This window comes from Streptomyces sp. NPDC046862, from assembly GCF_040704615.1.
In the GTDB taxonomy this organism is placed as follows: domain Bacteria; phylum Actinomycetota; class Actinomycetes; order Streptomycetales; family Streptomycetaceae; genus Streptomyces.
In genome coordinates, this window is the sequence record NZ_JBEYXP010000018.1 from 115046 (window position 1) to 172716 (window position 57671).

At 70.0% G+C, this 57671-nt stretch carries 44 protein-coding genes, 2 tRNA genes and 1 pseudogene (2 of these 47 running past the window's edge); 26 read left to right on the forward strand and 21 right to left on the reverse strand.

Features of this window, described 5'->3' with window-relative positions:
- Both AB0959_RS21520 and AB0959_RS21525 read left to right on the forward strand, forming a co-directional pair.
- Positions 1 to 642, forward strand: partial view of a TIGR03767 family metallophosphoesterase gene (locus AB0959_RS21520; protein WP_366828034.1) — the 3' end only. It extends 1116 nt beyond the left edge of the window; only the last 642 of its 1758 coding nucleotides appear in the window; its start codon lies off the left edge, out of view; its stop codon occupies positions 640 to 642.
- A 99-nt stretch (positions 643 to 741) separates the two neighbouring features.
- On the forward strand, positions 742 to 1902 hold the full coding sequence (locus AB0959_RS21525; RefSeq protein WP_366828035.1) for a serine hydrolase domain-containing protein: 1161 nt from the start codon (positions 742 to 744) through the stop codon (positions 1900 to 1902).
- Between the two features lie 25 nt (positions 1903 to 1927).
- On the opposite strand, the gene AB0959_RS21530 is transcribed toward AB0959_RS21525, so the two are convergent.
- The 4 genes from AB0959_RS21530 to pepN all read right to left on the reverse strand — a co-directional run bounded on the left by AB0959_RS21530 (position 1928) and on the right by pepN (position 8086).
- Positions 1928 to 3166, reverse strand: a complete 1239-nt coding sequence (locus AB0959_RS21530) for a PP2C family protein-serine/threonine phosphatase (RefSeq protein WP_366828036.1) — start codon at positions 3164 to 3166, stop codon at positions 1928 to 1930.
- Between the two features lie 131 nt (positions 3167 to 3297).
- Complete coding sequence (locus tag AB0959_RS21535; protein ID WP_366828037.1) at positions 3298 to 4056, reverse strand: IclR family transcriptional regulator C-terminal domain-containing protein; 759 nt, start codon at positions 4054 to 4056, stop codon at positions 3298 to 3300.
- A 134-nt stretch (positions 4057 to 4190) separates the two neighbouring features.
- A complete protein-coding gene (locus AB0959_RS21540) occupies positions 4191 to 5234 on the reverse strand; it encodes a hypothetical protein (RefSeq protein WP_366828038.1) in 1044 nt (347 codons plus the stop codon).
- Between the two features lie 275 nt (positions 5235 to 5509).
- Entirely contained in the window at positions 5510 to 8086 is a 2577-nt protein-coding gene (gene pepN, locus AB0959_RS21545) for an aminopeptidase N (RefSeq protein WP_366828039.1), read from the reverse strand.
- A gap of 160 nt (positions 8087 to 8246) precedes the next feature.
- Here pepN and AB0959_RS21550 point away from each other — a divergent pair, with 160 nt between their 5' ends.
- Complete coding sequence (locus AB0959_RS21550; RefSeq protein ID WP_366828040.1) at positions 8247 to 8909, forward strand: DsbA family protein; 663 nt, start codon at positions 8247 to 8249, stop codon at positions 8907 to 8909.
- Positions 8910 to 9233: 324 nt separating this feature from the next.
- On the opposite strand, the gene AB0959_RS21555 is transcribed toward AB0959_RS21550, so the two are convergent.
- The 9 genes from AB0959_RS21555 to AB0959_RS21595 form a co-directional block, all read right to left on the reverse strand.
- Positions 9234 to 9467: a hypothetical protein gene (locus AB0959_RS21555; RefSeq protein ID WP_366828041.1), complete on the reverse strand. Its 234-nt coding sequence runs from the start codon at positions 9465 to 9467 to the stop codon at positions 9234 to 9236.
- A gap of 179 nt (positions 9468 to 9646) precedes the next feature.
- A complete protein-coding gene (locus AB0959_RS21560; protein WP_366828042.1) occupies positions 9647 to 10288 on the reverse strand; it encodes a superoxide dismutase in 642 nt (213 codons plus the stop codon).
- 146 nt (positions 10289 to 10434) lie between these two features.
- Entirely contained in the window at positions 10435 to 11829 is a 1395-nt protein-coding gene (locus AB0959_RS21565) for an amino acid permease (RefSeq protein ID WP_366828043.1), read from the reverse strand.
- A gap of 120 nt (positions 11830 to 11949) precedes the next feature.
- Positions 11950 to 12858, reverse strand: a complete 909-nt coding sequence (locus AB0959_RS21570; RefSeq protein WP_366828044.1) for a TauD/TfdA family dioxygenase — start codon at positions 12856 to 12858, stop codon at positions 11950 to 11952.
- A 15-nt stretch (positions 12859 to 12873) separates the two neighbouring features.
- Positions 12874 to 14238, reverse strand: coding sequence for an LLM class flavin-dependent oxidoreductase (locus AB0959_RS21575; RefSeq protein WP_366828045.1), 1365 nt, complete (start codon positions 14236 to 14238; stop codon positions 12874 to 12876).
- Positions 14235 to 15161: an ABC transporter ATP-binding protein gene (locus tag AB0959_RS21580; protein ID WP_366828046.1), complete on the reverse strand. Its 927-nt coding sequence runs from the start codon at positions 15159 to 15161 to the stop codon at positions 14235 to 14237. Before AB0959_RS21580 ends, AB0959_RS21575 begins: the two co-directional genes overlap by 4 nt.
- Positions 15137 to 16075: an ABC transporter permease gene (locus AB0959_RS21585; protein WP_366828047.1), complete on the reverse strand. Its 939-nt coding sequence runs from the start codon at positions 16073 to 16075 to the stop codon at positions 15137 to 15139. Before AB0959_RS21585 ends, AB0959_RS21580 begins: the two co-directional genes overlap by 25 nt.
- A 5-nt stretch (positions 16076 to 16080) precedes the next feature.
- Complete coding sequence (locus tag AB0959_RS21590) at positions 16081 to 17172, reverse strand: ABC transporter substrate-binding protein (RefSeq protein WP_366828048.1); 1092 nt, start codon at positions 17170 to 17172, stop codon at positions 16081 to 16083.
- A 474-nt stretch (positions 17173 to 17646) separates the two neighbouring features.
- Positions 17647 to 18858, reverse strand: coding sequence for an ROK family protein (locus tag AB0959_RS21595; RefSeq protein WP_366828090.1), 1212 nt, complete (start codon positions 18856 to 18858; stop codon positions 17647 to 17649).
- A 546-nt stretch (positions 18859 to 19404) separates the two neighbouring features.
- Between AB0959_RS21595 and AB0959_RS21600 the strand changes: the two genes are divergently transcribed.
- Positions 19405 to 19989 (forward strand): biotin transporter BioY, encoded by a 585-nt coding sequence (locus tag AB0959_RS21600; RefSeq protein WP_366828049.1) that lies wholly within the window; start codon positions 19405 to 19407, stop codon positions 19987 to 19989.
- A 75-nt stretch (positions 19990 to 20064) separates the two neighbouring features.
- Here the strand turns inward: AB0959_RS21600 and AB0959_RS21605 are convergent.
- Both AB0959_RS21605 and AB0959_RS21610 read right to left on the reverse strand, forming a co-directional pair.
- Positions 20065 to 21399: pseudogene (locus AB0959_RS21605) on the reverse strand (FAD-binding protein).
- A gap of 252 nt (positions 21400 to 21651) precedes the next feature.
- Positions 21652 to 22413, reverse strand: coding sequence for an LPXTG cell wall anchor domain-containing protein (locus AB0959_RS21610; protein ID WP_366828050.1), 762 nt, complete (start codon positions 22411 to 22413; stop codon positions 21652 to 21654).
- Positions 22414 to 22656: 243 nt separating this feature from the next.
- Between AB0959_RS21610 and AB0959_RS21615 the strand changes: the two genes are divergently transcribed.
- Positions 22657 to 24843: a protein kinase gene (locus tag AB0959_RS21615; protein WP_366828051.1), complete on the forward strand. Its 2187-nt coding sequence runs from the start codon at positions 22657 to 22659 to the stop codon at positions 24841 to 24843.
- 153 nt (positions 24844 to 24996) lie between these two features.
- Here the strand turns inward: AB0959_RS21615 and AB0959_RS21620 are convergent, their stop codons facing one another.
- Complete coding sequence (locus AB0959_RS21620) at positions 24997 to 26511, reverse strand: amino acid permease (RefSeq protein WP_366828052.1); 1515 nt, start codon at positions 26509 to 26511, stop codon at positions 24997 to 24999.
- Positions 26512 to 26851: 340 nt separating this feature from the next.
- Between AB0959_RS21620 and AB0959_RS21625 the strand changes: the two genes are divergently transcribed.
- Positions 26852 to 27337, forward strand: a complete 486-nt coding sequence (locus AB0959_RS21625) for a ribose-5-phosphate isomerase (protein WP_366828053.1) — start codon at positions 26852 to 26854, stop codon at positions 27335 to 27337.
- A 421-nt stretch (positions 27338 to 27758) separates the two neighbouring features.
- The gene (locus AB0959_RS21630) at positions 27759 to 28604 is read left to right on the forward strand and encodes a DNA-formamidopyrimidine glycosylase family protein (RefSeq protein ID WP_366828054.1); all 846 of its coding nucleotides are present in this window, start codon (positions 27759 to 27761) and stop codon (positions 28602 to 28604) included.
- 73 nt (positions 28605 to 28677) lie between these two features.
- On the opposite strand, the gene AB0959_RS21635 is transcribed toward AB0959_RS21630, so the two are convergent.
- Complete coding sequence (locus AB0959_RS21635; protein ID WP_366828055.1) at positions 28678 to 29907, reverse strand: GNAT family N-acetyltransferase; 1230 nt, start codon at positions 29905 to 29907, stop codon at positions 28678 to 28680.
- A 193-nt stretch (positions 29908 to 30100) separates the two neighbouring features.
- On the opposite strand from AB0959_RS21635, the gene AB0959_RS21640 reads away from it, so the two are divergent.
- On the forward strand, positions 30101 to 31273 hold the full coding sequence (locus AB0959_RS21640) for a PP2C family protein-serine/threonine phosphatase (protein ID WP_152778136.1): 1173 nt from the start codon (positions 30101 to 30103) through the stop codon (positions 31271 to 31273).
- A 166-nt stretch (positions 31274 to 31439) separates the two neighbouring features.
- Here the strand turns inward: AB0959_RS21640 and AB0959_RS21645 are convergent, their stop codons facing one another.
- Positions 31440 to 32618 (reverse strand): cation:proton antiporter, encoded by a 1179-nt coding sequence (locus AB0959_RS21645; RefSeq protein WP_366828056.1) that lies wholly within the window; start codon positions 32616 to 32618, stop codon positions 31440 to 31442.
- A gap of 163 nt (positions 32619 to 32781) precedes the next feature.
- Here AB0959_RS21645 and AB0959_RS21650 point away from each other — a divergent pair, with 163 nt between their 5' ends.
- Positions 32782 to 33261 (forward strand): HD domain-containing protein, encoded by a 480-nt coding sequence (locus tag AB0959_RS21650; protein WP_366828091.1) that lies wholly within the window; start codon positions 32782 to 32784, stop codon positions 33259 to 33261.
- 4 nt (positions 33262 to 33265) lie between these two features.
- Here AB0959_RS21650 and AB0959_RS21655 read toward each other — a convergent pair whose 3' ends face one another.
- Positions 33266 to 34486, reverse strand: a complete 1221-nt coding sequence (locus AB0959_RS21655) for an acyltransferase family protein (protein WP_366828057.1) — start codon at positions 34484 to 34486, stop codon at positions 33266 to 33268.
- A 567-nt stretch (positions 34487 to 35053) separates the two neighbouring features.
- Here AB0959_RS21655 and AB0959_RS21660 point away from each other — a divergent pair.
- A complete protein-coding gene (locus AB0959_RS21660) occupies positions 35054 to 35248 on the forward strand; it encodes a hypothetical protein (protein WP_053130833.1) in 195 nt (64 codons plus the stop codon).
- A 266-nt stretch (positions 35249 to 35514) separates the two neighbouring features.
- Here the strand turns inward: AB0959_RS21660 and AB0959_RS21665 are convergent.
- Positions 35515 to 35585, reverse strand: a tRNA-Gly gene (locus AB0959_RS21665).
- 165 nt (positions 35586 to 35750) lie between these two features.
- Between AB0959_RS21665 and AB0959_RS21670 the strand changes: the two genes are divergently transcribed.
- From AB0959_RS21670 to clpX, 5 genes are all read left to right on the forward strand, one after another.
- Positions 35751 to 35827 (forward strand) — tRNA-Pro (locus AB0959_RS21670).
- Positions 35828 to 36040: 213 nt separating this feature from the next.
- A complete protein-coding gene (tig, locus tag AB0959_RS21675; protein ID WP_366828058.1) occupies positions 36041 to 37456 on the forward strand; it encodes a trigger factor in 1416 nt (471 codons plus the stop codon).
- An 864-nt stretch (positions 37457 to 38320) separates the two neighbouring features.
- Positions 38321 to 38938: an ATP-dependent Clp protease proteolytic subunit gene (locus tag AB0959_RS21680; RefSeq protein ID WP_366828059.1), complete on the forward strand. Its 618-nt coding sequence runs from the start codon at positions 38321 to 38323 to the stop codon at positions 38936 to 38938.
- Positions 38939 to 39285: 347 nt separating this feature from the next.
- Positions 39286 to 39966, forward strand: a complete 681-nt coding sequence (locus tag AB0959_RS21685; RefSeq protein ID WP_366828060.1) for an ATP-dependent Clp protease proteolytic subunit — start codon at positions 39286 to 39288, stop codon at positions 39964 to 39966.
- A 171-nt stretch (positions 39967 to 40137) separates the two neighbouring features.
- A complete protein-coding gene (gene clpX / locus AB0959_RS21690; RefSeq protein WP_366828062.1) occupies positions 40138 to 41424 on the forward strand; it encodes an ATP-dependent Clp protease ATP-binding subunit ClpX in 1287 nt (428 codons plus the stop codon).
- A gap of 137 nt (positions 41425 to 41561) precedes the next feature.
- On the opposite strand, the gene AB0959_RS21695 is transcribed toward clpX, so the two are convergent.
- Positions 41562 to 42533 (reverse strand): hypothetical protein, encoded by a 972-nt coding sequence (locus AB0959_RS21695; RefSeq protein WP_366828063.1) that lies wholly within the window; start codon positions 42531 to 42533, stop codon positions 41562 to 41564.
- A 136-nt stretch (positions 42534 to 42669) separates the two neighbouring features.
- On the opposite strand from AB0959_RS21695, the gene AB0959_RS21700 reads away from it, so the two are divergent.
- From AB0959_RS21700 to AB0959_RS21750, 11 genes are all read left to right on the forward strand, one after another.
- Positions 42670 to 45327 carry a valine--tRNA ligase gene (locus AB0959_RS21700; protein ID WP_366828064.1) on the forward strand — a complete coding sequence of 886 codons (2658 nt, stop codon included), beginning with the start codon at positions 42670 to 42672 and terminating at the stop codon, positions 45325 to 45327.
- A gap of 152 nt (positions 45328 to 45479) precedes the next feature.
- Positions 45480 to 47000, forward strand: a complete 1521-nt coding sequence (locus AB0959_RS21705) for a folylpolyglutamate synthase/dihydrofolate synthase family protein (protein ID WP_366828065.1) — start codon at positions 45480 to 45482, stop codon at positions 46998 to 47000.
- A gap of 5 nt (positions 47001 to 47005) precedes the next feature.
- A complete protein-coding gene (locus tag AB0959_RS21710; protein ID WP_366828066.1) occupies positions 47006 to 47365 on the forward strand; it encodes a DUF4233 domain-containing protein in 360 nt (119 codons plus the stop codon).
- A 90-nt stretch (positions 47366 to 47455) separates the two neighbouring features.
- On the forward strand, positions 47456 to 47869 hold the full coding sequence (ndk, locus tag AB0959_RS21715) for a nucleoside-diphosphate kinase (protein WP_131570790.1): 414 nt from the start codon (positions 47456 to 47458) through the stop codon (positions 47867 to 47869).
- Positions 47870 to 48645: 776 nt separating this feature from the next.
- Positions 48646 to 49665, forward strand: coding sequence for a rod shape-determining protein (locus AB0959_RS21720; protein ID WP_004931372.1), 1020 nt, complete (start codon positions 48646 to 48648; stop codon positions 49663 to 49665).
- 174 nt (positions 49666 to 49839) lie between these two features.
- Positions 49840 to 50784, forward strand: a complete 945-nt coding sequence (mreC, locus tag AB0959_RS21725; RefSeq protein WP_366828067.1) for a rod shape-determining protein MreC — start codon at positions 49840 to 49842, stop codon at positions 50782 to 50784.
- Between the two features lie 13 nt (positions 50785 to 50797).
- Positions 50798 to 51466, forward strand: a complete 669-nt coding sequence (gene mreD, locus AB0959_RS21730; protein ID WP_366828068.1) for a rod shape-determining protein MreD — start codon at positions 50798 to 50800, stop codon at positions 51464 to 51466.
- A 191-nt stretch (positions 51467 to 51657) separates the two neighbouring features.
- A complete protein-coding gene (gene mrdA / locus AB0959_RS21735) occupies positions 51658 to 53919 on the forward strand; it encodes a penicillin-binding protein 2 (protein WP_366828069.1) in 2262 nt (753 codons plus the stop codon).
- A complete protein-coding gene (gene rodA / locus AB0959_RS21740; RefSeq protein WP_366828070.1) occupies positions 53916 to 55115 on the forward strand; it encodes a rod shape-determining protein RodA in 1200 nt (399 codons plus the stop codon). The genes mrdA and rodA overlap by 4 nt, the downstream gene beginning before the upstream one ends.
- Positions 55116 to 55224: 109 nt before the next feature.
- A complete protein-coding gene (locus tag AB0959_RS21745) occupies positions 55225 to 56898 on the forward strand; it encodes a CYTH and CHAD domain-containing protein (RefSeq protein WP_366828071.1) in 1674 nt (557 codons plus the stop codon).
- A gap of 91 nt (positions 56899 to 56989) precedes the next feature.
- Positions 56990 to 57671, forward strand: partial view of a TIGR03960 family B12-binding radical SAM protein gene (locus AB0959_RS21750; RefSeq protein WP_366828072.1) — the beginning only. The gene runs 1250 nt beyond the window's last position; 682 of the gene's 1932 nt are visible here — the first part of the coding sequence; the start codon lies at positions 56990 to 56992; its stop codon lies beyond the right edge, outside the window.

Below are 57671 nucleotides of genomic sequence, written 5' to 3' on the forward strand. Positions count from 1 at the left end.
CACGGCTACTCGCAGGCGAACGTGGACGCCGGCACCCAGTACTACGCCTTCCGCATAGCCGACGACGTCATCGGCATCAGCCTCGACTCCACCGACCCCGGCGGTCACTACGAGGGCTCGCTCGGCACGGCGCAGTTGAAGTGGCTGGAGAAGACGCTGAAGGAGAACAAGGACTCGCACGCGATCGTCTTCAGCCACCACACCAGCAAGACGATGCGCAACCTCCGCGAGGACCCGGGCCACCCGGGCGAGGCCCGCCACGGCGGCGAAGAGGTCCTCTCGCTGCTCGGCCGCCACAACAACGTCCTGGCCTGGGTCAACGGTCACAGCCACCGCAACCGGATCACCCCGCACTCGTACTCGGGCGGCGGCTCCTTCTGGGAGATCTCGACGGCCTCCCACATCGACTTCCCGCAGCTCGCCCGAGTGATCGAGCTGGTGGACAACAAGGACGGCACGATCTCCCTGTTCACCACCCTCGTCGAGTCGGCGGCCCCGCACGCCACCGACTTCGCCGACCTCTCCCAGACGGGCCTCGCGTCCCTGTACCGCGAACTCTCCTTCAACGCCCCGGGCTCCCGCACGGACCTCTCGGGAACGTCGGAGGACCGGAACGTGGAACTGGTCCTGCGCAAGGGCTGAACGAACTGGCCGAATCCGGCTCAACCGCCGTACCGGGTCTCAACCCTCACGCGAGCGCCTCGTGTCTCCCCCCTCGACCTGATCATCTAAGGGGGAGACATGGCAGCGCACAGGAGAACGCTCCGGACGTGGCTGACGGCGGTGACGGCCACGACCGCGGCAGCGGCACTGGCCGCCCCGGCGTTCGCGGCACCGGCCAGTGCCTCGACGGCCGGCCACAGCGCGACGCGGGAGGCCATGAACGCCGCCGTCGCGGACGGCGTGCCGGGCGTCACGGCCCGGGTCGAGGACAAGCACGGAACGTGGACGGCCACGGCGGGCGTGGGGAACCTGAGGACCGGACAGCCACCCGGCCCCCGCGACCACTACCGGGTGGGCAGCATCTCCAAGACGTTCATCGCGACCGTGCTGCTCCAACTCGAAGCGGAGGGGGAGCTGTCGCTGGACGACAGTGTGGAGAAGTGGCTCCCGGGCGTGGTGCGCGGCGACGACTACGACGCCGGCAAGATCTCCGTGCGTCAACTCCTCAGCCACACCAGCGGCATCTACGACGTCCTCAAGGACTCCGAGTTCCAACGGAGGGTGTTCAGCGAGGAGTTCCTCGATCACCGCTACGACACCTGGACCGCCGAATCCATGGTGGCCATGGCCCTGCGGAACAAGCCGGACTTCGATCCGGGCAAGGGCTGGAAGTACTCCAACACCAACTACATCCTCGCCGGCATGATCATCAAGAGGGTCACCGGCAACACCTACCGGGACGAGATCCGCCAGCGCATCATCGAGCCTCTCGGCCTGAAAGGCACCCGCTCACCCGGCACCGACCCCCGTCTGCCGCGGCCGCACAGCAGGGGCTACACCAAGTTCAGCAAGGACCCCGGCGCACCGATCCACGACGTCACGGAGTACAACCCGTCGGTGATGGGTGCCTCGGGCGACATGATCTCCACTTCCGCCGACCTGATCCGCTTCAACACGGAGCTGCTGAGCGGCGGGTTGCTGCCGAAGGCACAGCTGTCCGAGATGATGACACCCGCGGAACAGAGCGCGGAGGAACGGAACCCCAGTTACGGCCTCGGCCTGTACCGCTACAAGCTGAAGTGCGGCAAGGTGGTCTGGGGCAACGGCGGCGACGTCCACGGCTCCTCGGCGGCGGCTTTCACCACCCGCGACGGCGGCCATGCCCTGGCGTTCGACTTCAACGGCATGTGGGCGGGCGACGCCGAGACGGTGATCGAGGCGGAGTTCTGCGGCAGGTGAGCAGGAGCCGCTGACCGCGGGAACCTCACCCACAGGCCTGTTCTTGGAGCCGGTCGTTCGCGGAGGCGGTCGCTTCCGGCAGCGCCGCCGCGCCCGGGACGGCCGGCTTGCGCAGCAGGAGCAGGGCCGCGTCGTCGTGCAGCCTGCCGCCCACGTGCGCGAGCAGTTCGTCGTGGAGCGCGGTGAGGGTGCGGGCCGGTTCGTCGGACACGTGGCGTGCCAGCCCGTCGGCGAGCGGGTAGAACGCGCGGCCGTCGTCGCGGGCCTCGGTGACCCCGTCGGTGTAGAGGAGCAGCTGATCACCGTTGGTGAAGGGCAGCACCTGCAGGCGCGGGGTCTCGCCCGTCAGGGCGCGCAGCCCGAGGGGCGGGGCCGGATGGGTGGGCTCCACCGGTGTGACGTCGCCGGACGCGCCGGACGCTCCGGACGCTCCGGACGGGCGGACCAGCAGCGGGGGCGCGTGTCCGCAGTTGACCACTTCCAGCTGCCCCGGGCGCGGGTGTCCGGCGACCACGGCGGTGACGAAGTCGTCGCTGCCGAGGTTGCGCGCCAGGCTCCGCTCGATCCTGCCGACGACGGCGAGGAGATCCGGCTCGTCGTAGGCGGCCTCCCGGAAGACGCCGAGCACGAGGGCGGCCGTGCTCACGGCCGGCAGCCCCTTGCCGCGTACGTCGCCGACGATCAGCCGCACCCCGTACGGGGTGGGCACCAGCGCGTAGAGGTCCCCGCCGATCCGGGCCTCCGCCGCCGCGGCGCTGTAGCGGACGGCCACCTGGAACGGGCCGACCGTCGGCGGTACGGGCCTGAGCAGCGCGTGCTGGGCGGCCTCGGCGACCGAGCGGACGGCCGCGAGCACCCGTTCGCGGCGCCCGCGCAGGGCGCTGGCCAGGCCGCTCGCCAGGGTGACGGCCGTCAGGGCGGACAGCACGGCCGCCAGCTCGTGATCCGGAACGCCGTCCCTGATGCCGAGCGCCGTGCCCAGCCCGGCGGCGAGGGCGCCGACGCACAGGACTCCGCGCGGCCCGCTCGTGGTGGCGGCCAGCGCGGGCCCCGCCGCGAGCAGGTGCAGCCAGATCACTCCCGTCCCGCTGGCGAGGTCGACGAGCACGACGAGTGAGACGATCAGCACGGGCAGTACGGGCGTACCGGCGGCCACCTGTACGGCGGTGCGTTTCCGGGCCGATGTTCCGGGACCGGCCCCCGGGTTCCGGAACGGCCGTGCCGGCCAGTGGTCGTCGCCGACATGGTCTCGGGCCTGGCTCATGGTGTGTCCGCAGTCCTCTTCTGTGCCGTGTGCGCCGCGCGCCGTGTGCGCGGGGCGCTCTCCTGAAATGTCTGTTTCATCCAGTTCATCCAGGAAAGAGGTTCGGGCGGAGAGTCACAAGGAGCGGATTTTCAGATAGTGAGCGAAAGGCTCCTGGTCACGCGGCTCGCGGTCGGCAGCAGCCGCGCCCGGATCTCCTCGATCTGGGAGAGCCGCCCCGCGCGCAGGGAGACGCCGAGTGAGCCGAGCGTGTCCCCGCTGTAGACGGGTACGGCGACGCAGACCGTACCGAGGGCGTACTCCTCCAGGTCGGTGACCGCCGGTGCCACGGGGGAGGAGTCGAGTCGCCGGAGCAGTTCCGGAGGGCTGGTGATGGTCCGGGGCGTGAGGTCGGCGAGAGGGTGCCGGGAGAGATAGTCCTTGCGGGAGTCGTCGTCGAGTTCCCGCAGCACGGACTTGCCCAGCGCGGTGGCGTGCCCGGCGTCGTCGAAACCCACCCAGAGGTCGACCCTCGGCGCCTTGGGGCCGTCGACGATCTCGGCGACCCGGATCTCGCCCTCCTCGTAGAAGGTCAGGTAGGCGGCGGTCGCGAGCTCGTCCCGCAGTGCGGCGAGCGTGGGGCGGACCCGGCTGAGGAGCGCCTGCCCGCGGCCCGTGGTGTGCAGCGTCTGCAGCATGTCGCCCAGGATGAAGCCGCCGTCGTCCAGCTTCCGCACGTATCCGTCGTGGGTCAGTGTCCGCAGCAGGTGGTAGGCGGTGGCCAGGGGCAGCCCCGTGTCACGCGCCAGCTGTTTCGCCGGCGCGCCGTTCTCGTGCGCGCCCACCGCCTCCAGCAGGCGGAAGGCCCGCTGCACGGACGTGATGAGCGTGGGGCCGTCGCGAGCAGCCATGGAACAAGGGTGCGACGATCGCGTCGCGCAGGCAAGAAGCACCTTTCATCCCGTTTGGACGTGAGGAGGGGCCGCCGAACGGGTCGGCGGCCCCTCCTCTCCCCTCCTGCTGCCCCCGGTCGGGCGGGCCCGGCCTACCGGGGGAGCACCACGACGTAGGCCGCCGGCTCGCGGTCCGCCGAGGCCATCAGGGCCGTACGGACGACCGCGGCCTGCTGTTCCAGGGACTCGCGCAGCTTCCTCGGGGTGATGTGGACGACCGTGATGCCCAGGCGCTCCAGAGTCTCCCGCTTGCGGGCGTACTCGGACCAGAGGGCGTCGTTGTCGTGCTGGCGAGGCCCCCGGGTGTCCAGTTCCACGGCCACCGCCTGCTCCGGCCAGTACGCGTCGAGGCCGCCCAGGTGGGGGCCGCCGGGCAGGCGCAGGTCCACGTTCCAGACGGGGTCGGGCAGACCGTACTGCTCGACCATGCGGTAGAGGCGGTGCTCGGCGATCGCGCGGCCCTCGGCCAGGAGGGACTCGACCGCCTCCACGACGTGCGGGCGGTTCAGCAGCCGGGCCTGGGTCAGCTCCCGCACCACCGCGGACGGCTCCGTGTGGCCGACGCGCACCGCCTCCGTCAGCAGGCTGCGTACGGCGCCCGCGTCGGTCAGCTCCGCCACCGCGTCGGCCAGCGCCCGGGCGACCGGGGCGACCGGGAGGCCGGTGATGGGCACCGGGTCGGGGAGTGCGGGCGTGCGCAGGACGCGGGCGCATCCCGTCGAGCGCAGGCGGCGCAGCCGCGGGACGAGGACGTCCACGTGGTCCAGGGAGAGCAGCGGGGGAGTCGACGTGAAGCCGTGCAGAGTGAGGGCGGCGAGGCCCGTGATCATCGCGTCCGTGTACCGGGTGGGGCGGTCGTGCGGCTCGCCGGCGCCCGGCTGGGCGGGCACCCCGACCGGGTCGCGGCGGCGGCCGGCGTACAGCAGGACCGCGTGGAGGCGCTCCTCCGGGGTGGCCGGGCCGGGGTGGAGCAGGTACACGTTCGGGAGGATCTGCTGCCAGGGACCACCGGAGCGGCACTGCTCGTTGGCCTCGGCCTGCGTGACGCCGAGGTCGCGCAGCTGGGCGGTGGTCTGCACGCGGCGGTGGACGTCGGAGTGGCGCAGGTGGCGGGGGGAGATCGGGGTGTTGTTCATGACCCGCAGATTCCCGTGTCCGATCCGTCCTTTAACCGCTGTTACAAGCTCGTCGTCAAATGCGGACAAGACCGCCCTAAAGTACGCGCGTTCGAGTGCCGAGAGTGGCTGGTCCGGACGGGGAACGGAAAAGGTTACGGCTCCGAATACCTGAATTTCGTAACCGCGCGACGGGGGCACCGCGTCAACCTGCGGTGCCCCCGCCCAAGTGCGGTCCGTCGGCGGCTATTTCAGCCCGTCCGGCCGACGGCTACTTCAGCCCGTCCGGCCGACGGCTACTTCCCCGCCGCCGCGTCACACGCCTGCCCCCGCAGCGTCCGTGCCAGATCGTCCCGCGCCTCCAGGACCAGCCTCCGCAGCGCCGGCGGGGCGTCCTCGTGCGCCGACAGCCACGCGTCGGTGGCGTCCAGAGTGGCCGGGGAGTCCTGCGACGACGGGAACAGACCCCTCACCACGTCCATGCCGATCTGGATCGAGCGATCCGCCCACACCCGTTCGATCACCGCGAAGTACTTCTCCGCGTACGGCGCCGTCAGCTCCCGCTGGGAGGGCTGGTCGAAGCCCGCGATCGTGGCCTCGACGAGGGCGTTGGACAGCGTGTCCGACTCCACCACCGTCGCCCACGCCTGCGCCTTCACCGCGGCCGAGGGGCGGGCGGCCAGGCAACGGACCTGGTGCCGCTTGCCCGACGCCGTGTCGTCGCGGGCCAGTTCGGCCGCGAGCACCGACTCGTCGGCCGCCCCGTGCGCGGCCAGCGGCTCCAGGAACGCCCAGCGCAGCTCCTGGTCCACCTCCAGCCCGTCGATCTTGGCCGTGTCCTCCAACAGGCCCCGCAGCAACTGCAGTTCGGCCGGGCTCGACGCGACGGCCGCGACGAAACGGGCCCAGACCAGCTGCTGCTGGCTGCCGGGCTCGGCCAGCCGCAGCTGCCGTACGGCCCCGTCCGCGAGCAGCCGGCCGCCCTCCTCACGCCAGTCGGGCGCCGCGTAGTACGTGAGCGCCGAGTTCGCCCAGGCGTGCAGCATCTGCAGCACACCGATGTCCGACTCCTGCCCGGCGAACCGCAGCACCAGGTCCACGAAGTCCCGCGCCGGCAGGATCGCGTCCCGCGTCAGGTTCCACAGCGCCGACCAGCACAGCGCCCGCGCCAGGGGGTCCGCGATGTCGCCCAGGTGGGCCCGCAGGGTCGCCAGCGAGTTCTCGTCGAAGCGGATCTTGCAGTACGTGAGGTCCTCGTCGTTGACCAGCACCAGCTCCGGGGCCTCCGAGCCCGCCAGCTCGCCCACGACCGTGCGCGGCCCGTCCACGTCCACCTCGGCGCGCGCGTACCGCTCCAGCGCGCCCCCGGCCGCCCGCCGGTACAGGCCGACCGCCACCCGGTGCGGCCGCAGTTCGGGGTGCGACTCGGGGGCGTCCTGCACGATCGCCAGCTCGCCGACCCGCCCCTCGCCGTCCAGCAGCACCTGCGGCGTGAGCGAGTTGACCCCGGCGGTCTGCAGCCACGCCCGCGACCAGGCGGCCATGTCGCGACCGGACGTCTCCTCCAGCACCGACAGCAGGTCACCGAGGCGCGTGTTGCCGTACGCGTTCCGCTTGAAGTACCGCCGCGCGCCCTCCAGGAAGGCGTCCCGGCCGGCGTACGCCACCAACTGCTTCAGTACGGAGGCGCCCTTGGCGTAGGTGATGCCGTCGAAGTTGAGTTTCGCGTCCTCCAGGTCACGGATGTCGGCCGTGATGGGGTGGGTGGAGGGCAGCTGGTCGGCGCGGTACGCCCAGGACTTGCGGTTGTTGGCGAAGGTGATCCAGCCGTCGGTGAACCTGGTCGCCTCGACCATCGAGAAGGTGCCCATGAAGTCCGCGAAGGACTCCTTCAGCCACAGGTCGTCCCACCACACCATGGTCACCAGGTCGCCGAACCACATGTGCGCCATCTCGTGCAGGACGACGTTCGCCCGCCGCTCGTACGACGCGCGCGTCACCTTGCCCCGGAAGATGAACTCCTCGCGGAAGGTGACGAGCCCCGGGTTCTCCATCGCGCCGAGGTTGTACTCGGGCACGAAGGCCTGGTCGTACTTCCCGAACGGGTACGGGTAGTCGAAGTGGTCGTGGAAGAAGTCCAGGCCCTGCTTGGTGACGAGGAAGACGTCGTCGGAGTCGAAGTAGGGGGCGAGACCCTTGCGGCACATCGCGCCGAGCGGGATCTGAAGCCGCGTACCGTCCTCGAAGGTCCGCTCGTAGGAGTCGGTCACGTAGTGGTACGGGCCCGCCACGACCGCCGTGATGTAGGTGGAGATGGGCTTGGTCTCGGCGAAACGCCACACCCCGTCGTGCTGCTCCCCGGTCCCGTTGCTCCAGACCGTCCAGCCCTCCGGCGCGCGCACCTCGAAGCGGAAGGGGGCCTTCAGGTCGGGCTGCTCGAAGTTGGCGAAGACGCGGCGGGAGTCGGCCGGCTCGTACTGCGTGTAGAGGTAGACCTCGCCGTCCTCGGGGTCGACGAAGCGGTGCAGTCCCTCGCCGGTGCGGGAGTAGGCGCACTGGGCGTCGACGACGAGTTCGTTGTCGGCGCCGAGGTCTTCGAGGACAATCCTCGATCCGTCGAAGACCTCGCTCGGGTCGAGGTCCCTGCCGTTGAGGGAGAGGGCCGTCACGCTCGGCGCGACCAGGTCGGCGAAGCTGGTGGCGCCCGGGTCGGCGCAGCGGAAGCGGATGGTGGTGACCGAACGGAACGTGCGCGGCTCACCGCCCGCGTCGCCGACGGCGGACCTGAGGTCCAGCGACACCTCGTACCCCTCGACGGACAGCAGTGCGGCCCGCTCCTGGGCCTCGTCGCGGGACAGATTCTCACCGGGCACGGGCGGCACTCCCTAGGGGTGGTGTTCGGCATGCGGACAGGCCGATCCTGCCATGTGCGCGGGGGCGCGGACAGCGGGCCGTCGGCGCGGGAACGGCGCGGGAATGGTGCGGGCGTGCGCCGGTGTTGCCAGGGGAAACGCCCGTCTTCTGAGGAGAGCCATGTCCGAGCAGTCCCCCGCTTCGACCTCCGGCAAGACCCCCGTCGACTTCTGGTTCGACCCGCTGTGCCCGTGGGCCTGGATGACCTCGCGGTGGGTCCTGGAGGTGGAGAAGGTCCGGGACATCGAGGTCCGCTGGCACCTGATGAGCCTCGCGGTCCTCAACGAGAACCGGCTGGACGAGCTCCCCGAGGAGTACCGGGAGATGCTCGAGACCAAGGCGTGGGGCCCGGTGCGGGTGGTCATCGCCGCGCAGGAGGAGCACGGCGCCGAGGTGCTCGGCGACCTCTACACCGCGCTCGGCACCCGCATCCACAACCAGAGCGAGGGCATCGAGAAGGAGGTCGTGGCCCGGGCCCTGAAGGACGTCGGGCTGCCCGACTCCCTCATGGACCACTGGGACTCCACCCCGTACGAGCCGCAGCTGCGCGCCTCCCACAACGAGGGCATCGAGAAGGTCGGCCAGGAGGTCGGCACCCCGGTCATCGCGGTTCCCGGCTCCGACGGCGAGCAGATCGCCTTCTTCGGCCCGGTCGTCACCCCGACCCCGAAGGGCGAGGAGGCCGCCAAGCTCTGGGACGGCACGCTCATGGTCGCCTCGATCCCGGGCTTCTACGAGATCAAGCGGACGCGGACGAAGGGGCCGGACTTCAGCAACCTGTAGCCTCCGGCGGTCGGGCGGGTCTCGTCTGCCGGGTTCCTGCCGGTGGTCTGGTGCGGGTCCGTTGTGGCTGGTCGCGCGGTTCCCCGCGCCCCTGATGGGGCGCGTTCCTCGCGGGGTGTTGGGTGGGTGCGGCTCCGTTGTGGCTTGGGCGCCCGCGCGTACGCGGCTGCGGGCCGCTGGGGTGAGCGTTTCTGCCGTGGGCGCGCCCATGTGCTTTTAAGGGGCGCGGGGCTGTTTCGATGTGCGGCTCCGCCGCGTGGGCGCGACAAGCCACGACGGACCCGCAGTCGCCGACGGACAGGACACCGTGGACGAGAACGCGGGTCAGTCGATCTCGTCCGGCATCCGCAGCGGCGGCTTGAACCGCTTCTCGTGCAGGAACCTGCGAAGGTTTCGGCACGGCGTCTCGTCAGGGCGGGTCTTGACGCACATCCAGTAGCCGTCGACGTTCCTCGCGTCGATCTCCTTGCGGAGCCAGGCCTCCTGGGCCTTGGTCAGGGGATGGTGCAACTCGGTGGTGCCGCACGTCTGGCAGGACAACTGAGCGGGCTTCGGCATCCCGTAACCATCACCCGGAGCCCTCCCTACCGGAAGCATCCGGCCACGGAAGTCCTCCGAAAGGGGACACGTCGAACCGGAGGACCCCCGCGAGTCACGTCCTCGCGGGGGCCTCCGTTCATCCGCCTGCCCGGTGAGCGGTGAGAAGACGATCACGAGCAGGACGTTTCCTGTCTCTCTCAGGGCGCCGGCAGCAAGACATCCGTACGGGACTTGGCCGCTTCGTAACGCCGGGCGACGTCCTGCCAGTTGACGACCTGCCACATGGCCTCGATGAAGTCGACCTTCTGGTTCCGGTACTGCAGGTAGAACGCGTGCTCCCAGGCGTCGAAGACGAGGATCGGCGTCGCTCCCTGCCCGACGTTGCCCTGGTGGTCGTAGACCTGCTCGACGATCAGCCGGCCGCTCAGCGGCTCGTAGGCGAGGACGCCCCAGCCGGAACCCTGCGTCGTGGCCGCCGCCTTGGACAGCTGGGCCTTGAAGCCCGCGAACGAGCCGAAGGACTCGGTGATCGCGTCGGTCAGCTCGCCCACGCCGTCCACCTCCAGCGGCTCACCACCACCGTCGCCGGTCATGTTGTGCCAGTAGATCGAGTGCAGGATGTGCCCGGAGAGGTGGAAGGCCAGGTTCTTCTCCAGCCCGTTGACCGAGCCCCACGCCTCTTTGTCCCGCGCCTCCGCGAGCTGCTCCAGCGTGTCGTTGGCGCCCTTCACGTACGCCGCGTGGTGCTTGTCGTGGTGCAGCTCGATGATCTCGGGGCTGATCACGGGCGCGAGCGCGGAGTAGTCGTACGGCAGTTCAGGAAGCGTGTAGACGGGCATGGGCGGGTCCCCTCCGACTCTTATTGCATATAGCTTGCAAGAACAAGCTAACAGCAAGAGAGTATGGGGGCATGCCCCAGGCATGCGAAAGGGCCCTCGCACGAAACCGTCCGTCCTCCGTGCGAGGGCCCTGTCAGGGAAGAGCGTCAGCCGCGGGCGCGCGCCCTCTGCCACGCGTAGCCGACACCCGCCAGGACCAGCGTCATCGCGCCCGTCGCGTACAACTGCACCCGGGTGTCCGGCTCCCGCGCCATCAGCACGAAGATCGCCGCCATGCCCGCGAGCGCGACCCACGTCAGCGCCGGGAACGCCCACATCCGCACGACCAGCCGCTCGGGTGTCTCCCGCTCCAGCCGGCGGCGGAGCAGCAGCTGCGAGACCGCGATGAAGATCCAAACGACCAGGATCACGGCGCCGATCATGTTCAGCAGCCAGGGGAAGACGTCGTCCGGCCGCCAGTAGCTCAGCACCACGCAGACGAAACCGAACACGCAGGAGACCAGGACCGCGACACGTGGGACGCCCGAGGAGACGTTGGCCAGCGCCTTCGGGCCCTGGCCCCGGGCCACCAGCGAGTACGCGATGCGCGAGGAGCCGTAGATGTTGGCGTTCATGGCGGACAGCAGGGCCACGAGCACGACCACGTTCATCAGCTGGGCGGCGCCCGGGATGCCGATGTGGTCGAGGGCGGCGACGTACGGGCCCTTGTCGACGACCGCCTTCGCGTTCCACGGGACGAGGGTGACGACGACCGCCATCGAGCCGATGTAGAAGAACGCGATGCGCCACATCGCCGTACGGACCGCGCTCGCCACGCCCCGGACCGGGTTCTCCGACTCGGCCGCCGCGATGGTGACCGTCTCCAGACCGCCGTACGCGAACACCGAGGCGAGCAGGCCGATGACGAGGCCCTCGCTGCCGTTCGGCAGGAAACCGCCCTCGCCGGTGAGGTTGGCGAGGCCCGGGGAGTCCGTGCCCGGCAGGACCCCGGCCACCGCCAGCACGCCGAGCACCAGGAACAGCGAGATCGCGGCGACCTTCAGTGCGGCGAACCAGAACTCGAACTCGCCGAAGTTCTTCACGGCGGCCAGGTTCGTGGCCAGGAAGACGAGCATGAACAGCGCCACCCAGCCCCACTCGGGCGTGTCGGGCAGCCAGCCGGTCACGATCTTCGCGGCGCCGATGCCCTCCAGACCGACGGCCGTGCAGAGCAGCACCCAGAAGGCCCAGCCGGCGGTGAAGCCCGCCCACGGGCCGAGGGCGCGCTCGGCGTGCGACGAGAAGGAGCCGGACGACGGATACGCGGCCGACATCTCGCCGAGCATCCGCATCACCAGCATGACCAGCAGGCCGGACAGCGTGTACGCGACGACGATCGACGGCCCGGCGGCGGCGATACCCGCCCCCGACCCGACGAAGAGACCCGCGCCGATCACCCCGCCCAGGGCGATCATCGACAGGTGGCGCTGTTTGAGGCCATGAGAGAGGGAGGCGTCCGCGGTCGGGGTCTCCGTCGCGGCGTCCTGGGGAGTACGGGGCATGGGCGCGGCTCGTCCCTTACGTCCGGTGGCAAAAACGTCCACAGTGTGGTCGCTCCCTCCTGCCCAGGAGAGGGAGTTTCCACACTGTGGACGCTTTCCGTGCGGAGCGTAAGGGTGCGGTTACGCGACCGTCGTGTAGTGCACCGTCGTGTAGTGCGAGGCGTCGCCCTCGAGCGAGTAGCTCTCCTTGCCCTCGATGCCGGCCGGGACGTCACCGGCGACGGTCACGCGGTGCAGACGGCGCGGCAGGCCGTCGTAGTTGTCGATGGCGTAGTGCTGGGTGATGCGGTTGTCGAAGACGACCAGCTGGTTCGGGGACCAGCGCCAGCGCAGCACGTTCTCCGGGCGGGTCACGTACGACTGGAGCAGGTCCAGGATCTTGCGGGACTCGCCCACCGAGAGTCCCACGATCCGCTGGGCGAACCCGCCGATGAACAGCCCGCGTTCACCGGTCAGCGGGTGGACGCGGACCACCGGGTGGGCCGTGCGGTACTTGATGGACGTGAACTGGGCGCGCTGCGCCGCCTTCTCCGCGTCGACCTCCTCGTCCGCCACCGCGTAGTCGTAGTCGTTGGTGTGTTCGGCCCACAGGGTGTCGGCCAGCAGGCGCAGCGGCTCGGGCAGGTCCCGGTAGGCGGCCGCCGCGTTCGCGATCAGGGTCTCGCCGCCGTACGGCGGGACCGTGATGCTGCGCAGGGTGGTGGCCTGAGGCGGGTTGAGGACGAACGTGACGTCGGTGTGCCAGTGGTTGGCCCGGCCGCGCTCGCTGTCCACCGGCAGCACGTTCACGGCGCCGTCGACGGCGGGCACCGTCGGGTGGGCGGTGGTGATGTCGCCGAAGTGGCGGGCGAAGGCCTGGTGGCTCTCGTCGTCCAGGTTCACGTCGTCGAAGACCAGCGCCTTGTGGACGTTGAGTGCCTCACGCAGGGCGGCGACGGTCTCCTCGTCCAGGGGCTTTGCGATGTCGACGCCCAGCACCTGGGCGCCGATGTTCCCGGTGACCTTGCGGATCTCGATCTCGATGCTCATGACGGGTGGGTCCTTTCAGACGAGCGCGGGAGAAGTCGCGGGAGAGGTCGCGGGCGAGGTGAGGTACTGGTTGGCGGGGCGCGGGAGGCCGTAGCGCTCCCGGAGGGTCTGGCGGGGCCCGTACTCCGTGCGGAGCAGACCGCGGGCGCGCAGGATCGGGACCACCTGCTCGACGAACAGCTCCAGGCCGGACGGCAGGACGGCGGGCATGATGTTGAACCCGTCGGCGGCGCCGAGCGTGAACCACCGCTCGATCGCGTCGGCGACCTGCTCGGGCGTCCCCGCGAAGGTCAGATGCCCGCGCCCGCCGCCGAGCCGCCCGATGAGCTGCCGCACGGTGAGCCGCTCGCGCCGGGCGAGCTCCACGACCAGCGTGTAACGGCTCTTCGCGCCCTCGATCGCGCTCTCCGGGGGAAGGTCGGAGGGCAGCTGGGAGTCGAGGTCGAGCGTGCCCGGCTCCAGCTGCAGCAGGCTCTCCAGCCGGCCCACGCCGTGCTCGTACACGATGTGGTCCTCCAGCGCCTGCTCGTGCGCGCGGGCCTCGGCCTCGGTGGAGCCGATGACCGGGACGATGCCGGGCAGCACCTTGATGTGCTCGGGGTCGCGGCCCACCGCCCTCGTGCGTGCCTTGAGGTCGGCGTAGAAGTCCTGCGCGTCCTTCAGGGTCTGCTGGGCGGTGAAGACGGCCTCCGCGTACCGGGCCGCGAACCTCTTGCCGTCCTCCGACGAGCCCGCCTGGACCAGCAGCGGGTAACCCTGGGGCGTACGCGGCACGTTGAGGGCGCCCTCGACGCTGAAGTACGTCCCCTGGTGGCGGGGCGGGTGGATCTTGGTGTCGTCGCCCCAGACGCCCGCCGTCTTGTCGGCGACGATCGCGTCGTCCTCCCAGCTGTCCCAGAGCTTGAGCGCCACGTCCAGGAACTCGGCGGCGCGCTCGTAGCGGGTGGCGTGGGCGGGCTCGCTGTCCAGACCGAAGTTGCGGGCCGCCTCCGCGCCGGCGGTGGTGACGATGTTCCAGCCCGCCCGGCCGCCGCTGATGATGTCCAGCGAGGCGAACTTGCGGGCCAGGTTGTAGGGCGAGTTGTACGACGTCGACGCCGTCGCGATGAGGCCGATGTGCTCGGTGGCCGTGGCCAGCGCCGTCAGCAGGGTGAGCGGCTCCAGGGCGCCCGCCGGACGCTGGGCCACGCTGCCCCACAACTGCGGGCCGTCGGCCAGGAAGAGGGAGTCGAAGGTGCCGCGCTCGGCGATCCGGGCCAGGTTGACGTAGTGGGCGAGCTCCACGTGGGCGTGCGGGTCGCTCTCGGGGAGCCGCCAGGAGGCCTCGTGGTGCCCGGTGCTCATCAGGAACGCGTTGAGGTGAAGTCTGCGCTGGGTCATGCGGGGTCGTCCTCCGGTGCGGGGTGGTCCTCCGGTGCGGGGTGCTGCTGGGCGGTGCCGTGCTCGGCGTGCCCGCTGTGCTGTGGTGCGGTGTCGTGCTCGCGGTGCTGCGACGCGGTGTCGTGCTCGCCGTGCGGTGCGGTGTCCTGTAGGGCGGGGTCGTGCTCGGGCTGCGATGCGGTGTCCTGCGGGGGCACGTCCTCGGTCACCCCGAGGGCCGCCAGCAGGCGTTCGCGGTACTCGCCGAGCAGCGGGTCGCGGTACGAGCGGGGGTGGGCGCGGTCGATGGTCAGGTCGAGGCCGATGCGGCCGTTCTCCAGGACGAGCACCCGGTCCGCGAGCACGATCGCCTCGTCCACGTCGTGCGTGACGAGCAGGACCGAGGGCCGGTGGTGCTCCCACAGCTCGCGCAGCAGGCCGTGCATCCTGATCCGGGTGAGCGCGTCCAGAGCGCCGAACGGCTCGTCGGCCAGCAGCAGTTCGGGTTCCCGGACGAGGGAGCGGGCCAGTGCGGCGCGCTGGGCCTCGCCGCCGGACAGCTCGTTGGGCCAGGCCCGTTCGCGGCCCGCGAGGCCCACCTCGGCGAGGGCGGCCCGGCCGCGCTCGGCGGCCTCCTTGCCCTCGGTGCCGAGCAGCACGTTGTCGAGGACCCGGCGCCAGGGCAGCAGCCGGGAGTCCTGGAAGACCACCGACACCCGTTCCGGGGCGGTCAGTTCGCCGCTGCCGGCCACCTCGTGGTCGAGGCCCGCGACGGCCCGCAACAGGGTGGACTTGCCGGAGCCGCTGTGCCCGAGCAGGGCGGTGAACTGTCCGGCGGGCAGGTCGAGGTCGATGCCGTCGAGGACCGTACGGCCGTCGAAGGAGCGGGTGAGGCCCCGCAGCCGTACGGCGGGACGGGTCAGCTGCTGAGCGAGCGGCGCCATGACAGCACCCTCCGTTCGATGAGACGGACCACGCTGTCGGAGGCCAGGCCGAAGACGCCGTAGATGAGCAGGCCGACGAGGATGACGTCCGTCTGGCCGTAGTTCTGGGCCTGGAACATCATGTAGCCGAGACCGCTGGTGGCGTTGATCTGCTCCAGGACGACCAGCCCCAGCCAGGAGCCGGTGACACCGAGCCGGAGCCCGACGAAGAATCCGGGCAGCGCGCCGGGGATGACGATCTGCCGGATGAACTGGAAGCGGTTCAGCCCCTGGACCTCGGCGAGTTCCACGAACCGGTGGTCGATGCCGGACAGCGCGGCGTGGGTGTTCAGATAGATCGGGATGTAGACGACGATGGCGATGATCGCGATCTTGAAGGTCTCGCCGATGCCCAGCCACAGGATGAACAACGGGATGAGGCCGAGGGTCGGGATGGCCCGGTTGAGCTGGACCGTCCCGTCGATCAGCGCCTCGCCGACCCTGCTCAGCCCCGAGGCCAGGGCGAGCGACACCCCGGCGGTCAGGCCGATGGCGAAGCCGTACGCGGCGCGCTCCAGGGAGGTCAGGACGTCGGTGGACAGCGTGCCGTCGGTCCACAGACGGCCGGCGGTCTCCAGGACCGTCCACGGCGCCGGGATCGCGCCGGGGTCCAGCAGACCGGCCGCCGAGGCGGCCGCCCACAGGGCGAAGAACAGAGCGGGCCCGATGATCCGGGAGGCGGGAAGCCGCTTGCCGGGCGAGAGCCCTCGTCGTTTGGTGCGCCTCCGCCGGGCCTCGCGGCCGGATGACGTCCCGAATGACGTCCCGAATGACGTCCTGGATGACGTCCCTGAGGGTGTCTTGGCCGATGTCTCGGTCGATGTCCCGGTCGATTGCTCGGTGGTGACGGCCGGAGCCGCCGTGGTGGTCGTCATGGCACTCACTTCCGGTATTCCGCCGGGACGGCCTTCGCCGCGATGGCCTCGAAACGGTGGTCGAAGAGGTCGCCCACCTTGAACGACTTCACGAAGCCGCCCTCGGCGAGCAGGTCCGCGGTCTCCTGCTCCCACTTGATGGCCTCGTCCCAGCTCGGCGGGAACAGTGGCTTGTTGGCGAGGTCACTGATCGACCGGGCCTGGTCGAGGGTCAGGTTCTGCGTCTTGACGTAGAACTCCTCGTTCCAGATGTCGGGGTTCTCGTACTGCCACACCTGGCCCCTGGCCCAGAACGGGATGTACGCGGCGACCGCGGCGGCCTTCGCGGAGTCGTTCAGTACGGAGGTGGGCGCCCACAGCAGGTTGAGCAGGTCCACCACGTCGGTGGCGATCGTGTGGGCGCCCTTCGACCCGTACTGCTTCAGGTAGGCCGGAGCCTGGCTGTTCGCGAGCGGGGCGATGTCCACCTGGCCGGCCTGGAGGGCCGTGAGGAACTGGTTGCTGGTCAGCGGGACCAGCTTCACCTCGTCGTACTTGAGCCCGGCCTTCTTCAGCGCCCGCAGCAGCACCACACCCTGCGCCTGCCCCTGCGAGAACGCCAGCTTCTTCCCCTTGAAGTCCTCGACCGTGCGAATGTCGCTGCCGGGCTTGGTGGCGAAGAGGTAGTTGGGCTTGCGGGTGACGTTGATCGCGACGATCTTCGCGTCGAAGCCCTGGAAGTGGGCCTGGATCGGCGGGATGCCCGCGTTGTTGGCCAGGTCGAGGGACTTCGCGCGGAAGGCGTTGATGACGTCGGGGCCGGCACCGATGTTCGCCCAGGCGGACACCTTGAAGGGCAGCTCGCCGAGGTCCGCCAGCTTGAACTGCAGTTGCTGGACGCCCTGGAAGGAGGCGACCTTGAGACTCGTACCGGCGGGCACCTTGGTGGCCAGCGGGGCCGCCGCGGCCTCCTTCGACCCGGCTGCGGCACTGCTGCCGGCGCAACCGGTCAGCCCGGCCGCGGCCACTCCGAGCAGGGAGGAGAGGAACAGCCGTCGGTCGACACCGGACGCGGGCCGGGAAGGCGAGGGGGAGAGGGACGGGAACAGGGGTGACATGGCAGGACTCCGTACATTCACGTGGCAGGAGGGCACGCGGAATTCCGGGCAGGAGAAAGCCGTGGGGGAAGGAAAGCGCGCGGAAAGGCACACGCCGGAAGAGCGGCGCGGAAAGGAACAGCTCTCGATCGACCGCCGGATGCCGCCGGGCACACCCCAAGGACCGTCGGAGGACGGGGCAGGGTGGTGCCTTGGCTCAGAGCGTCAACGGGTCAGCGCGCCAGACATCAGCCACAGGCGACGGGCCACAGGAGACGGGCGACCGAGACAGCGTCAGGCGCCAGGCATCAGGCGCCAGGCATCAGGCGCCAGGCATCAGGCGTCAGGCATCAGGCGTCAGCGACAGAGCGTGCGGCCGACCCGCATGAGGTCGACCACACGGCGCTTGGTGAGCGGCACCCGCACGCGTGAGCTGGTCATGAAAAGGATGCTCCCGGTCATGTCCGACCTCTGTCAACATTCCGAGTTTCTGAATTAATTCGCCCCCGGTGACGCGCCCAGCGGATCCCGGAACAACACGTCCAGCGCCACCGATCCACCGGCCACGGCCAGCACCGACTCGGGGAAACTCGTCGGCAGCACCGACGCCGCCCGGTCCGCGCCGACCGTCTCGCGCAGTGCCGCCAGGCAGTCCTCCCGATGCACCACACCCATCTCGGTGACCACGACCGTCTCCGGGTTGAGCACGTCGAGCAGCAGCCCCGCCGCCCGCCCCACCATCCGTGCCCGCTCCACCAGCAGCCGTACGGCGACCGGATCGCCGGCCGCCGCCGCGCCGAGCACGTGCATCGGGTTCACGCCCTCGCCTTCGGCGACTCCCGCCTCACGGGCCCGCCGGCACAGCGTCCGCTCGCTCAACTCGGCCTGGAGGCACCCGGTCCGGCCGCAGTCGCACCGCTCGGTGCCGCCCCGCAGCGGCAGGTGGGCGATCGCCCCCGCCTGGGAGCGCGGGCCGTAGTGCACCGCGTCATGGGTGGCGAAGGCCGCGTCCACCATGTTGCCGACGAAGAGGTGCAGCACACTCCGGCTGCCCCGCGCCCGCCCGAACAGCCGCTCCCCGTTGACCAGCGCCCGCGCGTGCCCGTCGACATGGACATCGAGCCCGGTGGCCGCCTCGACGAGGTCCCGTACGGGTACGTCCTGCCAGCCCAGCAGCGGGTGCTCGACGATGGTCCCGGAGTCCCGGTCCACCCATCCGCCCGTGGCCACGCCCACCCCCAGCGGTGTACGCCCGGTCTCGGCCAGCAGCGAGCCCAGGTGCTCAGCGGCGCGCGCCAGCACCCGCTCCGGCTGTTCCGGGGCGGTGCCCTCGTGGACCAGCCGCCGCTCCGCGACCACCCGGCCGCGCAGGTCGAGCAGCGCGACCGTGGTGTACGGCACGGCCACGTGCACCCCGCCCACCACGAACCGCGCGTCGTCGAGGTCCACCGGCACGTGCGGGCGGCCGACCCCCTTGGACCGCTGCGGCACGGCGGCCTCACGGACCAGCCCCATCCCGGCGAGGCGGGCGCAGTGGTCGGTGACCGACGCGGGCGACAGCCCGGTCAGCCGGGAAATGGTGCTCCGGGCCACCGGCCCGTGCTCCAGCACAGCTCGCAGGACGAAGCTGGCGCTGGTCCGCCGCCGGTCGCTGTCGGCGGCGCGGGGCAGGAAGGAAGGGGGAGCCGCTGTCGCGGAACGGGCCATGAGGCTTCCGGTCGAGACGCTTCCGGTCGTGGCGCTGCCGGTCGTGGCGCTGCCGGTCGTGGCGCTGCCGGTCGTGGCGCTTCGGGACATGAGGCTTCGGGACATGAGGTTTCCTCAGGAACTTCCTCGGGAACGGGGCCGACACTGCGCCGTCTCGTGCGGCGAGCCGGATCCACTCCCGTCCCACCTCACCCGGGACGGCGACAGGTGGCAGCGCCCTGCCGTCGCAGGTCGACATAGCGACGCGACGTGAAGTTCAGGGCCTGGGCAACCATGGCCGGAAGCGTAGGGCCTGTCCGGCGGCTCCTGCCAGAGGGTGTTCGTTTGGTGAGACTCTACAGTTCCGGTCCGCCACGTCCTCCTCGGCGCAGCCTCCCCACCTCAGTGACCAGCATCACCTCAACGCAGGTGTAGCCGACATCTTTTGTGAGGAGTGGATCAAGCGCGCGCTCCACCCTTTGTCGAGCGCCGACGGTGTCCGGCTCCATCGCCCTGGGATAGCGTCAACGCGTCCCCGACCGTCTCCCCGCCGGAGTGAGCCCCATCATGAGCACCGCCGCCGCCACATCCGCCCGTCCCGGCGCAGTCCTCGCCGACCTGCTGCCGGCCACCCGCGCCCGCGACATCGCGCTCGTGCTCGGCGGTGCCGCGCTCACCGGGCTCGCCGCCCAGATCTCGGTGCCCGTGCCGGGCTCCCCGGTGCCGGTGACCGGGCAGACGTTCGCGGCGCTGCTGGTGGGTACGGCGCTGGGTGCGGGCCGCGGCTTCCTGTCGCTCGCGCTGTACGCGCTGGTCGGCATGGCCGGGATGCCCTGGTTCGCGAGCGGCACCTCGGGCTACGCCGCGCCGTCCTTCGGCTACATCCTCGGCATGCTGCTGGCCGCCACCGTCGTGGGCGCGCTGGCCCGGCGCGGCGGAGACCGCTCGGTGGCGCGCATGGCGGGCACCATGGTCGTCGGCGAGGCGATCATCTACGCGATCGGCGTGCCGTACCTCGCCTTCGCCGCCGACATGTCGCTGACCGCCGCCATCGCGGCCGGCCTCACCCCGTTCCTGATCGGCGACGCGCTGAAGGCCGCGCTGGCGATGGGCGTGCTGCCCACGGCGTGGAAGTTCGCCGACCGCAAGTGACCGATGCGGTCCGATGCGTGGGAAGGGCCCTGCCGCACCGTGCGGCGGGGCCCTTCCCGGTTTCCGGACGGATTCTCAGGCGGGCTCGATCGTGTGGTTCCGCCGGAACGTGCTGTGCGGGTCGTGCACCGCCTTCAGCGCGGCGAGCCGCGCGTGCGTCTCCGCGTCGTACAGCCCCTCCGTACGGTCGTCCGTACCGAAGGCGAAGTTGAGCGCACGCCCGATGGTCCGGGGCGCGAGGACGGCGAACGCCGGATCAATCACCTCACGCGCCGTCACACGGTCGCTCATGGCCACCAGTCGCATGAGGAACCGCCCCTGCCGGTGCGGCACGGAGTTCGCCGCGTCCCGCGCCAGCGCCCCGCCCAGGTGGTTGATCTGCGTCACGCACATCGGGGACACACCCGGACCGGTGCGCGACAGCACCTCGGCGACCGCGGCGACGTCCAACTCGCTCAGCACCGCACTGTCCCCGTAGTACGCGTGCGGGACGTCCGGGTCGCTGTGGATGGTGTGGCTCTCGGCGTACGGCATCTCCCGCAACGTGTCCCGGAACGCCGGGCCCAACGCCCGGAGCGGGGCGACCAGTCGCTCACCGTCGGCGGCGGTTCCGGTGTACGCGACCCGTACCGAGACGACGTACCGGCCGCGCCGATCGGGCGGCAGCGCCGGGACGTCGGGGTACGCGACGGCGGCGAACGACGAGGTCAGCGTGTCGGGAACGGCCCGCGTCCAGTGCTCGTACCCGCGCAGCACGGCCTCCGGGGCCACCTCGCGCCCGTCGAAGTCGAGCGCGCCGCCGTACAGTCGCGCCACCGGCACGAGGCCGGTCTCCAACTCGGTGACCACCCCGAAGTTGTGGCCGCCGCCGAGCAGCGCCCAGTACAGATCGGGGTCGGACTCCCGCGTCACGTGCCGGAGCCGGCCGTCGGCGGTGACCACGTCCAGGCCGCGTACGTGGTCTGCCGCGTACCCGAACTCCCTGGCCAGGAGAGGGAGTCCACCGCTCAGGGTGTACGAGACGGCTCCCACGCCCGGCGCGGAACCTCCCCCACTGCCTTAAGGGCGTGGGAGGTGCCCCCATTGCGGCGCGAGCCCGTACGGTGCGGCCGCCTCGACGACCTGGCCCCAGCGGGCTCCCGCCCGGACGCGGGCCGTACGCGACCCGGGGTCGACCGTCACGCCGTCCATGCGCCTCGTCGTGATCAGCACACCGCCCTCGGCCGCCCCCGGCAGCCCGTGCCCGGTCGCCTGGACACCGACCGGCAGGCCCTCGGCCGCCGCGTACGCCACCGCGGCACTCACGTCGGCGGGCGAGGACGCCGCGAAGACCACGGCGGGCCGCAGCGCCACGCCGGTCTGGAAGCCGGCGACCTCGCCCTCGTATCCGTCGTCGCCGGGCCTGAACACGAGGTGGTGCGCGGTGTGGTCCTGCAAGGTCACGGGGATGTCCCTCAGTTCGCGTGGTGTGGGTGGGTGGGTGGGCGCGCCGGTCGGCTCGTGGCCTTCCCGGACGGGGCCATGGTGCTCGGATTTCCTGACATCCGCCGTCAGCTTTTCCTCAGCTGTTCGTCAGCTTTTCCGGTGCGTCCCCTGGCACACCGACGCCCCCGCGGTGGATCCGCGGGGGCGCCTCGGGCGTACGTGCCGTCGACCGACTCCTTACAACTGCTGCTGCTTCGGCCGGGGTCGGCGGCCGGCCCACCAAAGGCCCGCCGCCCCCGCCGAGATCAGCGCCGCGCCGGCCGCGCCGAGCGGCAGCACCTGGTCGGCGGGACCCGTCTTGGGCAGCTCCTCCGGACCGTCGCCCTGACCGGCGCCCGGGCTGTCGCCGCCCGGGGTGACCGGGCTGTTGTCGGTGCCGAGCAGCAGCGGGGTCGTCGGGGCGTTCGGGGACGGGTTGTTCGAGCCGAACGGGACCGGGCCCTGCTGCCAGTACGTCTTCGCCCCGTCGGCGGTCTGGACGGGGAGGCAGATCTTCCCCTGCTTCTTCACGTCGAAGGCCGCGTCCACGTCGTACGACGTCGACTTGCCGGCCGCGAGATTGTCGATGGCGCAGCTGAAACCACTGTTCGAACCCTCGGGCAGATCATTCTTGGGGATTTCTGAGCACCCCTCGACGCCCTTCACCGTGAGTCCGTCGAAACCGACCACAAGCAGTCGGATTTTGCCGCTGTCCTTGCTTCCTCCATTTTTCACGACGCCGGTAATGGCCGTTCCCTTCGAGCTGTTGTCGACCGAGATCTTCTCGGGCAGCAGCGTCGTCAGCTTCACGCCCGCCGGTGCCTCGGCGACGGCCTTTCCCCCCTTGCCGCTCATGCCTCCCTCGTCGTCCGCGGTGGCGTTGAAGGCGAAGATCGCCACTGCCGCGAAAGATGCAGTGACCAGCGATCCCGCGATGGTCGTCATGCGACGAGAACTCATGTTCGTCCCCCTTGTGTCCCCCTTGGCCGCGCCCTGAATTCGCGGTCCCTGAAGAGGTACCACAAGATTTCTCCGCACTATGCTGGTGCGGCACGAAGTTGTGACCAAATACGCTACTTCGCGGTTCTTCTGTGGCGGAAGTTGAAGGGAGGTATGGGGGTGCCGGGAATTGCGCGGGGCGGTGTTCCGGGATTAGTGGTGGCAGGCCGCTATCGGCTGATCGAAAGCATTGGCCAAGGCGGAATGGGGCGGGTGTGGCGGGCCGCCGACGAAATACTCGGCCGGGAGGTGGCCGTCAAGGAAATGCGCATCGACGGCCTCGACCCGGAGGACACCCGGACCCGCCGGCAGCGGACCCTGCGGGAGGCCAGGGCGACAGCACGCATCGACCACCCCAACGTCGTGCGGATCTACGACGTCGTGGACGCGGGCGAGCGGCTGTGGATCGTCATGGAACTCGTCGACGGCCGCTCCCTGGAGCGGATCATCGCCGAGAGCGGTCCGCTGGACGTACGGGAGGCGGCACGGATCGGCCTCGAACTGGTCGCGGCGCTCGTCCAGGTGCACGCCGGGGGAGTCCTGCACCGGGACATCAAACCGGCCAACGTCCTCGTCGAGCGCGGCGGCCACCACCGGGTGGTCCTCACCGACTTCGGCATCGCCGCCATCCAGGACGCCGAGGCGCTGACGATGGCCGGGATGCTCGTCGGCTCCCCCGACTACATGGCACCCGAACGCGTCTCCGGCCGCCCCCAGGGCCCGCCCTCCGACCTGTGGTCCCTCGGCGCGACCCTGTGCGCGGCTCTCGGCGGCCACTCCCCGTTCTCCCGCGCCACGACCTACGCCACGTTGCACGCCGTCCTCTACGAGGAGCCGGACATCCCGTCCGGCGCGGGGGAGTTGAGCGAGCTCCTGGCCGCCCTGCTGGACAAGGAGCCCGGGGCGCGGCCGGGGATGGACGAGGTCGCGGGAGCGCTCGGGCCGGTCGCGGCGGGCTGGGACGCGAGGGAGGGAGATGCCGGGGATACGGGGGATGCGGGGGATGCGAGGGAGGTGAGGGAGGCGGGCGGGGTTTCGGTGGGCGACGGGGCGTCCGGTGGGGCCGCCTCCTTGGCTTCGACCGGGCCCGCGCGGCCCGTTCCGCTCGCGCCGCCGGTGCCGCCCGTGCCGCCCGCGCCGGTCCCGGGTGAGGAGGTGCCGGAGGACCCGCCGCGTACCCCCACACTGCGGAACCCGCCCGCCCCGGAGAGGACTGCCCCCGGACCACCGCCGCCGGGCTCCGCGCGGCCCGTTGCCGAGAGTGGACAGCACACCGCCGTCCCGGAGCCCGACCGCTCGACGACGCCCGTCCTCAAGCGCCCGGGGACCCCCGCCACCGGGCGGACGACACCCCCCGCCACCCAACGGCCCGCGGGCCCCGAACCCCCGCCCCCGCCCCCACTCCCACTCCCACTCCCGATCCCCGTCCCCGGGAACGCCTCCTCCGAAGCACCCTCCGAGGGAACCCCCGAACTCCCCTCCGAGGGCGCCCGACCGGGACCCGGCCCCTGGGCGATCGGCGTCCAGGTGGAACGTCCCGAGCCGACGGCCCCGGCGACCGGTACCGGCCCTGAAACCGGCCCCGAAACCGAGACCGAAACCGGGACCGAGATCAGGACGGGAGCCGAGGAAAGCCGGGCGCCCGCGCGGTCCCGGCCAGCTCCCACGCCCCCCGGAGAACTCCTCGGCCCCGCAGTCCCCGCCCACCCCACCCGTACGCGGTGGAGCAAGCGCCGTATCGGCATCGCGGCCGCCCTGGGCGTGGCCGCCGCCGGAGCCGTGGCGGCGCTCGTCATCCCGGCGATCGGCGGGCCGCCGGACGGCAAGGGAACGTCCTCAGGGCCGGCGTCAGCGTCAGCGTCAGCGTCACCGTCGGCGGTCACGTCCGGCCCCACCGGCGACCACGACCCCGGCACCTCCTCCTCCCCGCCGCCCACCGTCGCCGGCACCTCGCGCCCGCCCAGCATCCCTGCGGAAGCCGAGCGCGAGGCCGGGCTGTACGCGTGGGTCCCGCCCCAGGGCTGGCAACGGGTGGCAGAGAGTGGCGCCGAGGTGCACTACACCTCGCCCGACCGCACACAGGAGATCCTGGCCAACGCCTCCCCCGCCCAGGGCGACCTGCTGAGGCAGTGGCGGGAGAAGGAGGAACAGGACACCAGCAAGGGCCTCGACTACCGCAGGATCCGCCTGGAGGAGACCACGTTCCGCGGATCGCCCGCCGTCGTGTGGGAGTACACGGTCACGGCCAGGGGTCTGCCCTGGCACGTCCGGCTGCTCGGCTTCCGCTCGGGCGGCACGTCCTACGAGATCAGCACCTGGTACGCCCCGGACATCGAGGACCGCGCGCTGCCGGTGTACGAGCGGGTGAGGGACGGCTTCACGCCCCTGTGAGCTCGTCCACCACCTGGTGCGCTTCCGTGCACCCGGAGACACCACCGGGGCCCGACAGCCGGAACTGCCGGACCCCGGTACTCGCCGTATCGATGCGAGGCGATGCGAGGCGATGCGAGTCGATGCGAGTCGATACGCAGCGCGTCGCGCCTCTCAGCTCCCGTCGCCCGCAGCCCCGGCCTTGGCGTCCGCCACCGTCGCCGAGGGCCCCGCGGAATCCGAAGCCTCCGGCTTCGCGGTCCCCTGGCCGCCCCGCACCTTCTCCTTGACCAGCGAGACCGCGACCACCACGGCCGCGACCAGCAGCGACAGCAGCAGGATGTCGCGGTTGCCGTGCTCGGTGTCGGTCAGCATGTAGCCCAGGACGAACACGATCAGCGCGATGGTCGCCCACGTCAGGTACGGGTACAGCCACATCCGGACGACCAGCTTCTCCGGCTCCTCGCGCTCGATGACCTTCCGCAGCCGCAGCTGGGAGAAACAGATCGCCAGCCAGACGAACAAGGCGACGGCGCCGGAGGAGTTGACGAGGAAGAGGAAGACCGTGTCCGGGTACGCGTAGTTGAAGAAGACCGCCACGAACCCGAAGACGACCGAGGAGAGGATCGCCGCCATCGGCACGCCACGCCCGTTCGTCCGGGCGAACGCCTTCGGCGCGTCACCGCGCGAGCCGAGCGAGAACGCCATCCGGGAGGCCGTGTAGAGACCGGAGTTGAGACAGGACAGCACGGACGTCAGCACGATGAAGTTCATGATCTGGCCGGCGTGCGGGATGCCGAGGGAGTCCAGGGCTGCGACGTACGAACCGTCCTTCTCGATGGACGGGTCGTTCCACGGCAGCAGCGTCACCACGACGAAGATCGAGCCCAGGTAGAAGACGGCGATACGCCAGATGATGCTGTTGGTGGCCTTGGTGACCGCCTGCTGCGGGTGCTGCGACTCGCCGGCCGCGAGGGTGGCGATTTCGGTGCCCATGAAGGAGAAGACGACGAGCAGGACGCCGACGAGGATCGCGCCCGGTCCGTTCGGCAGGAAGCCGGTGTGGTCGGTGAGGTTGGACAACCCCGCCTTCTCGGCGTCGACGCCCGGCAGCACCCCGAAGATCGCGAGACCGCCCACGACGATGAACGCGGCGATCGCGACGACCTTGATCCCCGCGAACCAGAACTCGAACTCTCCGTACGAGCCGACCGACACGAGGTTGGTGGCGGTCAGCACCACCATCACGATGAGCGCCCACCCCCACTGCGGTACGGAGGGGATCCAGCCTTCGAGGATCTTGGCGCCGGCCGTCGCCTCCACGGCGAGCACGACGACCCAGAAGAACCAGTACAGCCAGCCGATCGAGAACCCGGCCCAGCGTCCGAGCGCGCGGTCGGCGTGGGCGGAGAACGACCCGGATGTCGGGTTGGCGGCCGACATCTCGCCGAGCATCCGCATCACGAGGACGACCATCGTCCCCACGAGGGCGTAGGACAGGAGGATGCCGGGGCCGGCGGTGGCGATACCGGAGCTGGACCCTACGAAGAGGCCGGCACCGATGACGCCACCGATGGCGATCATGGACAGATGGCGGGACTTGAGTCCGGCCTGGAGGCCGCCGTCGGGCTCTCCGTGGCCGCCTGGGCCGTTTCCGGCCGCCGATTTCGTGGTCGGCTGCGAAGTCATGGGGGAGTTCCTTTGCGCCGCTGGAGGGACGACGCCAGACACTCGTGATGTCTGGCGCGATGTGGCGTTGCGTCTCGTGGCGCCTGCCCGCTAAAGGGGCCCTCCATGACTCCCGTGAGAGCGGGACGTGGGGGCGGGCGAGAGCCCTGCGCGGTGGCGGGCGCCGGGACGCAACCGGAGTTGCACAAGTCGGTCCAGTGAATCGGAGGCGAATGAATTCTTGAACCTTTGAATCCAGATCGTTACTTGAGGTTTTCTTGAGGTTTTATGGTGTGGCTTGGTTTTTTCGCTCTCGGCACCCCGGCGGGCCATGGCGAAACAGCCGTGTCACACTCTGACCATGCGCGTCTATCTCGGCTCGGATCACGCCGGCTACGAACTGAAGAACCACCTCGCCGAATGGCTCAAGGCCGCCGGCCACGAGCCCGTGGACTGCGGGCCCCACATCTACGACGCCCAGGACGACTACCCGCCGTTCTGCCTCCGCGCAGCCGAGAAGACGGCCGCGGACCCCGGGTCCCTCGGCATCGTGATCGGCGGCTCCGGGAACGGGGAGCAGATCGCGGCCAACAAGGTGACGGGCGTTCGCGCGGCCCTCGCCTGGAGCGTGGAGACCGCGTCGCTGGGGCGCGAGCACAACGACGCCAACGTCATCGCCGTCGGTGCGCGCATGCACACCCAGGAGGAGGCGACGAAGTTCGTCGAGACCTTCCTCAATACGCCTTTCTCTGGTGACGCACGCCACATCCGCCGCATCGACATGCTGGCGGCCTACGAAACCACAGGCGACCTCCCCCCGATCCCGCCCCACCACCCCCAGCAGTAGGGGCTCTTGGGGCCGCGGGGAACGGCGCATCTCTTAGGGGCGTGGGAACGGCGCATCTTTTGGACGGGCGCGGGGAACGGCGCATCTTTTGGAGCGGCGCGAGGAACGACGCATCTTTTTGGGGCGCGGGGTACTGCACGGTTTTTAGGGGCGCGGGGAACTGCGCGACCAGCCACACCCAACCCGCACCAACCCGCCCACCCCGACAACCCCCACCCGGGGGCCTGGGGGCGCAGCCCCCAGTGATGGGACGGGTAGGGGCGGCGGGGGCGAAGAAAAGCGCGCCCCGCCCCACCCCCCCCGGGCACACGCCACCCCGCACCCACCCACCACCCCGCACCCGCCCCCACCACCCCGCACCCACCCACCACCCCGCACCCGCCCCCACCACCCCGCACCCCCCCAACCGCCGGAGGCCCCGGTGCCGGAAGGGCACACCATCCACCGCCTGGCCCAGGACTACACCGAGGCCTTCACCGGCGGAGCCACCCGCGTCACCAGCCCCCAGGGCAAGTTCACCGACGCCGCGGCCCTCCTCACCGGCACGGAACTCACCACCGCCGAAGCCCACGGCAAGCACCTCTTCCTCCGCTTCGGCCCGGAGGACACGGCGGACACCGCGGACGGCGCGGACATCGGCGACTGGATCCACATCCACCTCGGCCTCTTCGGCAAGGTCACCTTCGGCCCCGCCCCCGCGCCCCCACCCACCGACACGGTCCGTCTCCGCCTCGCCAACGACACGACGTACGTGGACCTCCGCGGCCCCACCACCTGCGCGCTGATCACCGACGCCGAGAAGCGGGCCGTACACGACCGCCTCGGCCCCGACCCCCTCCGCCCGGACGCCGACCCCTCAGCCGCGTACCGCCGTATCTCCCGCAGCCGTACGACGATCGCCGCCCTCCTCATGGACCAGAAGGTCATCGCGGGCGTGGGCAACGTCTACCGCGCCGAGGTCCTCTTCCGGCACGCCATCGACCCGTACCGCCCCGGAAAGGACATCACCCCCCGGGAATGGGAGGCGATGTGGGCCGACCTCGTCGAGCTCATGCGTGAGGGCGTGCGCAACAACCGCATCGACACCGTCCGCCCGGAACACACCCCGGAGGCCATGGGCCGGCCGCCCCGCGTCGACGACCACGGCGGCGAGGTGTACGTGTACCGCAGGGCCACCCTGCCCTGTCACATCTGTGGCGGCGAGATCCGCACCGCCGATCTCGCCGCCCGCAACCTCTTCTGGTGCCCCACCTGCCAACAGAGGTGAACGCGCCCGCAGCCCCCGTACCGTGAACGCGCCCCTCAGCCCCCGTACCGTGCACGCAACCGTGCACGCACCCTCAGAACCCGTGCGGCAGCCACGGCGCCACGGCAGACGAGAAACCCACCGACGCCTCCGCCAGCGCACCCCGCCTGAGCTCCCGCACCCGCCCGGCCGCCGCCAGTGACGCCAGGCTCACCCCACCCAGATACACCGCCCCCAACTCCCGTACGGACAGGGCGAGATCAGCGGAGTCGTCGGTCCGCGCGCAGCTCGCGCCCTTCGCGTCACCCGTGAGCCGCCAACGCCCCTCGTTCCAGGGGCAGAACGCGTCCTCGACCTCGAACACCACGTCCACCGGCGCCTGGTACGTCCGCGCCTCCAGCGCCGCGCCCACCTCCACGAGCCGTACGTACAGCCCGTCCCGCATCCGCACCTGGCAGCGCCGGACGTCGGACACCATGTGCAGCCACGCCTCGTCGACCGGCCGTGCGTACGCGACGACCTTCGACGTGAGATCGATGTCGAAGAGGAACCGCCACAGGGCCGCGTGCGCGGCCGGGTCGAGGGCCTCCAGGTCCTTCAGGTGCACGGCGTTCCGGGCGCCGGAGTGGTCCCAGTCGCCCTTGATGCGGAAGCGGGTGTACCCCACGACCTCCCCTCCCCGCTCGGCCACCACGCACTGCAGCGGCGACTGCCCGCCCCGGTCGCTCTCCGGGTCCAGCAGCCCCAGCCGCTCCCAGCCGGGCTGCCGCGCCAGCATGCCCGGCCGCTCGGGCACCCGTCGCGCGTACACCGCCTCGCACGCGTCGGCCACCTCGGCCGGCGGCGCGTACCGCAGGTGTACGTCGTCGGTGCCGTGCGGCACGGACAGCCGTACGCGGGTGGTGTCCACCTCGACGTTGTACTGCTGCGTGGCGGCGCCGTAGCCGAACCGGCCGTAGATGACGGGCTCCGAGGCGGTCAGTACGGCGAGGGGCTCACCCCAGGAGCGGATGTCGTCCAACTGCCGCCGCATCATGGCCCGTAGTAGTCCGCGCCGCCGGTGCGTGGCCGCTACGCTCACCATCGTGATGCCCGCGGCCGGGACCGAGGCGCCGCCCGGAACGGTGACACGGAACGTGAACGCGCCCGCCGTGCCCACGCATTGGTCACCGTCCCAGACTCCGATGGCGCGGTCGTGTTCAGTAAGGTCGTCCCACAGCTCGCGTTCCTCGGCCGACTCGGCCACACCGCCGAACGCGCGGATGAGGTTGTCGTACCAAGCGTTCCAGTCGGTCTTCCGCAGCACCCGCAAGTCAGTCGCCATACGCCATGCCTACCAGGACAATCCGGACCGGGCGAGCCATTTTCGTCCGGCCCGGCGGAGGACCCGGGAGCCCGCTCCATGACGTCCCTCCGCCTGAGATCCGTGTGAGATTCGTCGTGAACCGGCCCTCGGAAGGGGGACAAGTAGGACCTCCCGTGCACAAGAGCTGGTCCGATCGATAAGGTCCCGAACAATGGCAGCAGGACGAGAGCGGCGCGCGGAGGCCGAGACGTTCACGGCCCGGTTGAAGAAACTGGCTCACCGGGTCCGCACCGGCGTGCGCAAATCCGCCGTCGACTACTTCCGGGGGGACGGCTCCGACTGGGTCGCCCTCGCCGGTCTGATGCTGCTGATCCCCCTGATCGCCGCGTGCACGATGGCCAACTCGGTGTGGGTGTCCCCGGCGGTCCTGGTCCTTCCGATCGTCGCGGGCGGCCTGCTGCTGCGCCCGGCCAGCCTGTTGGCCCTGTACGCGGCCGCCGCGACCGCGCTGATAGTGGAGTCCGTACAGCTCGGCCCGTACACGGAGGGTCCCTCGCGGGTGACGCCGGGCATCGTGCTCGTCGTCGCCGCCTGCGGCTTCTTCGGGCTCCTCATCGCGCAGTTCCGCAGCCGGGTCGGTGTTCCCTGGCGGCGGGGCGGCACGATGCTGTTCGACCTGCGCGAACGCATCCGGGTGCAGAGCAAGTTGCCGCAGCTGCCGTTGGGCTGGCACCGCGAGATGGCGCTGCGGCCGGCGGGCGGGCAGTCCTTTTCGGGCGACTTCGTGGTCGCGGCCCGTACGAACGGCGGCCGCACCCTGGAGGTCGTCCTCACGGACGTCTCGGGCAAGGGCATGGACGCGGGCTCGCGGGCACTGCTCCTCTCCGGTGCGTTCGGCGGCCTTCTGGGATCGCTCCCACCCCATGCCTTCCTCCCCGCCGCGAACGGCTACCTCCTCCGCCAGGACTGGGACGAGGGCTTCGCGACCTCGATCCACCTCGTCCTGGACCTGGACTCGGGCGACTACGAACTCTTCTCCGCCGGACACCCTCCGGGACTGCAACTCAGCGCGGGCAGCGGCCGCTGGGAGGAGAAGGCCGCGGAGGGTCCGCTGCTGGGCGTGTACGACGGCGCCCAGTTCGACCCGGTCAAGGGCTCTCTCCGGCCCGGCGACGTCCTGATGCTCTTCACGGACGGCCTGGTCGAGACCTCCGACCGGGACATCGTCGAAGGCATCGACCGCCTGACGGGCGAGGCCGACCGATATGTCGCCGGAGGTTTCCACGGCGCCGCCTGGCACCTCATCGAAGCTGTGGCCAAGGACGTGAACGACGACCGAGCCCTACTCCTGATCTCCCGAGAGGGCCCAACGGCTCCGCGCTGACATTTCAGCCCGTCCGGCGTTTGAGGACGAGGCCGTCAGGCCGATCGCGGGGGTCTGGGGGCGCAGCCCCCAGGGACAGGATGGGACGGGTAGGGGCGGCGGGGGCGGGAAACATCCCCCAGACCCCGCAGCCACCCCGCACCCTCGGACGCTCACCCCCGGACTCTCACCCCTGTCCCACCAACTCCGGCACCTCACTCTCGCTCTCCCGCCGCCCCGGAAGCACCCGTGCCAACCAGTGCGACCGAACCGCCGTCAGAGGCCCGAGGACGGCCAGCAGCAGCACATACCCGGCGATGAAGGGCGACAGCCGGTCATCCAGCCCCGCGCCCGCCGCCATCGTCGCGAGAATCAACGCGAACTCCCCCCGGGCCAGCAACGTCGTGGAGATGTTCGCCGTGGCCTCCGGCCCGAAGCCGTACACACGAGCCGCCCCCACTCCCGCCAGCACGTTCATCGCCAACGTCAGCGCCACCGCGGCCAGCACCGGCCACAGCACCGTCGGAAGGTCACCAGGATCGATCGAGAGCCCGAACGCGAAGAAGAAGATCGCCCCGAAGGCGTCCCGCAGCGGATGCACGAGCTTGCGTATCCGCACCCCCGACGCCGTGCTCCCGAGCATCAGACCCACCATGAACGCCCCGATCGCGTCGGCCACCCCGAACCACTCCGACACCCCGGCCACGAACACCGCCGCCCCGAGGAAGGAGATCACGAGCAACTCGTCGTCCCGCGTGGAGAACAGACGCCCCACCACACGCGTCCCGAACCGCGCCACCAACGCCAGGAGCAGCAGGAACCCGAACGCCTTGCCCGCGTCCAGCACCGCCGACGACAGTGAGTCCGCCCCGGACAGGATCGGCTGCAACGCCGCGAGGTAGAGGGCGAGGAATATGTCCTCGACCACGATGATCCCGAGGATCGGCTTCGTCTCCGGGTTGCCGAGCCGTCCCGTGTCCACGAGCACCTTGGTGACGATCGCGGACGACGAGATCCCGAGCACGCCGGCGAGGACCAGCGCCTCCGAGGTGCCCCACCCGAGGGCGAACCCGAAGCCCAGCCCCGCGCCCACGTTCAGCGCGAGGTAGGTGCCCCCGGAGAGCGCCATGCGACGGCCGCCCGCCTTGAGGTCGTCCAGGTGGAACTCGAGGCCCAGGTAGAAGAGCAGCAGCACCAGGCCGAGCGCGGAGAGCATCTCCATGTCGTGCGGGTCGGAGACGAGCACGACTCCGGGCGTGTGCGGGCCGAGCAGGATCCCGGCCAGGATGAAGAGGGGAATGGTGGGCAGTCCTATGCGCCCGCCGAGGCGTGCGAGGACAGCGGCGGCGAGGAAAGCGCCGCCCATGGCGATGAGGGTGTCTGCGTGTCCGATGGGCTCGTCCTCCAGTTCGGCCAGTGTGACTGGTCTGGCAAAGGAATCGTCAAGAACGCGTCAATAGTTACTTTACCAAAGTATCCCGGCGGTGCGACGAGTTATCCACAGCCCTCAGACTGGGCCCGTGACCCTGCTGACACTCGCCGAAGTCGAGGCCCTCGCCCGCGAGGCGCACGCCGCCCAGACCGACAAGGCCGGACGGCCCTACGCGGAACACCTGCGGGCCGTCGCCGAGGGCGTCCGTGCCCGTGGCGGTGACGAGGAGCAGATCGCGGCGGCCTGGCTGCACGACGCGGTGGAGGACGACGCGCTGTCGGAGGACTGGCTGCGCGGGGCCGCGCTGACGGACCGTACGAAGGACGTCGTGCGGGCGCTCACCAAGCGGCCGGGCGAAGACCCTCAGGCGTACGCGGCGCGCATCCTCGCCACTCCGGGCGCCCTGCTGGTCAAGGAGTCGGACCTGGCGCACAACGCCGATCCCGCCCGGCTCGCGGTCCTGGACGAGGCGACCCGCGCCCGGCTGGAGAAGAAGTACGCCCACATGCGAAGCCTCCTCGGCCTGACGACCGAGGAGGCGGGGGGCGCGGAGAAGGCTGGGCGCGAGGGAAGTTGAGCGGTCAGGCCTTGGCGTCGGCCTTGCCGGTCCTGCCGCCGGCCTTGCCGCGGTCGCGCGCGAGCTCTGTCGCGTCCCGCTTGAACGCCCACTCCATCTTGGGATCCATCGCGAACTTGAACATCCGCTGCACCGGCGGGGTGCACAGCGCGGTGATGATCGCGGTCGCGAGCACCGTGACGAAGATCTCGCCGACCGGCTGGTAGACCCAGTCGTAGGTGTCGTACCAGCCCCAGAAACGGGACCCCTTGGCGAGGAAGCCGTGCAGCAGGTAGCCGTACAGCGTGCCCGCGCCGAGCACCGTGAACCACATCTTGCGGCGCGGCACCCAGGCGAGGAAGCAGGCCGTGAGCACCATCGAGCAGCCGAAGAGCGCGAGCGTCATGATGACGCCGGCCCACCACGGAGAGCCCAACTCCTGTGCGCTGTCACGGTGGTAGAACCACGCCGAGGTCATGCGCGGCGCCGCCCAGTAGGCGACCGCCAGGGCGAGCGCGAACACCGGCACCGACAGGATCCGCACCTCGCGGCGCCGCATCAGCTGGAAGTGCTCGGGCTTCATGCACAGGCCCACGACGAAGAACGGCATGAACTGCAGCGCGCGCTGGAGGTCCAGGTCGTCGCCGATGTCGGGTGAGACGGAGGCGAGGACGGCGATGGCGAGCGCGAGCGGCACGGGCCAGCGCACGACCTTCCACAGCGGGGTCGTCATCCGCCACACGAACAGCGCGATCAGGAACCAGGTGAGGTACCACGGATCGAGCAGGCTGATCGGATGTCCGGGGTCGTCGTCGGCCCACTTCTTGAACAGCGAGTACGCGATCTCGAAGATCACGTACGGGACGGCGACGCCGGTGACCAGGCGACGGAGCCGGTCGGGGCGCATGTCGAAACTGCGCGAGAAGTAACCGGAGATGACGATGAACGCCGGCATGTGGAAGGTGTAGACGACCATGTAGAGCGCCTCGGCGGCACGGCTGTGGCCGGTGAGGGGCTGCCACGCGTGACCCATCGCGACGAGCACGATGGCCAGGTACTTGGCGTTGTCGAAGAACGCGTCGCGCTGTTTGACCGGTCTGGCGTCCGGCGCGGCGCCACTGGCCTCCGGCCGTGCTACGTGGGGGGAGCGCGGGCTCGGTACTGCGTCAGCCGACTGCTGAGCCGGCGACTGCTGAGCCGGGGGCAGCGGCGCCCTGGGGCCGTGCGGTCGCAGCGAGTTCGTCACAGACCCTCCCACCGGGAAGTCCGGGGAGTGGTCCGGGTACTCGCTGCGCGTGCGGGGGACGAGGCAGCGGTAAACATCTGAGGCACCCTAGCGTTGTCTGTGGGATTTAGTAAAACCTTCGACGTGATTGCTGTATTACCGGCTACGGGTACCCGGATTTGGGGAAGGGGTGCAGGTGATTGCTGTCACGCCAACGCGCCGTTTGCTGCCATTCTGTCCTCATTCTTCCGGACTAAATGGTGCATAACGTTCGCGGGCGACTCTGGTGAAATGTCCACTTTCTCAAGGCCCTTGATGCACCTGTGACAGCAATTCGAATTACCTGCGAACGAGATGTGTGTGCATCGAAATGATCACGTCGGAATTCACTGCGGGTGACCCCTCGAATTGCCGTGCGGTGTGCGGCGGTTGGGGGCGAGGGGGCGCGGGTCCACCACGGAGACCGGTCAACGTTGCCTCACGTGCCGCATAGGTGGGCCGGGTTGGTGGCACGATGGTTCCGACGGGGGTGCGCGGGGCCGGCACTCCCGGGCCGGGTGAGCGGACCGACCGAGGGTGTGATGAGTTGTGGCCATTTCGCTGTCAGTGGTGCTGCTGTTGGCGATCATCCTTGTGGTGTTGCTACGAGGAGGGAGCATCAAGGCCGGACCCGCGATCGTCGCCGTGCTCTTCGGCTTCTTCCTCGCCTCGACCGGCATGGCCGACGACATCCAGCGGTTCCTCAACTCGATAGCCGACACCATCAACTCGATTCAGTTCTAGCCGCGGACCCGGACCGGCAGGCCTGTTCGCGGCCACCCGGGGCCCGGACCGTCCTCGAGGGGCGCTCGGACGCCATCGCGCCGCGCCTCCGGCCGGTCACGCTCCGCGTCCGGTGGTCCCCGCTCCGCCGCACGACGAGGAAGCTCCCCTGACCGGTGCGACGGCAGGGGCGAGCTCGATCGCTCACGCGCCCCACGTGATCGCCGATGAAAACGCTCAGGGCCAGGCGGAGGAGAGAACCTCCGGCCTGGCCCTGAGCCGTGCAGAGCGGGCGACGGGAATCGAACCCGCGTAGCTAGTTTGGAAGACTAGGGCTCTACCATTGAGCTACGCCCGCACAGGTCGCGCCGCAGGTCAGATGACCGCGGCACTGGAGGCATCGTAGCGGGTCGGGCACCCTCGCCGCACACCCCGTTTCCCGGCCGCGCCGGTGCGGGGCCCTAGCTCGGGAAATGCGGCAGTCGCACTGCCTGCGGCCATGTACCCTACGTGTCGCACCAGACGGGGTGTGGCGCAGCTTGGTAGCGCGTCCGCTTTGGGAGCGGAAGGCCGTGGGTTCAAATCCCGCCACCCCGACCACCAGCCGGAACCCGCCACGGGGAACCCGGAGCGTCTCGCTCTTCTTTTGGGGGCGCGAACCGCCTGCGGTTACTATGCAAGCTGCGCGCCCGTGTGTCTGCACTGTTACGCCTCTCAGGGCCCGCGAATCCGCTGAGGCTCTGTTCCGGTCGTTTCGCACCGGCGGCAGCGCGCAGCAGAAACCCAAGAAGTCAGCCACAAGGAGACCGAACCGTGAAGAGCGCCGTGGAGACCCTGAACCCGACTCGGGTTCGGCTCACTGTCGAGGTGCCCTTCGAGGAGCTCAAGGACAGCCTCGACGCGGCGTACAAGAAGATCAACCAGCAGGTCACGGTGAAGGGCTTCCGCAAGGGCAAGATCCCGGCCCGGGTCATCGACCAGCGGTTCGGTCGGGGCGCCGTGCTGGAGGAGGCCGTCAACGACGCGCTTCCGAAGTTCTACACCGAGGCGGTCAACGAGGCCGAGCTGAACGTCCTCGGCCAGCCCGAGGTCGACATCACGGACCTGAAGGACGGCGAGACGCTGAACTTCACCGCCGAGGTCGACGTCCGCCCGACCATCGAGATCCCGGACTACTCCGGCATCGAGGTCGAGGTCGACGCCGTCGAGGTCACGGACGAGGACATCGCCGAGTCGGTCGAGCAGCTCCGTGAGCGCTTCGCCTCGACGTCCCCCGTCGAGCGTGCCGCCGAGGACGGCGACGTCGTGACGATCGACCTGGAGGCCAAGGTCGACGGCGAGGTGCTGGAGGACGGCGTCGCGAGCGGCGTCTCCTACACCATCGGCTCGGGCGAGCTGCTCGACGGCATCGACGACGCCGTGAAGGGCCTGGAGGCCGGTGGCGAGACCACCTTCACCTCCGAGCTCAAGGGCGGCTCGGCGGCCGGCAAGGAGGCCGAGGTGACGGTCAAGGTCACCCAGGTCGCCGCCCGGGAGCTGCCCGAGCTGGACGACGAGTTCGCGCAGCTCGCGTCCGAGTTCGACACGCTGGACGAGCTGAAGGCCGACAGCGTCAAGCGCCTCGAGAACATGAAGCAGTACGACCAGGCCACGCAGGCCCAGGAGCGCGTCCTGGAGAAGCTGCTGGAGCTCGTCGAGGTGCCCGTCCCCGAGAAGCTGCTCGAGGACGAGATCAACACCCGCAAGCACAACCTGGAGCACCACCAGCTCGGCCAGATGGGCCTCGACCTCGAGAAGTACCTGGAGCTCCAGGGCAAGACGGCCGAGGAGTTCGACGAGGAGACGCGCGAGGCCGCGGTCAAGGGCATCAAGACCCAGTTCGTCCTCGACGAGCTGGTCTCCAAGGAGAAGCTGAACGTCAACCAGGAGGAGCTGACGGAGCACCTGATGCGCCGCGCCGCCTCCTCCGGCATGTCCCCCGACCAGTTCGCCCAGGCGGTCGTCGAGGGCGGCCAGGTTCCGCTCCTCGTCGGCGAGGTCGCCCGCGGCAAGGCCCTGGCCCTGGTCGTCGAGGCCGCCACGGTCAAGGACACCAACGGCGAGGTCGTCGACCTGGACGACGAGGACGAGGAGGAGACGGAGGACTCCGCGGAGGCCTCCGCCGAGACCCCGGCCGAGGCCGCGGAGGGCTCCGCCGAGAGCCCGGCCCAGGACAAGCCCGAGGCCTGACCTCCCCGGCACCCGTAGCACACCCCTGACGGGCCCCGAGAGCGCACCTGCGCCTCTCGGGGCCCGTCGGCGTCCCCGTCCGACGCTCGTACGCGCGGCGGGCCGTACGCGGCCTTCCCGCCGTGGGGAGGGCGGCTCGGGTCCGTACGCGGTCGTGGGCGCGCCGGGGGTCTGAGTGAGGGCTCGGGTTGGTACGGGGTCGGGAGTGTGCCGGGGGTCTCCGTACGCGGCCTTCCCGCCGTGAGGGGCGCCTCGGGCCTGTCCTGTACGGGGTCGGGGGCGCGCCGCGGGGCCTCCGTCCTCGGTCCGGCGGTGCTGTGGGTGGGGCAAGGGCTCGGCGGCGGACGCCGTCCCCTGCGGGCGGACACCTCCCGGCACCCCTTTGGTGCGTATGCGGCTGCGGGCCGGCGGCGGTGTACGGGCATCGCCAACGGTGTGTACGGGGCCGACGGTGCCTACGGGGCACGGGGCACGGGGCTGTCGGGCGCGCCCACGTGCTTTTCAGGGGCGCGGGGAACTGCGCGACAAGCCACAACGAACCCGCACCCGCCCACGAACAAAAACCCGGCAGACGAGAACCGCCGACGGGGGCCCGGGGCGGAGCCCCGCGAGGACGCCCCCACGCAACAGCACCGCTCAAGGCCCGGGCGCACCCACACCCCCGCCCACCCAGCGGAGCGCATGCGCTGACAGCGAACAGTTCCCTCTCCGGGATTCCCCGGAGGGACCCGCGCGTTAGGGTCCATGAATACGAGGGCAGGGGAGTCCCCGGAGCCGCCCCGGCAGGGGCGAACACGGGGTCCCAGGCCCCAGCAGAAGACGTGAGACGGCCCGGCGCCGTCGTAAAGACGAGCAGGTGGATACGTGACGAATCTGATGCCCTCCGCCGCTGAGCCTTCCATCGGTGGTGGCCTCGGCGACCAGGTCTACAACCGGCTGCTCGGCGAGCGGATCATCTTCCTCGGCCAGCCGGTCGACGACGACATTGCCAACAAGATCACCGCGCAGTTGCTGCTCCTTGCCGCCGACCCGGACAAGGACATCAACCTGTACATCAACAGCCCCGGCGGCTCGATCACGGCCGGTATGGCGATCTACGACACCATGCAGTTCATCAAGAACGACGTGGTGACCATCGCCATGGGCCTCGCCGCCTCCATGGGCCAGTTCCTGCTCAGCGCGGGCACGCCGGGCAAGCGCTTCGCGCTGCCCAACGCCGAGATCCTGATCCACCAGCCCTCCGCCGGTCTCGCCGGTTCGGCCTCCGACATCAAGATCCACGCCGAGCGGCTGCTGCACACCAAGAAGCGCATGGCCGAGCTCACGGCGCACCACACCGGCCAGTCGGTCGAGCAGATCACCCGCGACTCCGACCGCGACCGCTGGTTCGACGCCTACGAGGCCAAGGACTACGGCCTCATCGACGAGGTCATCACGCACGCCGCCAGCTTGCCGGGCGGCGGCGGCACCGGGGCGGCGTAGCCGGCGCACGCCGGGCGCGAGCCGGAGTCCGCGCACCGGCGCACGACTCCGCGCAGTTGTACGGACTGTACGGACCGCATAGGCGGTACGGACCGTACAGCGGAGCCGGGCCCACGCGACCACGTACGACGACGTGACGACGGGCCGGGGCGGGACAACGCACCAAGGGATCCCGACCCCGATCCCGATCACCGGGACGACGTACGACGATGGAAGCGAGGGGACCGCGGCCCCGTACGACGGCGCGCAGCCGGCACAGCACGACGCTCCAGCGCCCCGGCGACCCCGCACAGCCCAGACCCCCAAGCCGACCGCCTCAGCCCCTTTCAGGCTCCCAGGAGACCACAGTGAACGACTTCCCCGGCAGCGGCCTCTACGACCGTGTGCAGGCCGAGTACACCGGCCCCCGCGCCGAGTCCCGTTACGTCATCCCCCGCTTCGTCGAGCGCACCTCCCAGGGCGTGCGTGAGTACGACCCGTACGCGAAGCTGTTCGAGGAGCGCGTGATCTTCCTCGGCGTGCAGATCGACGACGCCTCCGCCAACGACGTCATGGCGCAGCTGCTGTGCCTGGAGTCGATGGACCCCGACCGTGACATCTCGGTCTACATCAACAGCCCGGGCGGCTCCTTCACCGCGCTCACGGCCATCTACGACACGATGCAGTTCGTGAAGCCGGACATCCAGACGGTCTGCATGGGCCAGGCCGCCTCCGCGGCCGCCGTCCTGCTGGCCGCCGGTACGCCCGGCAAGCGCATGGCGCTGCCGAACGCCCGCGTGCTGATCCACCAGCCGTACAGTGAGACCGGCCGTGGCCAGGTCTCCGACCTGGAGATCGCCGCCAACGAGATCCTGCGGATGCGCTCGCAGCTGGAGGAGATGCTGGCCAAGCACTCCACCACGGCGATCGAGAAGATCCGCGAGGACATCGAGCGCGACAAGATCCTCACGGCCGAGGACGCCCTGTCGTACGGCCTGATCGACCAGATCATCTCCACCCGGAAGATGAACAACGAGACCGTCCGCTGACGCGGACCCTGTATCGTCTGCCGCCCCTTGGCATGGTTTGGCCCAGTGCACGTCAAAGCGAACCGTGCCAAGGGGGGCCCGAACGAGGGGCCCGGCAAGGTACCGTCGGACATAAGGCAGCACCAGGAGCCGCTGGACCTAGGCGTCTCCCAGGCGAAGGGGAAGCACACCGTGGCACGCATCGGTGACGGCGGCGATCTGCTCAAGTGCTCGTTCTGCGGCAAGAGCCAGAAGCAGGTCAAGAAGCTCATCGCAGGCCCCGGTGTGTACATCTGCGACGAGTGCATCGATCTCTGCAACGAGATCATCGAGGAAGAACTCGCGGAGACCAGTGAGGTCCGCTGGGAGGAACTCCCGAAGCCCCGCGAGATCTACGAGTTCCTCGAGGGGTACGTCGTCGGCCAGGAGGCCGCGAAGAAGGCCCTCTCGGTCGCGGTGTACAACCACTACAAGCGCGTCCAGGCCGGCGAGAACGGCGGGGCGAACGGCCGTGACGACGCCATCGAGTTGGCGAAGTCCAACATCCTGCTGCTCGGCCCCACGGGCTCGGGCAAGACACTGCTGGCCCAGACCCTGGCCCGCATGCTCAACGTCCCGTTCGCCATCGCCGACGCGACGGCGCTGACGGAGGCGGGGTACGTCGGCGAGGACGTCGAGAACATCCTGCTGAAGCTCATCCAGGCGGCCGACTACGACGTCAAGAAGGCCGAGACCGGGATCATCTACATCGACGAGATCGACAAGGTGGCCCGCAAGAGCGAGAACCCGTCCATCACCCGGGACGTGTCGGGCGAGGGCGTGCAACAGGCCCTGCTGAAGATCCTGGAGGGCACGACGGCCTCCGTCCCGCCCCAGGGTGGACGCAAGCACCCGCACCAGGAGTTCATCCAGATCGACACGACGAACGTCCTGTTCATCGTGGGCGGCGCCTTCGCGGGCCTGGAGAAGCTCATCGAGTCGCGGGCGGGCGCGAAGGGCATCGGCTTCGGCGCGACCATCCGCTCCAAGCGCGAGCTGGAGTCCAAGGACCAGTTCGAGGACGTCATGCCCGAGGACCTGGTCAAGTTCGGCATGATCCCCGAGTTCATCGGCCGTCTGCCCGTCATCACCTCGGTCCACAACCTCGACCGCAAGGCCCTCCTGCAGATCCTGGTCGAGCCGCGCAACGCACTGGTGAAGCAGTACCAGCGCCTCTTCGAACTCGACGGCGTGGAGCTGGACTTCGAGCGCGAGGCCCTGGAAGCCATCGCCGACCAGGCCATCCTCCGCCAGACCGGCGCCCGCGGCCTGCGCGCCATCATGGAGGAAGTCCTCCAGGCGGTCATGTACGAGGTCCCGTCCCGCAAGGACGTGGCCCGCGTGGTCATCACGGCGGACGTCGTCCTGTCGAACGTGAACCCGACCCTGATCCCACGCGACGCCCGCGGCCGCGGCTCGGGCGAACAGAAGACGGCGTAGCGGCCGCCGCGCAGGCGCACAGCCACAGGCACAGACGAAGGGGCCCCGGTCAACCGACCGGGGCCCCTTCGCAGTTGAGCAGTCGCTGTCGAGCAGTCGCCGAAGAACAGTGGCCGTCGAGCAGTCGTTCCGCCGGGTCAGGCCTTGACGCGGACTTCCTTGCGGAGCTTGGCGGCTGTCTCCGCCGTCTCGTTCGGGTCCGCGGCCTTGCCCGCCGCGAGGTCCGAGTACTCCATGGGCATCACGAAGCCGAGCGTGCTGTGGTCGCCCCACACGCAGTAGACGACGTTCATCTCGCTCGGGCCGCCCGACGTCCCCGAGTCCGGCAACTTCCCCTTGGCCTTCTGGCACTTCATGACGGCGCCGTCGAGCGAGCTCGGCGTGTACTCCTGCGGCTCGCCCTCGAAGGTGATGTCCTCCTTCTCGGCCTCCGCCTTCTGCATGGTGAAGAACCCGTCGACCGCCTTCTCCGGGTCCTCGATGTCGCCGTAGATGCCGCCGAAGGTGAGCATCTTCCCGGCCAGCGGGTTGCTCGTGTCCTGCCCCGCCTGGTAGTTGGCGCTCACGTCCTTGGGGTTCTTGATGCCCCAGCCCTCGGCCGTCTTCAGGTCGCTGGAGCTCATGCCGTCACCGCTGTTGGAGGACTTCTTGTACTCGCCGAGCACGGTCTGCGGCGTCGTCAGCTTGTGCGGACCGTCGTCCGCGATGTCCGACCCGCCGCCGCTGCCGCCCGAGCCGAGCACGAAGTACGCACCCACGGCGATCGCGGCCACGACGGCCACCGCGCCGATGATGAGGCCCGTCTTCTTGCCGCCACCGGGAGCCGGCGGCTGGGGAACCCCGTAGGGCTGCTGGCCGTAGGGCGGCTGCTGACCGTACGGAGGCTGCTGGCCGTAGGGCTGCTGCTGCGGTGCACCCTGGGGGGCCTGCTGGGGGTACCCGTACCCGGGCTGAGCGGGCGGCGCGGGCGGCGGCGCCTGCTGCGGGTAGCCGTAGCCGGGCTGGGCGGGCGGAGCCTGCGGCGGCTGGCCGTAGGGGCCCGGCTGGCCGTACGGTCCAGGCTGCTGGGGTGGCTGCCCGCCGTACGGGCCCGGCTGGTTGTAGCTCATTTCTGGGTTCCCCTCCAGATATTTATGTTTCGCCGACATCCTGACGCAGACCGGTAGCGCGCGTTCCATCGGGGCCCCCACCGTTACAGAACAAACGCGTTTCGGGACTGCCCCGTGACACCCCTAAACTGAGCCCGTGACCGAGAACGCTCAGCAGCAGCCCACAGCGCCCAGCACCGAACTGCCGACCCAGTACGCGCCGGCCGAGGTAGAGGGGAAGCTGTACGAGCGCTGGGTAGAGCGGGGTTACTTCACCGCCGACGCGAAGAGCGACAAGCCGCCGTACACCATCGTCATCCCGCCGCCGAACGTCACCGGCAGCCTGCACCTGGGCCACGCCTTCCAGCACACGCTCATGGACGCCCTCACGCGCCGCAAGCGCATGCAGGGCTACGAGTCGCTGTGGCTGCCGGGCATGGACCACGCCGGCATCGCCACCCAGAACAAGGTCGAGCAGCAGCTCGCCGAGGAGGGCAAGTCCCGCCACGACCTGGGGCGCGAGGAGTTCGTCGAGCGCGTCTGGCAGTGGAAGGAGGAGTACGGCGGCAAGATCCTCGGCCAGATGCGGCGCCTCGGCGACGGCGTCGACTGGGACCGCGAGCGGTTCACGATGGACGAGGGCCTGTCCAAGGCCGTCCTCACCATCTTCAAGCGGCTGTACGAGGACGAGCTGATCTACCGCGCCGAGCGCATCATCAACTGGTGCCCGCGCTGTCTGACGGCCATCTCGGACATCGAGGTGGAGTACCAGGAGGACGACGGCGAGCTCGTCTCCATCAAGTACGGGGAGGGGGAGGAGACCCTCGTCGTCGCCACCACCCGTGCCGAGACGATGCTCGGTGACACCGCCGTCGCCGTTCACCCCGACGACGAGCGCTACCGGCACCTGATCGGCAAGCGGATCAAGCTGCCGCTCACCGACCGCTCCATCCCGGTCGTCGCGGACACGCACGTCGACCCCGAGTTCGGCACGGGTGCCGTCAAGGTCACCCCGGCCCACGACCCGAACGACTTCGCGATCGGCCAGCGCCACGGCCTGGAGTCCATCACGATCATGGACGAGCGGGCGGTCATCACCGCCCACGGCCCCTTCCAGGGACTGGACCGCTTCGAGGCCCGGTCCTCCATCGTCGCCGCGCTGCGCTCGCAGGGCCGGATCGTCGCCGAGAAGCGCCCGTACGTCCACTCCGTCGGCCACTGCTCGCGCTGCAAGACCACCATCGAGCCGCGCCTGTCGATGCAGTGGTGGGTCAAGGTCGGCCCGCTGGCGCAGGCCGCCGGTGACGCCGTCCGCGACGGGCGCGTCAAGATCCACCCCGAGGACATGTCGAAGCGCTACTTCGACTGGGTCGACAACATGCACGACTGGTGCATCTCGCGCCAGCTGTGGTGGGGCCACAGGATCCCCGTCTGGTACGGCCCGGACGGTGAGGTCGTCTGCGTCGGCCCCGACGAGGAGCCGCCCGGTACCGAGGCCGAGGGCTGGAAGCAGGACACCGACGTCCTCGACACCTGGTTCTCCTCCGGCCTGTGGCCGTTCTCCACGCTCGGCTGGCCCGAGAAGACCCCGGACCTCGCGAAGTTCTACTCGACCGACGTCCTGCTGACCGGCCACGACATCATCTTCTTCTGGGTCGCCCGGATGATGATGTTCGGCCTGTACGCGATGGACGGCGAGGTTCCGTTCCGCACCATCGCGCTGACCGGCCTGGTCCGCGACGAGCGCGGCAAGAAGATGTCGAAGTCGTTCGGCAACGTCGTCGACCCGCTCGACTGGATGGACACCTACGGCTCCGACGCGCTCCGCTTCACACTCGCGCGCGGCGCCAACCCCGGCACCGACGTCCCGATCGGCGAGGACTGGGTCCAGGCGTCCCGCAACTTCGCCAACAAGATCTGGAACGCCACGCGCTTCGCGCTGATGAACGGCGCGACGGTTCAGGGCGAGCTGCCGGCCGCCGAGAAGCTCTCCGCCACCGACCGCTGGATCCTCTCCCGCCTGAACGAGACGGTCGAGCAGGTCGACGCGTACTACGAGGACTTCCAGTTCGCCAAGCTCAGCGACGCCCTGTTCCACTTCGCCTGGGACGAGGTCTTCGACTGGTACGTCGAGCTGTCCAAGACCACGTTCCAGGCGGGCGGCGAGGCGGCCGAGGCCAGCAAGCGCGTCCTCGGCGAGGTCCTGGACGTCACCCTGAAGCTGCTCCACCCGATCGTCCCGTTCGTCACGGACACCCTGTGGACGACCCTGACGGGCGGCGAGTCCCTGGTCATCGCCGACTGGCCGAAGGCTGTGTTTGTTCCTGGCGCTGACGCGCCGGGCGGCTTCCGCGACGAGGCCGCCGAGCGGGAGATCGAGACCCTCCAGTCCGTCATCACCGAGGTCCGCCGTTTCCGCGCCGACCAGGGCCTGCAGCCCGGCCAGCGCGTCCCGGCCCGCCTCACCCTCGACGGCACGCCGCTGGCGCCCCACGAGGCCGCCATCCGCCAACTGCTCCGGCTCCAGCCGGAGGGCGAGGGCTTCGCGGCGACGGCCACCCTGCCGGTGGCGGGCGCCGAGGTCGCGCTGGACCTCTCCGGCGTCATCGACGTGGCCGCCGAGCGCAAGCGGCTCGCGAAGGACCTCGCGGCCGCCGAGAAGGAGAAGAGCCAGGCCACGGCCAAGCTCGGCAACGAGGCGTTCCTCGCGAAGGCTCCGGACCAGGTCGTGGAGAAGATCCGCACGCGGCTCGCGAAGGCGGACGAGGACATCGCCAGGATCCAGGCACAGCTGGAGCGCCTGCCGCAGGCGTAGCCGTTCGTAGCACGTACGCCCGTACGGCACGCCCGTACGGACGTACGGCTGTACGCCGTCGAAGGCCCCCGAGCCACCAGGTTCCGGGGGCCTTCACCTCAGCGACACAGCCGCCTCAAGCCTCTGTCAGTCCGCGTCCGTAGACTGGCCCCGTGAGTGAGCTCCCCCCGCACGACAGCAGTGAGCAGCCCGACCCCGTCGACTCCTTCGAGGAGATCATCGCGGCCGAGACGGACCGCGATCCCGATCTCGCGGTGATCGAGGCCGGCAGCCGTACCCTGCGCGCACAGGGCGGACCGCCGCAGGGCGACGTCCCTGCGCGGCCCGCCGACCCCGAGGTCGACAAGGCCCTGCGCGAGGTCGAGGCGGAACTGGCCACGCGCTGGGGCGAGACCAAGCTGGAGCCGTCGGTCACGCGGATCGCGGCGTTGATGGACGTGCTGGGCGAGCCGCAGCGGTCGTACCCGTCGATCCACATCACCGGAACCAACGGCAAGACGTCCACGGCCCGCATGATCGAGGCCCTGCTGGGCGCCTTCGAGCTGCGCACCGGCCGCTACACGTCGCCCCACGTCCAGTCGATCACCGAGCGGATCAGCCTGGACGGCTCCCCGGTGGAGGCCGAGCGCTTCATCGAGACGTACCAGGACATCAAGCCGTACATCGAGATGGTGGACGGCTCGCAGGAGTACCGCCTGTCCTTCTTCGAGGTGCTCACGGGCATGGCGTACGCGGCCTTCGCGGACGCGCCCGTGGACGTGGCCGTCGTCGAGGTGGGCATGGGCGGCACCTGGGATGCCACCAACGTCATCGACGCCGACGTGGCCGTCGTGACCCCCATAGACCTCGACCACACCGACCGGCTCGGCACCACGCCCGGTGAGATCGCCGGCGAGAAGGCGGGCGTCATCAAGCAGGACGCGACCGTGATCATGGCGCAGCAGCCCGTGGACGCGGCGCAGGTGCTGCTGAAGAGGGCCGTCGAGGTGGACGCGACCGTGGCCCGGGAGGGCCTGGAGTTCGGGGTCGTCGGCCGGCAGGTCGCGGTCGGCGGACAGCTGGTGACGCTGCGCGGGCTCGGCGGGGAGTACGAGGAGGTGTTCCTGCCGCTGCACGGCCCCTACCAGGCGCACAACGCGGCGGTGGCGCTGGCCGCCGTGGAGGCGTTCTTCGGCGTGGGCTCCCAGCGGCCGGAGCGGCTCGACATCGACACGGTCCGCAAGGCGTTCGCGTCGGTGGCCACTCCGGGCCGCCTGGAGGTCGTACGGCGCTCTCCGACGGTCGTCCTGGACGCCGCCCACAATCCCGCGGGAGCGCGGGCCACGGCGGAGGCCGTGAGCGAGGCGTTCGACTTCAGCCGGCTGATCGGGGTCGTGGGCGCGAGCGGCGACAAGAACGTGCGGGGGCTGCTGGAGGCCTTCGAGCCGATCTTCGCGGAAGTCGTGATCACGCAGAACTCCAGCCATCGCGCGATGGACGTGGACGAGCTGGCCGCCATCGCCGTGGAGGTGTTCGGCGACGAGCGCGTGCAGGTGGAGCCGCGGCTCGACGACGCCCTGGAAGCGGCGGTCACGCTCGCCGAGGAGGAGGGCGAGTACGCGGGTGGCGGCGTCCTCGTCACCGGGTCCGTGATCACCGTCGGCGAGGCCCGACTGCTGCTGGGGAGGGGCTGAGTCCCGTGCGTACGTTGTGTTCCTCGACGCTGATCGGTGAGTTCTTCGTCATCGGGTTCGCGGGGCTGGTCGCGATGAAGGACCCGGACCTGTCCATGGGGACGGTGTGGACGGTCAGCGGTGTCGCGATGGTGCTGTGCGTTCTGCTGTGCGGGCTGATCACCCGTCCCGGTGGGGTGCAGCTCGGCTGGGCGCTCCAGATCGCGCTGATCGCCTCCGGGTTCGTCGTCCCGGTCATGTTCTTCCTGGGGGCCGTGTTCGGGGCGCTGTGGTGGGCCTCCGTGCACTTCGGGCGGAAGGTGGACGAGGCGAAGGCGAGATTCGCCGCGCAGGAGGAGGCGGCCACGAAGGCGGGGACGTCCTGACGGGACGTCCTGACGCTGTGTGACGCTTCCTCGGGCGCGCACGGTAGCCTCTGAGCTCCGCACACTTGTGAATTTGAAGGAGTCCCCGTCGTGAGCCAGCGCACCCTCGTCCTCCTCAAGCCCGACGCCGTTCGTCGTGGGCTGACCGGCGAGATCATCAGCCGTATCGAGCGGAAGGCCGGGTGGCGGATCACGGCGCTGGAGCTGCGCACGCTGGACCAGGAGACGCTGGAGCAGCACTACGGCGAGCACAAGGGCAAGCCGTTCTACGAGCCGCTGGTCGAGTTCATGGCGTCCGGGCCGGTTGTGGCGCTGATCGTGGAGGGTGAGCGGGTCATCGAGGGCCTGCGGGCGCTCGCCGGTCCCACGGACCCGATCGCGGCCGCGCCCGGGTCCATCCGGGGCGACTACGGCGTCATCGTCCGCGAGAACCTCATCCACGCGTCCGACTCCGAGGAGTCCGCCGAGCGTGAGGTGAAGATCTTCTTCCCCGGCCGGGCGTAGTACCAACGGTGGTTGCGCGGAGGTTCTTCGCCCCCGCCGCCCCTACCCGTCCCATCCTGTATCTGGTGGCTCCGCCCCCAGGCCCCCGTGGGGGGTGGTTGGGGTGGGTTGTTGGGTGCGGGTGGGTGGGGGCTGGTCGCGCAGTTCCCTGCGCCCCTAAAAGCCGTGTGGTTCTCCGCGCCCTGAAAGCCGGCCCTGGCCGGGGAAATCCAGCGCCGCCCCGCACCATCCGGCCCCGCCCCCATCTATCCAGCGCCGCCCGCGCAAATTCAGCCCCTCGGGCGTTTGCGGAGCTGGGTCCGGGGGCTGGCCCCCGAACGGGGTCCGGGGCGGAGCCCCGTGCGGGGTCGAAGGGGCGGAGCCCCTGGGGATGGGACGGGTAGGGGCGGCGGGGGCGGAACAAACCCCGGACGGACCGGACACAGCCCGACCCACCCCCCCCCACCATCCCACCCCACCCATTCGGCCCACCCCGGCAGTCCCCAATTTTCTGACTCCCCGTCAGTCCAACTCCCCGCCTGACCAGGTAACTCCGCGGAAAAATCCCCGAGCCTCCGGCATATGCGCGCCGATCGAGGGAACGCGTGACTCTGATGGACCGTCTGCACAAGCGAGGCGGCGCATCATCTGCTGACAATGGCGAAGACCCTCGCGCAGTGTCCGTGCGGGCGAGACTACGATGTAAGCCTTCACGTCACAGCACCCACTTCGCCGACCCGAAAAAGCCATCAGCGCTCCACTTTGGGAAGGCCAGACGAATCCTGATGGGGAACTCAATGTCGTTCATCGGCCGTGACATGGCTGTCGACCTCGGGACCGCCAACACGCTGGTGTACGTCAGGGGTCGCGGGATCGTACTCAACGAGCCGTCCGTCGTCGCGATCAACACCAATACCGGTGGCATCCTCGCGGTCGGCGCGGAAGCGAAGAAGATGATCGGTCGGACGCCCGGCAACATCGTCGCCGTGCGCCCGCTCAAGGACGGCGTCATCGCCGACTTCGAGATCACCGAGCGAATGCTCCGTTACTTCATCCTGAAGATCCACAAGCGGAGGTATCTCGCCCGGCCCCGAGTCGTCGTGTGCGTCCCGTCGGGCATCACCGGTGTCGAGCGCCGCGCCGTCATCGAGGCGTCCTCCCAGGCCGGCGCCCGCCAGGTGCACATCATCGAGGAGCCCATGGCCGCGGCCATCGGCTCCGGCCTGCCGGTCCACGAGGCCACGGGCAACATGGTGGTGGACATCGGCGGCGGCACCACGGAGGTCGCGGTCATCTCGCTCGGCGGAATCGTCACAGCACAGTCCATCCGCGTAGCGGGAGACGAGCTGGACAACGCGATCATTCAGCACATCAAGAAGGAGTACTCACTGCTTCTTGGTGAGCGGACGGCCGAGCAGATCAAGATCACGATCGGTTCCGCGTACGACCTCGACGCCGACGAGCACACCGAAATCCGCGGCCGGGACCTCGTCTCCGGACTGCCGAAGACCGTGGTCATCTCCGCGGCCGAAGTACGGAAGGCCATCGAGGAACCGGTCAACGCCATTGTCGACGCCGTCAAGACGACCCTCGACAAGTGTCCGCCCGAGCTCTCCGGCGACATCATGGACCGGGGAATTGTGCTGACCGGCGGCGGCGCCCTGCTGCGCGGGCTCGACGAGCGACTGCGCAGGGAGACCGGGATGCCGATCCACATCGCCGAGGACCCGCTGGACAGCGTGGCGCTCGGTTCCGGCAAATGCGTCGAGGAGTTCGAGGCGTTGCAGCAGGTTCTCGACGCCCAGCCCCGCAGATGACGTAACGCTTCGATTCCGCCGTACGAGACGAGCCCTTCTCGTGCGGCGGATCGTTGATATTGAGGCATAAGCTCCCCCATAACACCCGTGAGTGCCCACGCGCTCGGGGCCCCTTGTTGAGCATGTCGTACTGACCAACTGACCATTCCGACGAGGAAGGCACGGCCGCCGCACGTGAGGGACACACGAGAGAGCCGGCTGCTCCTGGTGCTGCTGATCGCCATCGCGTTCGCGTTGATCACGGTGGACATCCGCGGTGGGGAGGACTCTCCGGTCGACGGTGCCCGGCGGGCCGCGGCCACGGTCTTCGGCCCGATCGAGGACGGGGTCTCGACCGCCGTCGACCCCATAGGGAATGCCGTCTCCGCGATCCGTGACTCCGGCGAACGGCACGACCGGCTCGCCGCGATGGAGAAGGAGAACGCCGCCCTGAAGGCGGAGCTCGGCAGCGACGACCGCAACCGGAGCCGCGTCAAGCAGCTCGACAAGATGCTGAAGACGGCGGCCAACGGCCGGTACGGCATCAAGGGCGCCGAGGTCGTCGCCATCGGTGCCGCCCAGGGGTTCTCGTGGACCGTCACCATCGACGTCGGGTCCAACGACGGAATCAAGAGAGACATGACGGTGCTGAACGGTGACGGGCTGGTCGGGCGGGTCACCACCGTCGGACCCAACACCGCCACCGTGCTGCTCGCCAACGACCCCGACTTCACCGTGGGTACGCGCATGGAGGCCACCGACGAGCTCGGCTTCGCCTCCGGTCAGGGCGACCGGCCGCTGCGGGTCGAGCTGCTCAACGGCAAGGCGAAGGTGAAGAAGGGCGACCGCCTCGTCACCTTCGGGTCGCAGGCCGACAAGCCGTTCGTGCCGGGTGTGCCGGTGGGCGTCGTGTCGCGGGTCGACCCGTCCGGCGGCGACCTCACCCGCACGATCTACGTCACGCCATACGTCGGCTTCACCAAGCTCGACATCGTCGGTGTCGTGGTCCAGGCGCCCCGCCAGGACCCACGTGACACCGTCCTGCCGGACAAGCCGAAGCCCACGCCCACGCCGACCGTGACGGTGACGGTCACGCCCTCCGCGGGGGCGCCCGTCGACGGACAGCCGCAAGAGCAGTAGGAGCTGAACCACCATGCGCTTCAACCGGATGCTGCTCTCCACGACCCTCGTGATCGTGGCCCTGGTCGTCCAGGTGAGCATCCTCGCCCGACTCCATCTCCCCGGTGCCGTCCCCGACCTGGTGCTCCTCACGGTCCTCGGCCTGGCGCTGGTGTACGGCCACGTCGGCGGCGCCCTCATCGGCTTCGGCGCGGGCCTCCTGGCCGACCTCGCCCCGCCCGCCGACCACGCGGCCGGGCGCTACGCCCTCGTGCTGTGCGTCGTCGGCTACCTCGCCGGGCTCGTGAAGCCCGACACCGGGCAGCTCAGGTCCGCGACCGGGCCCATGGCCGTCGTGGTCGCCGCCGCCGTCGGCACGACCCTGCTGTACGCCGGTGTCGGCGCCCTCGTCGGCGACACGGCCGCCCGCCATGTCGGCCTGCCCAGCCTGCTGTTCACGGCCGCCCTGTACGACCTGCTGCTCGCGCCGTTCGTCGTCCCCGGCATCATGGCCCTGGCCCGCCGCGCCGACAACGACCCGCTCGCCGAGACCTCCTCCGCCAAGGCCGCCGACGTTTCCTCGGGCTGGCTCTCCTCCGGAACCGGCCTGAGTATCGGCGGCCAGCGGGGCGGCCTCCGCATGAGGGCGGTCAAGTCGCGCGTGGCCCGCGCCGGGCGCATCAAGGGGGTCAAGCGGCTGTGAGGGCGGTCGAGTTCAGCGGGGGCGGGTTCACCCAGGACGAGCGCCCCCGGGGCGAGCGCACCCCGGACGAGCGCGCCCGGGGCGAGTTCACTCGAACGGGGAAGCGATGGCGGAACGCGGCCTCACAGGCCCGTCGTTCATCATGCGTACGCGCACACACATCCGCGCTCTGAGAGGGGGACGCAGCCACAGTGAGCAACATCCCCGAGACGGGTCGGACCCCACGGGTCCAGATCCGGCTCGTCATCATCCAGATCCTCGTCGTCTCCCTCCTCGGCACCCTCGGCGGCCGCCTCTGGTACCTGCAGATCCGTGAGGGCCAGGCCTACGCCAAGGAGGCGTCCGGCAACCACGTGCAGCAGGTCGTCGACCCGGCCGTACGCGGCTCGATCCTCGACGCGCGCGGCGTGCCGATCGCCGACAACGAGACCCGGCTCGTCGTCTCCGCCTCCCGCACCGACCTGCTGAAGATGAAGGACGACGGCAAGGCGGTCCTCACCAAGCTCGCCGGCGTCCTGGGCATGACGCCCAAGGAGGTCATGAACAAGGTCCGGCTGTGCGACTCCAAGACCCCACAGCCCTGCTGGAACGGCTCGCCGTACCAGCCGATCCCCATCACCGACGAGGCCACCGCCAAGCAGGCCCTGCAGATCCGCGAGCGCTCCGAGGACTTCCCCGGCATCACCGCCGAGCCCCAGGCCGTGCGCCGCTACCCCGCGCCGGGCAAGTCCAACACCGCGCAGGTGCTCGGCTACCTCTCGCCCGTCACGGACGAGGAGATCAAGCAGGCCCAGAACACCAACTCGCCGTACCTGCGCTCGGACCAGGTCGGACGCAGCGGCCTGGAGCGCGAGTACGACAAGCAGCTGCGCGGCAAGGCCGGCGTCACCCGCTACGAGGTCGACAACCTCGGCCGCGTCATCGGCCAGGCCGAGGCCGACCCCGCCCAGCCCGGCGACAACCTCGTCACCAGCATCGACGCCCGCGTCCAGCGCATCGCCGAGTACGAGCTCAACGAGGCGATGAAGACGGCCCGCAAAGAGGTCGACCGGAACACCGGAACCAACTACAAGGCGGACTCCGGCGCCGTCGTGGTGATGGAGGCCAAGACGGGCCGCATCGTCTCCATGGCGTCCAACCCGTCGTACGACCCGAACGCCTGGGTCGGCGGCATCTCCGGCAAGGACTACGCCCGCCTCACCGGCAAGAAGTCCAACTACCCGCTGCTGAACCGCGCGATCCAGGGCCAGTCGGCCCCCGGCTCCATCTTCAAGGTCGTCCCGACGGCCGCCGCGGTCAACGCCGGCTACCCGTTCGACGGCAGCTACGAGTGCTCCAGCTCGTACTCGATCGGCGGCCAGGTCTTCAAGAACTTCGAGTCCAAGGGATACGGCCCGATCAACCTCGGCCGCGCCCTGGAGGTCTCCTGCGACACCGTCTTCTACCGCCTCTCCCACGAGGAGTGGCAGCGCGACGGCGGCACCAAGCCGAAGAAGCACCCCAACGACTGGTTCTACAAGACCGCCCACCAGTTCGGCCTCGGCGCCGAGACCGGCATCGACCTGCCCAACGAGGTCTCCGGCCGCATCCCCGACCGCCAGTGGAAACTGAACTACTGGAAGGCCAACAAGGACGCCTGGTGCAAGACCGGCAAGAAGGACGGCAGCTACGCCGAGCGCATCGCGTACGAGAACTGCCTCGAAGGCAACCGCATGCGCGCCGGTGACTCCGTCAACTACTCCATCGGCCAGGGCGACACCCTCGTCACCCCCATCCAGATGGCCACCATCTACGGGGCGATCGCCAACGGCGGCACCCTCTACAACCCCACCGTCGGCAAGGCCGTCCTCAGCGCCGACGGCAAGCACGTCCAGGAGATCAAGCCCAAGTCGCACGGCAAGCTGCCGATGACCAGGCAGACCCGTGACGAGATAGACCAAGCCCTCGCGGGCGTCGCGACCCGCGGTACGGCCGCCTGGCGCTTCCAGGGCTGGCCGCAGAACGAGATCCCGATGCACGCCAAGACGGGTACGGCGGAGGTCTACGGCAAGCAGACCACGTCGTGGTTCGCCTCGTACACCAAGGACTACACGATCGTCATGACGATCTCCCAGGGTGGTACGGGCTCCGGCGCCTCGGCCCCGGCCGTCCGCAAGCTCTACAACGCCCTGTACGGCGTCTCCGAGGACGGCAAGATCGACAAGAAGAAGGCGCTGCTCTACACCCCGCAGAAGAACCTGCCGAAGATCGAGTCCGACGGGTCGATCGACTCCCCGAAGGTCGGGGCGTACCCGCCGAAGAAGACGGAGCAGGCCACCGAGGAGGGGGCCCTGCCGGTGACGGGCAACAGCCCGGCCGCCACCGTGCCGGACCCCACCACCGGCAACAACCGTGACACCCGACGGCGCACGGCCCGCCCGAGGAAGAGGAAGAGGCAAAGGACGTCGCCATGACAGGCGCCAACAGTTTCTCCGTCTCCGGGTACGGACCCCAGCGCACCGGCTGGGCCCGGCTGTTCGCCCGCGACTCGCTCGCCCGCAGGCTCGACTGGCCTATACTGCTGTGCGCCGTCGCCCTGTCCGCGATCGGCGCGGCCCTCGTCTACTCGGCGACCCGCAACCGCACCGAGCTCAACCAGGGCGACCCGTACTACTTCCTGGTCCGGCACCTGCTCAACACCGGCATCGGGTTCGCCCTGATGATCGGCACGGTCTGGCTCGGCCACCGCACCCTGCGCACGGCCGTCCCCATCCTGTACGGCATCTCGGTCTTCCTGATCCTGCTCGTGCTCACCCCGCTCGGCGCCACCATCAACGGCGCCCACGCGTGGATCGTCCTCGGCGGCGGCTTCTCGCTGCAGCCCTCCGAGTTCGTGAAGATCACGATCATCCTGGGCATGGCGATGCTGCTCGCCGCCAGAGTGGACGCGGGCGACAGCCAGTTCCCCGACCACCGCACGGTTCTGCAGGCCCTCGGCCTCGCCGCCGTACCGATACTGATCGTGATGCTCATGCCCGACCTCGGCTCGGTCATGGTCATGGTCATCATCGTGCTTGGCGTGCTGCTCGCCTCCGGCGCCTCCAACCGCTGGGTGCTCGGGCTGATCGGTACGGGCGCGATCGGCGCGATCGCGGTCTGGCAGCTCAAGATCCTCGACGAGTACCAGATCAACCGGTTCGCCGCCTTCGCCAACCCCGAGCTCGACCCGGCCGGCGTCGGCTACAACACCAACCAGGCCCGCATCGCCATCGGCTCCGGCGGCCTCTTCGGCACCGGACTCGGCAAGGGATCGCAGACCACCGGCCAGTTCGTGCCCGAACAGCAGACTGACTTCGTCTTCACGGTCGCGGGAGAGGAACTGGGCTTCATCGGCGCGGGCCTGATCATCCTCCTGCTGGGCATCGTCCTGTGGCGCGCCTGCCGCATCGCCCGCGAGACGACCGAGCTGTACGGCACGATCGTCGCCGCCGGGATCATCGCCTGGTTCGCCTTCCAGTCCTTCGAGAACATCGGGATGACCCTGGGCATCATGCCGGTGGCCGGTCTGCCACTCCCGTTCGTGTCGTACGGAGGGTCATCGATGTTCGCGGTGTGGGTGGCCGTGGGACTGTTGCAGTCGATCCGGGTGCAGCGGCCCATGTCGGCGTAGCGACAACAGCAAGGCGTAACGAACCGTGTCGCCTGGGTGAACTCGAGGTGTCGATGATTCAACTAAGCGAGGTCTGCCCAGGAAACGGATGAGCGACTAGATTCGGTTCATGGCGGACACGAAACGCGAGATCGAGCGGAAGTACGAATCCGACGAGAGCGGCCTGCCCGACCTGACCGGGGTCGCCGGGGTCGCGACCGTGGTCGACAAGGGCGTCGCCGACCTGGACGCCGTCTACTACGACACCCCGGACGAACGCCTCGCGGCCGCCGCGATCACTCTGCGCCGCCGCACCGGGGGCGACGACGCGGGCTGGCACCTGAAGTTCCCCGTCTCCTCCGGCGTACGGGACGAGATCCGCGCGCCACTCTCCGACACGGTGCCCCGCATCCTCGCGCAGCTCGTGCGTTCCCGGGTCCGCGACACCGACCTCGTCCCCCTCGTCCGCATCCGCTCCTCCCGCGACGTCCGTGACCTGCTCGACGCGGATGGCGCGCTCCTCGCCGAGGTCAGCGTCGACGCCGTACACGCCGAGCGGCTCACCGGCGAGGGACGCGGCGCACAGTGGTCCGAGATCGAGGTGGAACTGGCCGACGGCCGTGACCCGGACTTCCTCGACAAAGTCGACAAGAAGCTGCGCAAGGCGGGCGTACGGGCCGCCGCGTCGCCGTCGAAGCTGGCGAGAGCCCTCAGCGAGACGGCACCGAGCGGGGCCGGGACGAGCGGGCCCGGAAAGAAGGCCAAGGAGCCCAAGGGAACCAAGGAAGGCAAGGCGGGTAAGGCAGGTAAGGCGGGGGCGGCCAAGGGCGGCAAGGGGACCAAGGCGGCCACGGCAGGCCAGGCAGGCACGGCAGACCGGGCGGCCAAGGGGGGAAAGGCGGCCACGGCAGGAGAGGCGAGTGGCAAGGGCGTCCCCGAGCCGCAGCGGGTCGCCGTCGACTACGTCCTCGACTACGTGCGCGCCCAGCGTGACGCGATCGTCGGCCTGGACCCCGCCGTCCGCCGTGACCTGCCCGACTCCGTGCACCAGATGCGCGTGGCGACCCGTCGGCTGCGCAGTTCCTTCCGGTCGTACGGCAAGGTCCTGGACCGCACCTTCACCGACCCCATCGGCGAAGAACTCAAGTGGCTGGCGGGGGAGCTGGGCGTCGACCGCGACCAGGAGGTGCTGACCGAACGCCTGACGTCCGCGCTCACCGACCTCCCCAGGACGCTCCTGATCGGCCCCGTCCGCACCCGGCTGCGCACCTGGTCGCACGCCCGCAGCTCCGGCTCCCGCCGGCGGCTGATCGCCGTACTCGACGGGAAGCGCTACCTGGACCTGCTGAACACCCTGGACGCGCTGCTCGCCGAGCCGCCCCTGCTCAAGGCCGCCGAGGGTGACCCGGAGAAGGTGCTCACCAAGGCCGTCCTGAAGGACGTGGGACGGGTGTCCGCGCTGGTCCGGCAGGCCCTGGACGTGCCGTCCAGCGCCGAGCGCGACCTGGCGATGCACGAGGCCCGCAAGAAGGCCAAGCGCGCCCGGTACGCGGCGGAGGCGGCATCCGGCTTCGACGACCGTTTCAAGGACCGGGTCCGCGCCATGAAGTCCCTCCAGACCCTCCTCGGCGACCACCAGGACAGCGTGATGGCCAGGGAGGCATTGCGCGGCCTGGCGGCACAGGCCCAGGGGGCGGGGGAGAGCTCGTTCACGTACGGGGTGCTGTGGGGCCGCGAGGAACGGAGGGCGGCGGAGATCGAGGCCGCGCTTCCGGAGGCGTACGAGCGCTGTTGCGCGTCCTGAGGCTGACGTACGCGTACGAAGGGCCGGGCGGGCCGCGTTAGGCTGGATGGTCACTCCTGTCCATTCCCTCCAGCTCACGAAGGTCCGCGAGATGCCTGCCGAAGTCGCTGCGTCGGTGTTCCCGCAGCTCGAAGCTCTGCTCCCGCATGTGCAGAAGCCGATCCAGTACGTCGGCGGAGAGCTCAACTCCACCGTCAAGCCGTGGGAGGCCTGTGACGTCCGCTGGGCGCTCATGTACCCCGACGCGTACGAGGTCGGGCTGCCCAACCAGGGCGTCATGATCCTTTACGAGGTACTGAACGAGCAGGAGGGCGTCCTCGCCGAGCGCACCTACAGCGTGTGGCCGGACCTGGAGGAGCTGATGCGGGAGCACGGCGTCCCGCAGTTCACGGTGGACAGCCACCGCCCGGTGAAGGCCTTCGACGTGTTCGGCCTCTCCTTCTCCACGGAGCTGGGCTACACGAACATGCTGACGGCCCTGGACCTGGCGGGAATCCCCCTGGAGTCCAAGGACCGCACGGTGGACGACCCGATCGTCCTGGCCGGCGGCCACGCGGCGTTCAACCCCGAGCCGATCGCCGACTTCATCGACGCGGCCGTCATCGGCGACGGCGAGCAGGCCGTGCTCGACATGACGCGGATCATCAAGGAGTGGAAGGCGGAGGGCCGTCCCGGCGGCCGCGAGGAGGTCCTCCTCCGCCTGGCGAAGACGGGCGGGGTCTACATCCCGGCCTTCTACGACGTCGAGTACCTCCCCGACGGCCGTATCGCCC

Excerpts from the sequence above, each read along its gene's own strand:
- AB0959_RS21525 (WP_366828035.1), top strand. The coding sequence starts at position 742 with ATGGCAGCGCACAGGAGAACGCTCCGGACGTGGCTGACGGCGGTGACG.
- AB0959_RS21530 (WP_366828036.1), bottom strand. The coding sequence starts at position 3,166 with ATGAGCCAGGCCCGAGACCATGTCGGCGACGACCACTGGCCGGCACGG.
- AB0959_RS21535 (WP_366828037.1), bottom strand. The coding sequence starts at position 4,056 with ATGGCTGCTCGCGACGGCCCCACGCTCATCACGTCCGTGCAGCGGGCC.
- AB0959_RS21540 (WP_366828038.1), bottom strand. The coding sequence starts at position 5,234 with ATGAACAACACCCCGATCTCCCCCCGCCACCTGCGCCACTCCGACGTC.
- AB0959_RS21550 (WP_366828040.1), top strand. The coding sequence starts at position 8,247 with ATGTCCGAGCAGTCCCCCGCTTCGACCTCCGGCAAGACCCCCGTCGAC.
- AB0959_RS21555 (WP_366828041.1), bottom strand. The coding sequence starts at position 9,467 with ATGCCGAAGCCCGCTCAGTTGTCCTGCCAGACGTGCGGCACCACCGAG.
- AB0959_RS21560 (WP_366828042.1), bottom strand. The coding sequence starts at position 10,288 with ATGCCCGTCTACACGCTTCCTGAACTGCCGTACGACTACTCCGCGCTC.
- AB0959_RS21565 (WP_366828043.1), bottom strand. The coding sequence starts at position 11,829 with ATGCCCCGTACTCCCCAGGACGCCGCGACGGAGACCCCGACCGCGGAC.
- AB0959_RS21570 (WP_366828044.1), bottom strand. The coding sequence starts at position 12,858 with ATGAGCATCGAGATCGAGATCCGCAAGGTCACCGGGAACATCGGCGCC.
- AB0959_RS21575 (WP_366828045.1), bottom strand. The coding sequence starts at position 14,238 with ATGACCCAGCGCAGACTTCACCTCAACGCGTTCCTGATGAGCACCGGG.
- AB0959_RS21580 (WP_366828046.1), bottom strand. The coding sequence starts at position 15,161 with ATGGCGCCGCTCGCTCAGCAGCTGACCCGTCCCGCCGTACGGCTGCGG.
- AB0959_RS21585 (WP_366828047.1), bottom strand. The coding sequence starts at position 16,075 with ATGACGACCACCACGGCGGCTCCGGCCGTCACCACCGAGCAATCGACC.
- AB0959_RS21590 (WP_366828048.1), bottom strand. The coding sequence starts at position 17,172 with ATGTCACCCCTGTTCCCGTCCCTCTCCCCCTCGCCTTCCCGGCCCGCG.
- AB0959_RS21595 (WP_366828090.1), bottom strand. The coding sequence starts at position 18,858 with ATGGCCCGTTCCGCGACAGCGGCTCCCCCTTCCTTCCTGCCCCGCGCC.
- AB0959_RS21600 (WP_366828049.1), top strand. The coding sequence starts at position 19,405 with ATGAGCACCGCCGCCGCCACATCCGCCCGTCCCGGCGCAGTCCTCGCC.
- AB0959_RS21610 (WP_366828050.1), bottom strand. The coding sequence starts at position 22,413 with ATGAGTTCTCGTCGCATGACGACCATCGCGGGATCGCTGGTCACTGCA.
- AB0959_RS21615 (WP_366828051.1), top strand. The coding sequence starts at position 22,657 with ATGGGGCGGGTGTGGCGGGCCGCCGACGAAATACTCGGCCGGGAGGTG.
- AB0959_RS21620 (WP_366828052.1), bottom strand. The coding sequence starts at position 26,511 with ATGACTTCGCAGCCGACCACGAAATCGGCGGCCGGAAACGGCCCAGGC.
- AB0959_RS21625 (WP_366828053.1), top strand. The coding sequence starts at position 26,852 with ATGCGCGTCTATCTCGGCTCGGATCACGCCGGCTACGAACTGAAGAAC.
- AB0959_RS21635 (WP_366828055.1), bottom strand. The coding sequence starts at position 29,907 with ATGGCGACTGACTTGCGGGTGCTGCGGAAGACCGACTGGAACGCTTGG.
- AB0959_RS21640 (WP_152778136.1), top strand. The coding sequence starts at position 30,101 with ATGGCAGCAGGACGAGAGCGGCGCGCGGAGGCCGAGACGTTCACGGCC.
- AB0959_RS21645 (WP_366828056.1), bottom strand. The coding sequence starts at position 32,618 with ATGGGCGGCGCTTTCCTCGCCGCCGCTGTCCTCGCACGCCTCGGCGGG.
- AB0959_RS21695 (WP_366828063.1), bottom strand. The coding sequence starts at position 42,533 with ATGAGCTACAACCAGCCGGGCCCGTACGGCGGGCAGCCACCCCAGCAG.
- AB0959_RS21720 (WP_004931372.1), top strand. The coding sequence starts at position 48,646 with ATGTCGTTCATCGGCCGTGACATGGCTGTCGACCTCGGGACCGCCAAC.
- mreD (WP_366828068.1), top strand. The coding sequence starts at position 50,798 with ATGCGCTTCAACCGGATGCTGCTCTCCACGACCCTCGTGATCGTGGCC.
- rodA (WP_366828070.1), top strand. The coding sequence starts at position 53,916 with ATGACAGGCGCCAACAGTTTCTCCGTCTCCGGGTACGGACCCCAGCGC.
- AB0959_RS21745 (WP_366828071.1), top strand. The coding sequence starts at position 55,225 with ATGGCGGACACGAAACGCGAGATCGAGCGGAAGTACGAATCCGACGAG.